Here is a 54,360-nt window from a genome sequence, read left to right as displayed (position 1 = left end):
GATCGCGCAGCGAGTAGTTCTCCTCGCGCGCCTTCTGCATCAGCATCTTCACCCGGCTTTGGCCATGCACGACCGCCGACGGCTCCGGCACCGGGCCGTCCGGGTCGTGGCCGGACAGATCGTATCCCCACCGGCCCGAAAGCTGGCGGATTCCGGCGGCGATGTCGGTATTGGCCTGCATCTGCGCGAATTTCTCGCGCGCATCACGCCCCGTCTTCGCGGTGATGACCATCACCCCCGGCATCACCAGCGGCAGGTGCCCGTCGGCACGCCCCGCCGCTGCCGCGTGCAAATCCGCCTTGTAGGCCAGCGCCTCGTCGATGGTGTCCTGCGCGGTGAAGGCGACATCCGACGCGCCCCCCGCCAGCTTGATCCCGTCGCCGGACGATCCGGCCTGAAAGATCACCGGATGCCCCTGCGGCGAACGCGACACGTTCAGCGGCCCGCGCACCGAATAGAATTCGCCCTTGTGGTCGATCGCATGGACCTTGTCGTAATCCACCATCACGCCGCGTTCGGCATCCAGCGCCAGCGCCCCCGGCTGCCAGCTGGCCCACAGCGCCTTGACCACCGACAGGTATTCCGTCGCGCGGGCATAGCGTTCGGCATGGGCGGCAAGGAAATCCTGCCCAAAATTCTGCGCCGCGACGTTGGACTGCGACGTGACCACGTTCCAGCCGACGCGCCCGCCGCTCATATGGTCGATCGAGGCCAGCATCCGCGCGACGTTGAACGGTTCGGAAAACGAGGTCGAGATGGTCGTGACCAGCCCGATCTTGCTGGTGGTCGCGGCGATGGCGGCCAGAAGGGTGATCGGCTCGAACCCGCCGGGGCGGCCCTGTTCGCCCTTCACCGGCCCGACAAGGCTGTCGGCAAGGAAGAACACGTCGAACAGCCCTTCCTCGGCCTTGCGGGCGGTGCGGACAGCCCAGGCCAGATCCTCGGGGTGGCCGGCCGCGCCGGGCATTCGCCAGCCGAAGGGATGACGGCCCAGCGGCAGGTGGAACAGCCCAAGGTGCATCTGTCTCATAATGTCTCCTCACGCCGACGAAAGCGGCTGTTGTCGGGGTCGGAATCGAGGATCGCGCCCAGCAGGCGGCGCGTGTAGTCATGCTGCGGGGCGCCGAAGACCGCATCGCGCGGGCCTTCCTCGACCACGCGGCCCTTCTGCATCACCGCCACCCGGTCGGATACGGAATAGATGCTGTCCAGCCCGTGCGCGATGAAGATCGTGGTCAGCCGGAATTCCGCCCGCAGCCGTTCCAGCAGCGCAAGGATGTCGGCCTGAACCGACACGTCCAGCGCGGAAACAGGCTCGTCGCAGATCAGAAGCCGGGGCTTCACGCTCAACGCGCGGGCGATGCCGACACGCTGGCGCTGTCCGCCCGAAAGCTCGTGCGGCAGCCGGTCGAACATCGCAGATCGCAGCCCCACCGTTTCCAGCAGGTCCGCCGCGCGGTCCCGCAGCGCCCCGCGCCGCATTCCCCTTGCGCGGAGTGGCTCCACGATGCTGTCGCCGATCCGCATACGGGGGTTGAGCGAGGAGAACGGGTCCTGAAACACCATCTGCAGATCGCTGTTGTCGGTGCTGGCGAACAGATCGCGCCCGTCGAACAGGGCCGTGCCGCTGTCCGGCCGCGCCAGCCCCGTGACGATCCGCGCCAGCGAGGATTTCCCCGACCCGGATTCGCCGACAAGGCCCAGCGTCTCGCCCTCGTTCACCATCAGCGAGACGTTGTCCAGCGCCAGCGTCCCCTGCCCCCGCCAGCCGGCGGAATAGCGTTTGGTGATGCCGCGCAATTCCAGCAGCGGCTTCGGCGCGGGCGGTGCGGGCTGGGCAAGCGACGCATCGCGCATCACCGCGGGAACCTTCGGCGCAAGGCGGATCAGGCGGCGGGTGTAATCATCCTCGGGGGCCTTGAACAAGCGGCCCACCGGCGCGGATTCCAATATCTCGCCGCCGCGCATCACGGCCACGCGGTCGGCCACCTGCGCCACGACCGACAGATCGTGGGTGATGAACAGCACCCCCACCCCGGTCTGCTCGGCTGTCTCCACGATCAGCTCCAGCACCTGCGCCTGCACGGAATTGTCCAGCGCGGTGGTCGGCTCGTCGGCCACCAGCAGCGACGGCTCGCCCGCCATGGCGATGGCCAGCATCACCCGCTGCCGCATCCCGCCCGAAAGCTGGTGCGGGTATTCGTCCAGCAGTTCCGCCGGGCGGGCCAGATGCATCCGCGCAAGCAGGTCCGCCGCCTCGGTCCGACGCTGGCGGCGGGGCATGCCGCGCTTGTATCGCAGCACCTCGCCGATCTGGTCGCCGATGGTCAGGACGGGGTTCAGCGACGACAGCGGTTCCTGGAACACGATGCCCACATCGGACCCGCGCAGGGCACGCCAGTCGCCCTCGGTCCGCAGGCCGCGCAGGTCGTGCCCGTTCAGCACCGCCTCATCCGCCGTGAACCGCGCCGTGGGTGGCAACAGGCCCAGCGTGGACAGCGCGGTCAGCGTCTTGCCGGACCCGGATTCGCCCACCAGCGCCACGATCTCGTTCCGGTGCACCTCCAGATCGACGCCGCGCACGAGGCTGCGGCCGCCGATCTCGATCCCGGCATTGCGATAACGAAGGACGGGACCGGTCATGGCAGCCTCGGGTCAAGATGGTCGCGCAGCCAGTCGCCCAGCAGGATGATCGAGAACACCGTCAGCGTCAGCGCGACGCCGGGGAAGGTGGACACCCACCAGCTTGTCGCCAGCACCTCGCGCCCCTCGGACAGCATCTGCCCCCAGGAAATCGCGGGCGGCTGGATGCCGAAGCCAAGGAAGGACAGCGAGCTTTCGGTCAGGATCACCGAGCCGACGTTCAACGTCGCGACCACCACGAAGGCGGGCAGGATGTTCGGCACGATATGGCGCAGCATCAGCGGAATCGTCCCGACCCGGCTGATGCGGGCGGCGGCGACGAAATCCATGTCCTTGACCCGCAGAACCTCGGCCCGGACGATGCGGGTATAGTTGACCCAGTTCGTCGCAGCGATCACCAGAACCAGCGGCGCGATCCCGGTTCCCGCGACCAGCGCCACGACCAGCATGAAAAGCATCGTCGGAATGGCGAGGATGGCATCCACGATCCGCATCAGCACGATGTCCACGATCCCGCCGCGCATCCCCGCGATCAGCCCCAGCACCATGCCGATCAGCCCCGACAGCGCCACCGCCGCCATCCCCACGATCAGCGAACTGCGCGCGCCATGGACGATACGGGCAAGGATGTCGCGCCCTTGGGCATCGGTGCCAAGCAGATGCGCCGGCACCCCGCCTTCGGCCCAGATCGGCGGCAGCAGGCGGATCGCAAGGCTGCGCCGGGTCGGGTTCGCGATGGGCAGCCAGTCGGCCAGCAGCGCCGCCAGCACGATCAGCGCCAGCAGCCCCGCCCCAAGCATCCCCGCCCGGCTGGACAGCAGCGCGCGAAAGAAGCCGGCACGCCGGGTTTCGGTCATATCGGTCACAGGCGGATCCTCGGGTCGATCAGCCGATACAGAAGATCGGTGATGAAATTGATCAGCAGCGTCATCACCGTGATCACGAGGATCGCGATCTGGATGACGGCCATGTCCTTGGTATAGATCGCCTGCACCACAAGCTGCCCCAGCCCCGGCCATGCGAACACGGTTTCGGTGATCAGCGCGCCGCCCAGAAGCGCGATCACGTTCAACGAGGTCATCGTGACCGCCGGGATCGCCGCGTTGCGCAGCGCGTGTTTCAGGACGATGACGGAAGACGGGATGCCCTTGGCGCGGGCGGTGCGGATGTAATCCTGCCCCAACGCCTCCAGCAGGCTGGCGCGGACCAGTTTCGCCAGATCGCCCGCAAATGCGGTGCCCAGCGTCACGGCTGGCAGGATCAGATGCGCGAAACTGCCGGCGCCCGATACCGGCAGCAGACGAAGCTGCACGCCGAAGATCAGGATCAGCATGATCCCGACCCAGAAGTTCGGCATCGCCTTGCTCAGCACCGCCATGCCGGACACGGCGAAATCGACCGGCGTGTTGCGGCGCAGGGCGGCGAAGATCCCCGCCGGAACCGCGATGACGATGGCGACCACCATCGCCCCCGCCGTCAGCAGCAGCGTTGCGGGCAGGCGTTCCAGCACCACGGGCAGGGCCGAAGTGCCATAGTAATAGGACTGCCCGAAATCGCCGCGCAGCAGGTTGCCCATGTATCGCAGGTATTGAACATGCGCAGGCTGGTCGAGCCCCCAAGCCGCCACAAGCCGCAGCCGGTCCGCTTCGGTCGCATCCTCGGGGATGAGCATGACCGTCGGATCGCCCGTCAGATAGACGAGGACGAAGACGATCAGCGACACGATATAGAGGACGGGCACGGCCTGAAGCACGAACCGCCCGAGGGCCCGTAGGATCATGCGAGGCGGACCTGCTCTGCCGGGATCATCTCGTCGAAGCGTCCGGGGAAGACGACCCGGTCGCTGACGCCATAGATGCCCTTGGGATAGAGGATACCGATCCGCACCCGCGCGTCGGTGATGATCTGCTGCGCCCGGCGCAGGATCGCGACGCGGTCCTCCTCGGTGGCGGCATCGCCCACCTCGCCGGACAGCTTTTCGAACTCGGCATCCGTCCAGTGCGGGTTGAAGCGTTCAAGCAGCCCAAGGTTCAGCAGGTGCGAGGCGTCGATATAGGACCCCATCCCCCACAGATAGATTTCCGCCAGCGAATCCGATTGCAGCCGGTCGTTCAGCACCGACCAGTCCAGAACCTCGATCCGGGCGTTCAGGCCGATGTCCTGAAGATAGCCCACGACGGCCTCGGCCACCTCGCGGTCCTTGACCCAGCGGCCCGACGGCGTGTTGACGACGATCTCGGCCCCCTCTGCGCCCGCTTCTTCGATCAGTTCGATGGCACGGTCGGGATCATAGGCGCCATCCGCCGACAGGTCGGGGTTGTAGCCCGGAATCTCCGGCGGATAGAGGCCGCGGGTCGGCGTGCCATAGCCTGCAAGGATGTATTGCGTGATTTCCTCGCGGTTGATGGCAAGGTCGATCGCCTCGCGCACGCGCGGATCATGGGTGACGAAGCCTTCCTCGTTGCGGACATGCAGCGCGAAGTTCCGCGCGATGTTGAACGAGGCGATGTCGGTCGCGCCGTTGCCGGTCACGCGCTCGATATCCTCGGGCGGGATGTTGGTCGCGATGTCCGCGCCGCCGGTCAGCAGTTCCGCCACGCGGGTCGAGGTTTCGGGAATCCCGCGGATCACGACCTGATTCCAATGCGGCGCGCCGCCCCACCAGTCGTCGTTCCGCTCCAGGATCAGCCGGTCGCCGCGCTGCCACCGCCCGAAACGATAAGCCCCGGTGCCGATGGGGCTTGCGAAGAACGCCTCGGCATCCGCAGCCGCCTCGAACGCATGTTTGGGGATGATGAGCGAGCCGTTCCCGACGAAAGCATGCAGCAGCAGCGGGTCGCGCCCGTCCGTCACCACTTCAAGCCGGTGCGGGCCAAGCACGTTCACTTCGGCGATGGTGTGGAATTTCGACGTGTTGCGCAGGCTGCTGTCGCCTTGGGTCCGCTCCACCGTGAACTTCACATCCTCGGCGGTGAAGGGCGTGCCGTCATGCCATTTCACGTCGTCGCGCAGATCGAAGGTCCAGCGGATCTGATCCTCCGTCTCCCATGACAGGGCGAGGTTCGGCTCGAAATGCATCTGGCCGTCGGTGAATTCCTTGCGCACCAGATAGTCGTAGATGTTGATCAGCGCGGATTCGGTCGAATTGTTGCCGTGGTTGGCGGGGTCCAGCGACAGGATGTCGTTGCTTTGCGCGATGGTCAGGACCTGCTGCGCCTGTGCCAGCGCAGCGCCGGCGAAGGGCACCGACAGCACGACCGGCGCAAGCGCCGAACTGCCCAGAAGGCGGAGAACGTTACGGCGTGTGGTCGTCATCTTCATCTCCCGATGTGCAGCGGATTCGGCGGGGCGGGGAACGGCGTTCCAGCGGGACGTCAGGCGGTAGACCATTTTTTCCCTTTCCAAGCCGAAGAAAGAACTTTATTTCACTGAGTGATCCTTGTATCATTGGATAAAACGCAACGCCGCATCTTGTCAACGAAGGTCGCCGAAATGGACGATATCGGAACGCCGCCCGCAGGGGTGCTGGATCGCGGGCTTTTGCTGCTGCACCTGTTCACGATGGACCGGAACCGGCTGCACCTGCGCGAATTGGCGGACCTTTCCAGACTGGACAAGGCGACCACGCTGCGTGCGCTCAAATCACTGGTGCAATGGGGGTTTCTGGAAAAGCACGCCGATGGCAGCTATTCTCCGGGACCGATGAACCTGCGGCTGGCGGCGATCTTCAAGGCGACGTCCTCGCTCGTGGCGCGGATCGAGCGCCCCTTGGACGCGATCGCCGAACGCACGGGACATTCGACGTCCTTCTTCATCCGGTCGGACGGCAACCGCGTCTGCCTTGCGCGAAGCCGCAGGCGGGCCGATTACGGTTATTTCGTGGATGTCGGCACCTCGGTCCCGCTGGATCACGGCGGATCGGCGGCGCGTGTGCTGTTGGCCCATACCAGCCCGCCGGACGATGCGACGCGCGCGATCCTGTCGGACGGCCATTCGATCACGCGCGGCGAACGGCTGCGGCATTTCGCGTCCATTTCCCTGCCGGTGCGTGAACTGGACGGAGCATTCCTTGGCGTTCTGACCATCGCCGGGGCCAACGATGCGCTGTCCGACGACGATCTGCTGGCCTGCAAGACGCTCGCGCGCGAGGAACTGTCGCGCGCGAGCTTCGGGGCTTAGGCGACCAGCGCCCCGGTCAGCAGCGCCCCCGCCATCAAGACAAGGCACAGAAGCGACGCCCATTTCAGCGTGAATCGCTGATGCGCGCCGAATTCGACCTTGGCCAGCCCGGTCAGAACATAGGCCGCAGCGACCAGCGGGCTGAGCATGTGGACCGGCTGCCCGATCAGCGACGCGCGGGCGATGACCTCGGGCGGGATGCCATAGGCGGATGCCGCCTGCGCCAGCACCGGAACCACCCCGAAATAGAATGCGTCGTTCGACAGAAAGAACGTGAACGGCGCGCTGATGACGGCGGTGATCAGGGCCAGATACGGCCCTGCCGCGTCCGGGATCATATACACCACGCTTTGCGCCAGCGCATCGGTCATGCCCGTGCCCGACAGGATGCCGGTAAAGACCCCCGCGCCGAACACGACCGCCACCACGGCCAGAACGCTGCCTGCATGGGATTCGATCCGCTCGCGCTGGGCGATCACGTCGGGGAAGTTCACGGTCATCGCGATGACGAAACCCAGCATGAAGATCAGCGACAGCGGCATCACGTGCAGGATCAGCCCGATCATCACGGCAATGGTCAGCGCCGCGTTGAACGCCTGAAGCGCCGGGCCGCGGGTGACGACGGCGCGGGTGGCGGCGTTGGTCACGGCCTCCACCTCGGCTTCGGCCTCGGCACCGTCGAAGGTGATGCGGCCAAGGCGCTTGCGCTCGCGCAGGCCGAAGAACATGGCGATCGCGATCGCCCCCGCGCAGGCCATCAGCATCGCCGGGATCAGCGGCACGAACACCTGTGAGGCGTCCAGATCCAGCGCCGCCATCACCCGCGCGGTCGGCCCGCCCCATGGCGCGATGTTGATGATGCTGTTGGGCATGACCGTCACCGCCGGCAGGATCAACGGGTTGATGCCCAGCCGCCGGTGCAGCGGCAACATCGCGGTGACGCACAGAAGATACGTCGTGCTGCCATCCCCATCCAGAGAGATGATCATCGACAGGATGGTCGATCCCACGATCACCCGCAGCGGATCGCCATGGCATACCCGCACCACGAACCGCACCAGCGGATCGAACAGCCCCACGTCGATCATCAGCCCGAAATACAGGATCGCGAACAACAGCAGAACCGCCGTGGGCGCGATCTTGGTCACGCCCTCGATCACCATGTCGGGGACCTGCGGGCCGAAGCCGCCGATCACCGCGAACAGGATCGGCACGGAAATCAGCGCGATCAACGCCGACATGCGGTTGGTCATGATGGCGGCCATGAAGACCGTGATCATGGAATAGGCTAGAACGGTAAGCAAACGACCTCCTCGGCGCCGCCCGCATCGGGGCGCCCTCGTCTTTGTCTGGCTGTGGAAATGGCTAGAAGCCGCGGCTTCTGATCGTCTCGGCGCGGGCGGCGACGTGGTCGGTCAGCGCGGCGCCGGTCAATGGCAAGGGGATCATGTGCCGCGCGCGCAGGGCGGCGGCATATCCGGGCGATGCAAGGGCGCGGTCGAAGGTATCGACCCACCAGCGGTAATCGGCATCGCTGACGTCGGGGCCGACATACAGGCCACGCATCACGGGCCAGACGATGTCGTATCCCTGCTCTCGGGCCGTGGGCACCTGCGCCAGCGCGCCGGGCAGGCGATCCTCGGCATAGACGGCCAGCATCCGCAGATCCGCGCCCGCATCCATGCGCGCCTGCGTCTGGCTCACATCGCTCATGCAGACCTGCACATGGCCGCCCAGAAGCGCGGCGACGCAATCGCCCCCGCCCTCGAACGAGACGAAGCGGACGAGGCGGACATCGACCCCGGCATGTTCGGCGGTCTGACGCGCGCGCACCCAGTCGCGCCCTTCGATCGTGCCGCTGCCGCCGAAGGCGATCGCGCGCGGTGCCTCGCGCAGCGCCGCCATCAGCTGGCCCAGATCCTGCCACGGCGCATCGCCGCGCACCACGACGGCGCCGTGATCCTGCCCCAGGGACGCGACCCAGCGGACATCCTGCCAGCCGTGATCGCCGTATTTGCCGATGGCCAGATTGTGAAGCGAGCCTTCGGAGAAGGCGACGAGGGTGTTCCCCTCGGCCCGCCGACTGCCGGTGAACGTGTTGAAGGCGACCGCCCCCACCCCGCCCGGCATCCGTTCGATCCGCATTCCGTCGGGCGCCGCGCCAATCTCGGCCAGCGCCTGAAGCGCCAGTTCGCAGGTGATCTGAAAGCCGCCATTGGGTTCGGACGGCACGATGCAGGCCGGGTCCGACGGCTGCGCACGCACCGCGCCGGCCAGCATCAGGCCAAGAAGAAAGATGATGATACGCAAATCCACCCCTCCCCCAAGGCGCCCGCTATCCTGACCGCGACAGATATACGAACGGACCTGTCAGCAGGCTTTCAAAACCGCCGCGCGGCGAAATTACATCGGCAGCACGATTTCCGCCACCAGCCCGCCGCCGTCCAGATTGCGGACGGCAAAGCTGCCCCCATGCCCTTCGGCAATCGCCGAGACGACCGCAAGGCCAAGGCCCGATCCCGTGCCCTCGTTGCCGAAGAACCGATCGCCCACCCGCCCCATCTGCGCGGCATTCATCCCCGGCCCCTGATCGGCCACCGCGATACGCAGCGGACCCGTCTGCACCGAAACCGTCACCGTGCCGCCCTTGGGCGAGACGCGAATGGCATTGTCCAGAAGGTTGCTGACCGCCTCGAACAACAGCGCCTCGGATGCGCGCACGGTCGCGCCGCCGTCCGGCAGGTCCAGCGCCAGGTCGATCCGCTTGCGCCGCGCGGCGGGCAGGTGCATCCGCGCCAATTCAGTGATCATCGGGCCAAGGGCGACAGGCACCCGCGCGCCGCCTTCCTGGGCAAAGTTGCGGGCGCGGGCAAGGCTCAGGAACAGATCGGTCGTCCGCCCCGCTCGGTCGGCAATGCCGCGCATCGCCTCCAGCGTCCGTCGCGGGTCTTCGGCACGCAGGGCGTGGTCGATCTGGGTCCGCAGCACCGCGATGGGCGTCTTCAACTGGTGCGAGGCGTCGTCAAGGAACTGCCGCTGCACCGCCGCCTGCCGCGAATGGCGGTCCAGCAGACGGTTGAACGCGTCTATCAGCGGGCGCGTCTCTCGTGGCAGGCCCGCCGTGGCGACGGGGGACAGATCGTCGGGCGCGCGGCGGTCGAACCCCGCCCGCAGCGCCACGAGCGGGCGCAGCGCGAACCGCAGCCCCGCGATCAGCAGCACGATCACCGCGCCGACGAAGGCGACGTTCAGGATCGCGGCGTCGCGCAGGATGCCCTGCCGGAACGCAGCGCGCGAGGCGGTGCTTTCGGCCACCTCCACCAGCACGCTTTCCGGCCCCGCCCCGCCATAAAGCGGCGAAGGCAGGCGGCTGCGATAGGCGCCGACCCGCACCGGCAGGCCCAGATATTCCTCGTTGTAGAACCTGAACGCCCCTTCGGCCACCGGGGGCGGATCGGGCAGGAACGTATCCCCGATCATCACCAGCCCATCCTCGGTGGACACGCGGAAATAGACCTCTCCCGCCGCCGTCAGCTCGAAACTTTCGAACAGGGGATAGGGGAGCTCCACGCTCAGCCCTCCGCCTTCGGTGGAAATGTTCATCTCGATCGCGCGGATCGCCCCGGCAAGCGAGCGGTCATAGGCGCGGTCGGCCAGACGGCTGGCGGTGGACACGGCCAGAAACATCGCGCCGCCCACCAGCACCGCCAGCGCGGGCGCGATCCACCACAAAAGCGCGCGCGTCAGCGACCGTTCACTCATCCACGCGATCTTCGAGGAAATAGCCAAGCCCGCGCAGGGTCACGATGCCCACGCTCGACCCTTCCAGCCGTTTGCGCAGGCGATAGATCATCACCTCCACCGCCTCCAGCTGCATGTCGTCCTCGGCCCCCACCAGACGGTCGAGGATGTCCTGCTTCGACATCGGCTCGCCCACGCGCTGGATCAGGATGCGCAGAACGGCATGTTCGCGCGGGGTCAGCAGCAGCGGCTGGCCATCCAGCGTGAACCGCTGCGCCGGATGGTTGAACACCAGCGGCCCGCAGTCATAGACGCCATGCCCATGCCCCCGGCTGCGGCGGACCAGCGCGACCAGACGCGCCTCCAGCTCCTCGACCGCGAAGGGCTTGGGCAGGAAATCATCCGCCCCCGCATGCAGCAATGCCACCCGTTCGGGCAGTTCGTGCCGCGCGGTCGCGACGATCACCGGCGTCGTGTCGCCCTGCTCGCGCAGACGGGCCAGAAGCGCCGCGCCGCCCAGCCCGGGCAGGCCCAGATCAAGGATGATCGCATCGAACCCCCCGCCCGCGGCGCGGGTCAGGGCGCGCGCGCCGTCTTCCTCCCATTCGGCCATGAGCCCGCGCTGTTCCAGCGAGCGGACTAGCCATTCCGCCAGATCCTGGTCGTCCTCGATCAGCAAAAGCCGCATCGCAATCCTCCGCCGCCTTGTCTTCATGGCAGACGCGCGTCCCGTCAACCCTTCCGCCCGCCGCGCACGGCTTCTATCATGGGGGCGGCATCAAGGGGGCGGGCGATGGAACTCAAATGGCTGGAGGATTTCCTGTCGCTGGCCGAAACGCGCAGCTTCTCCCGCTCGGCCGAGGCGCGGAACGTCACGCAATCGGCCTTCAGCCGCCGCATCCGGTCGCTGGAGGTGTGGCTGGGCGCGGACCTGTTCGACCGCGGCACCTATCCCGTCACGCTGACCGCCGATGGCCGCGCCTTCCGCGAGGCGGCGGAGGAGATCGTGCGCCTGACCTATCAGACCCGTGCCAGCCTTGGCGGGCGCAAGGACGGGGGCCGCCCCGCAACCGTCGCGATCACCGCGCTGCACACGCTGACGGTCACGTTCCTGCCGCGCTGGCTGAACCAGATCCGCGCGCTGATGGGCGACATTCCCAGCCGGGTGCTGCCCGAAAATTACACCATCTGCATTCAGGCGCTGGTCGAGGGCGGGTATGACCTGATGCTGACCTTCCACCATCCCAGCGTGCCGGTGCCGCTGAACCCGTCGCGCTTTCCCTTTCTGACGGTGGGCGAGGATCGTCTGGTCGCCGTGGCCGACCCCGCGCGCATCCCGTATTGGCGCGCCGGCGGTGCGCGCCTGCCGATGCTGCAATATTCCAAGGGATCTTTCCTTGGGCTGCTGTCGTCGCTGGCGCAGGGGCAACCGGGCGCGCCTGAAACCTATATCGCGCATATCAACGAAAACTCGATGGCCGAGGCGCTTAAGTTCATGGCGTTGGAGGGGCACGGCATCGCATGGCTGCCCAAATCGCTGGTCGAAGCGGACATCGCGGCAGGACGGCTGGAGGTGGTCGCCCCCGAGCTGCCGATGGAGATACGCCTTTACCGCGACGCCGAACGCGGGCGCGGGCTGCTGGAAAAGGTCTGGGCGGCGGCGGCCCGGAACTATGCGCAAACGGAATAACCCAGAACGCAACAGCATTGGCGGTCCGGCGGCACTGGACCTATGTCTTCCTTCGTGACCATTTCGAAGGAAATCACGATGTCATCCCCCGACGCCGCCATCGAACCTCTCCGCACCCGGATCGAGCATGATTTGATCGGCGACCGCGACGTTCCCCAGGCCGTCTATTACGGCGTCCACACCCTGCGGGCCGTAGAGAACTTCCCGATCTCGGGCCAGCGCCTGCTGGACACGCCGGACCTGATCGTCGCCCTTGCCGCGATCAAGGAAGCCGCAGCCGAGGCGAACATGGAGCTTGGGCTTCTGGACGAGCCGCGCGGCAACGCCATCGTCGCCGCCTGCCGCGAAATCCGCGCTGGCGCGCTGCGCGATCAGTTCGTCGTGGACCTGATCCAGGGCGGCGCGGGCACCTCCACCAACATGAACGCCAACGAAGTCATCGCCAACCGCGCGCTGGAACTCATGGGCCATCAGCGGGGCGACTATCGCCACCTGCACCCGAACGAACATGTGAACCTTGGCCAATCGACCAACGACGTCTATCCCACCGCGCTGAAACTGGCGGCATGGGTCGGCATCGCGCGGCTGGTTTCCGCGATGGGCAGCCTGCGCGACGCCTTCGCCGGCAAATCCGCCGAATTCGCCGACGTTCTGAAGATGGGCCGCACGCAGCTTCAGGACGCCGTTCCGATGACGCTGGGACAGGAATTCGGCACCTATGCGCTGATGCTGTCCGAGGATGAATCCCGCCTGACCGAAGCCGTCCAGCTGATCCGCGAGATCAACCTTGGCGCCACCGCCATCGGCACCGGCATCACCGCCCACCCCGATTACGCCGCGACCGTGCGCGCGAAACTGTCGGCCATCGTGGGGGTGGAGCTTGTAACCTCGCCCGATCTGATCGAAGCGACGCAGGATTGCGGCGCCTTCGTGCAGCTTTCGGGCGTGCTGAAACGCGTTGCGGTCAAGCTGTCCAAGACCTGCAATGACCTGCGCCTTCTGTCCTCCGGCCCCCGCGCCGGGTTCAACGAGATAAACCTGCCCGCGCGTCAGGCGGGATCGTCGATCATGCCCGGCAAGGTGAACCCGGTGATCCCCGAGGTGGTGAACCAGGTCGCGTTCGAAGTGATCGGCAACGACGTCACCATCACCATGGCCGCCGAGGCGGGCCAGCTTCAGCTGAATGCGTTCGAGCCGATCATCTTCTACTCTCTCGCACGGTCCATCGCCCACCTGACCGCCGCCTGCCGGACGCTGGAGGTGCATTGCGTGCGCGGCATCACCGCCAACCGCGAACGCCTGCGCGAGATGGTCGAGCAGTCCATCGGCATCGTCACCGCGCTGAACCCCTATATCGGCTATCGTCACGCGACCGACATCGCGCTGGAGGCCCACCAGACCGGGCGCGGCGTGTATGAGCTGGTGCTGGAAAAGGGTCTGATGCCGAAAGAGCAGCTGGACGCCGTGCTGCGCCCGGAAATGCTGACCCGGCCGCAGCCGATCATCCCCAAGATCTGACGAAAGCGCCGCCCCCACCGGGGCGGCACATCTTCAATACGCGGCGGTGAAGCGCGCGCGGGGGTGGCGGTGCTGCTCCAGCTCGTCCACCATCGCGATGGCGAAGTCGGCAAAGCTGATGCTGCTGTCGCCCTTGTCATTCACGACCAGCCTGTCGGTGCCCAGCCGGAACACCCCCGTGCGCGGCCCTTCGAAGATCAGGGCGGCGGGGGAAAAGAAGGTCCAGTCGATCTGCGTCTCGGCCCGCAGGTCTTGCAGAAACGCGACGCCCTTCTGCGCAAAGGCACGCCATTCCTCGGGGAAGTCCGGCGTATCGATCAGCCGCGTGCCATCCGCGACCTGAAGACTGCCTGCGCCGCCCGTCACCAGAAGCCGTGGCACGCCCGCCTCGCGCAGCGCAGCAAGGATCGTGCTGGCCGGGATGTCGTGATGCAGCGCGCTGATCACCGCATCCGATCCCGCGATCAGCCCGGCCAGCGCCCCGGCATCCGACGCATCCCCCGCCACCGCCGTGACCCCTGCCGGAACGCTTCCGGGGTGGCGGGCGATGGCCCGCACCTCATGCCCCCGGCGGGCCAGTTCCTGCACGATCTCCGACCCGGCGCGACCGCTTGCACCCAATACTGCGACTTTCATATCCCGGCTCCTTGTGGTAACTGATGGTTACTTGGATCACATCGGATACCGGCCATGCAAGACGGCACCTGCACCCTACAAGGTCACCCCGAGGTGACCGCCCGCCATGGCGATGTCTTTGCCGCCGATTGCCCGACGCGGCAGCTTCTGGACCGCATCGGCGACAAATGGAGCGTCCTGATCCTGACCCTTCTGGGCGGGCAGGATCTGCGCCACAACGCCCTGAAGCGCCGCATCCAAGGCATATCGCAAAAGATGCTGAGCCAGACGCTGCGGTCGCTGGAACGCGACGGGCTGGTCACGCGCCACGTCCGCCCCACCGTCCCGGTCGAGGTCGAATACCGCATTACCCCGCTGGGTCGCGGCCTTCTGGATGCGCTGCGCCTGATGATCGACTGGGCCGAGGCGAAGATGCCCGAGGTCGCCGCCGCGCAGGCGGCCTATGACCGGCGTTAGTCGAAGGCGGCAAGGATCGGGCACGGTCCCGACGCCTGCCGCGCACAGCAATCGGCCAGCCGGTGCAGCGCAGCCCGCGCCTGCGTCAGTTCCGCGATCTGCCGGTCCAGCGCGCCCAGCCGTGCCGCCGCCAATTCGCGCGCCCGCGCATGGTCATGGCCCGAATCCAGCGCCAGCAACTCGCGGATCTCCTCCAGCGTGAAGCCCGCGCCTTGGGCCTTGCGGATGAACAGCAGGCGGCGCAGGTCGGCGGCGGAATACCGGCGCACCCCTTCCGCATCCGGCACCGCCAGCAGCCCCCTGCGTTGATAGAAACGGACGGTTTCCACCCCGACGCCGCCCGCTTGCGCGAAAGCACCGATTTTCATGCTTGACTCCGTACCATGGTCCGGAAGTTATACCCGTGCCGAGGCAACATCGGCAATCCCATGACAGACAGAACCGCCACCATCTTTCGCACGCTTTCCTGCCCGCACGGGATGAAGGCGAAACACCTGCTGCGCCGCAAAGGCTACCGGGTGGAGGATCGGCACCTGACCACCCGCCCGCAGGTGGATGCGTTCAAGGCCGAACACGGCGTCGCGACGGTGCCGCAGGTCTTCATCGGCGGCACGCGGATCGGCGGCATTGACGATCTGCGTCGTCATTTCGGCCTGCGCCCGGCCAACCGCTATCGCCCGGTGATCGCGCTGTTCGCGATGACGGCGCTGATGGCGCTTGCCGCCAGCCATGCCGCGTTCGGCAGCGCCCTGACCCTGCGCGCCGCCGAATGGTTCGTCGCCTTCAGCATGGTGGCGCTGGCGCTGATCAAGCTTCAGAACCTCGACGGGTTCGCGACGATGTTCCTGAACTACGACCTGCTGGCGCGGCGGTGGGTGCCTTACGCCTATGCCTATCCCTTTGCCGAAGGGCTGGCCGGGGTGCTGATGATCGCGGGGGTGCTGACATGGCTGTCGGCGCCATTGGCACTGGTCATCGGCACGATCGGGGCGGTGTCGGTGCTGAAGGCGGTCTATATCGACCGGCGCGACCTGAAATGCGCCTGCGTCGGCGGGTCCAGCACGGTCCCGCTCGGGTTCCTGTCGCTGACCGAAAACGTGATGATGGTGGCGATGGCCGGCTGGATGCTGGCCACCGCGCATTGATCATTGCGGCAGCGCGCCGCAGAAGCCCCCAACCGCCGCCGTGCCGGAGCCGAGCGCCAGCATCGGCGGCGCGCGATAGGGGTTCAGATCGGACGTCGCGTGGTCGAACAGGATCAGCAGCCCAAGCAGCGCGAGGGCCAAGGGGGCGGTGGTGCGGCGCGTCATGCCCGACCCTCCAACCCAAGGGCGGGGCGCAAACGCACGCCCACGAACGATCCCGCGAACCCGGCGGCGAACCAGACCCAGCCATGCAGGCTCCCGGTCGAGATGCCGGAGAAGAACGCCCCCACATTGCAGCCGAAGGCAAGGCGCGAGGAATAGCCCAGCACCAGCCCCGCCACCGCCGTCGCGATCCATGCCCGCAGCGGCAGCTTCGGCAGCGCCTGCCCCAGCCCCCGCCAGCTTGCGATCAGGAACGCGCCGCCGATCAGGCCAAGGTTGGTCAGCGTGGTCACGTCGGTCAGGATGCTTGCCTGCAACCGCGCGGCATTGCCCGGCGCAGCCCAGAAGGGCGACCCCGACAGGTCCGCCCCAAGCGCAACCGCCCCCTTCGCCGCCCACAGCCCAAGGCCATAGACGACGCCCCAAGGCTGCCCCGACACGACCAGATTGCCCACCGCCAGTGCCGCGACCAAGGCTGCCGCCAGCACCAGCCGCCCCGGCACCCGCCGCGTGCCCGGCGCGGCCAGGGCCAGCACGACCACCGCCACCGCCGCCAGAAGGCCCAGCGTCAGCATCAGCCCGCCCGTCCCCTCCAGCACCAGAACGGGCAGCGCGCCCAGCCCCGTCCACCACATCAGATGATAGGCCCCCGCGAAGCTGCCGATGGCAAAGAAGGGCAGTGCCAGCAGCCCGACCGGATTGCCGCTTCCGGCATTGACCAGCGTGCCCGACCCGCAGCCCAGCACAACCTGCATCGCCGCGCCGAAGACGAAGGCGCCCCCCGCCATCGCCCAGCCGATGGGAGCCGCCGCGCCGCCGATCTCGCCCGGATGGGCGGCGATCAGCGGGAACGCCGCCACCGCCACCAGCCCGATCGCCAGAAGCTGCGCCAGTATGCCCCCCGGTTCGCGCCGCAGGATCATCGCCCGCCACGGCCCAGCAAAGCCGAAGCGCAGCCCCTCCAGCACCATGCCGAAGCCGAGGCCGATGGCCAGCAGCAGCCCGAACCGCGCCCCCGCGAACAGCGCGACGGCCAGCACCGCCGCCAGCGCCCCCGCGATCAAAGCCGGACGCGCCAGCGCCGGACTTGCCACCACTGCCGTCATCAATTCCCCCGGATCTGGTTCACGAGGTTCTGCAGCAGCCCCGGCGTGTTCGCCATCTCGTTCCCCTGCTGCGACCAGCCTACGACGGAATCGGGATAGAGTTTCACGTTCGGCACCCCGGCCAGTTCCGACAGCGCGAACCATTCGGTCGCAGCCCAATGGCCGGTGTTGCAGAAGGCCACGACCTCCTCGCCGTCCTTCAGGCCCAGACCGTTCGCGACGCGGGCGGCACCGGCGGCGTCCAGCACCTCGGTCGGGCCGCTGAACCAGACGGAGTGTTCGACGCTTTCCGCCCCCGGCAGCGTGCCGGGCTTGGTGGCGGCGGGGTGCGACTGCTGCCCCTGATAGAATGCGACGGGCCGCGCATCCAGCAGCCGCGCCGGACGCTGGCCGCCGACGATCTGCGCCACCTCGTCACCCTTGGCCAGCCAGCGGTCGGAAAACTCGATGTTGATGTCGGATGGCACCGGCTCGACCGCCCGCGTCTCCAGCGGCAGGCCGGCATCGGCCCAGGCCGCCATCCCGCCATTCAGGATCGACAGATGCTCCAGCCCCGAGGATTTCAGCGTCCAATAGACCCGCGCCGCCGATCCGAAATCGGAATCGTCCTTGCCCTGATGCACGATCACGATGGGGCGGTCGGTGGTGACGCCCAAGGACCGCAGCGTCGCCTCCAGCTGATCCTCGGGCACCAGCGCGCCGGGGTTTTCGGCCGGGCCGCGGAACAGCGCATAGGGGGCGGCGACCGCCCCTGCGATATGGCCCTGCCCGTAAGCTTCGCCGCGGATGTCCAGCACCAGCGGCTGGTCTGCGCTTTGCACCTCCGCCGGGGTCACCAGCGGGCCAAGATCGGCGGCAAATGCCGCGCCGGACGAAAGAAGCATCGCCCCAAGGGTGAGGATCTTCATGTCATCTCTCCTTCATGTCTGCGCCCGGCATCGCACCGGGGACCGCGCTTGGCAAGGGAACCTTGCGCCGCCCTTCCGGTTGCACCCCAAAGCAAGGAAAGGAAAACAGATGCGACTTCAGCTTGCCGCGACGGCGATCCTTCTGGCTTTGGGCGGTGCGGCCCATGCGCAGGAACAGCCCGCGCCCCCTCCCCCGCCGCCGCCCGAAACCCAGCCGGAGCCGGAGGTGGAACAGCCTCCCGCCCCGAACGAGGAAGGCGCCGGACGCGGCAGTTCCGGCCAGCCCGAGGCCGCGCCGATGTCGCCGCCGGACGAGGATTCAGACGGCTGACACCCGCAGATACATGGCCCCCGAAAGCATCTCGCCGGGGGCCAGCACATCCATCTGCGGCAGGGTCGGCCGGTTGACCGCATCGGGCAGATGGCTCACCGGCTCGACGCAGATCGCGTCGCGATGGGCGGGGTTGAACACATGCAGATACCGCAACGCCCCGTCCGCCTGCATGTCCAGCACCGCACCCGGCCAGAGAATGCGCGCTTGGCCATCCCATCCGGTGAAACAACCATCCAGATACGGGGGCGTATCGCCCGCGGTAAATTCCGGATAATCCCGGCGTTCCGGCAGCGGCAGTCCCCTTTCGTCGCGCAAATGCGCCCCGCCCGACGCGAAGACCAGCCGCGTTCCCTTGGGCCGGAAGAACCATGGATGCAGACCGATGCCGAACGGCATTTCCGCATCTCCGGTGTTGTGCAACGAAAGGCTTATTGCGATCCCGCCGGGCGTGACCTCGATGCGTTGTTCGATCCGAAACGGCCAGTTGCCGCCCCAGTCCAGCACGAACACCCCTTCGCCCGCCACCCGCCACGGACGGTCGCGCACGAAGCCATGCACGGCCATCCCTTCGTCCGGGCTGTTCAACGGCAGTTGCCGGTCCCGCCCCCGCCAGCTGAACCACCCATCCGCAATCCGGTTCGCAAAGGGCGCCATCACGAAACACCCCGACTTCATCGCCGGCCACCCTTCGGGCGGCACGAGGATCGGCCGGCCCCTCCATTCGGCGCGCAGGATGCTCGCGCCCCGTTCCGGCGCAACCTCCAGCCGATAATCGCCCGCCTCAAGCCACATCAGACGGCCAGCGTCACTTCGCCGATCCGTTCGATCGCCGCGACAAGCCGCTGGCCCGGCGCGACCGGCATCGGCCCGATACGCGATCCGGTGATGACGAACTGCCCCGCCCGCAGCCCGATCCCCCGGCGCGAGGCGTGGTTCGCCAGCCAGACCAGCGCCTGCACCGTCTGCTGCACCGTCGCATTCCCCGAGGCGGTCGCAATCGGCCCATCGCCCACCAGCGAGACGTTCAGCGCGGTGAAATCCAGATCCAGCCAATCCGACACGCCCGACCCGATGACGACGCCGCCGCTGCTGGCGCGGTCGGCCAGAACGGAAACCTTCTCGGCCTCCTTCCGGCTGACGAAGCGCGACTCGATCACCTCGATCGCGGCATAGGCGGGGCCAAGCGCGGCCAGAACCTCGGCCTCGTCATAATCGCCCTCGCGCGGGGGAAGGTCGGTGTCGATGCGGATGGCGATTTCCACCTCGATCTCGGGCGCGCGCAGATGGGGCGGCAGGCTGCCCTCGATCACCATGTCGTCCGAAAGCGGCGAGGTTTGCAGCGGCCCCGGCGCGCGGATCGCGGCGACCTTCCACGCGGCGACGGGCAGATCGCCCAGAACCGCATCCTGAATGGCATAGGCCTGCGCCTCGTCCGTCGGCACCAACCCGTCGGGCAGGCGGTCAAGCTTGTCGCCGGTTTCGGCACGGCGCAGCAGTTCGGCGGCTTGGATCGCGATGTCTGACATGTTTCCCCCCTCTTGTCAGACGCGAGAAAACAGCGCCAGCCGCGCCCATGCAAGATCAAAAGCCGGTGACGAGCCGGATCGGGCTGCCGTCGGAAAAGCGCGACAAGCGGAAATCATGCGGATCGACCAGCGGCGCGGCACCAGTGACCAGATCGGCCATCAGCCGCCCCGCCGCGGGGCCGATCCCGAATCCATGGCCCGACAACCCGGTCGCGATGAAGAATCCCGGCACCGCATCCACGCCCGAGATCACCGGGACCGCATCCGGCGTCGCGTCGATATATCCCGCCCAACGCTGCGCCACCTGCGCCTGCCCGAAGACCGGAAAGGCGGTGCGCAGGTTTTTCAGCACGCGGTCCAGAATCGCGCGGTTCGGTTCGGGGTCCAGCACGCGGCACGCCTCGAACGGGGTCGCGCCGTCCAGCGTCCAGCGCGTCGCCATCCGCGCCTCGTCCAGAAACTCCCGCCCGATGCGCAGTTTGAGCGACCGCCATTCATGCCGCAGCGCGGGCAGGAAAGGCAGCGCGTAACGGAACGTCTTCGGCACGATGTTCACCACGTTCTCGTGCCCGGAGGCGATGGTGTATCCGCCGTCCTGCCGCTTGCGGATGGCGAACCCCATCGCCCAGATCGTGTGCTCCGGCCCGTCCAGCGGCGCAGTCCGCATGACCGAATTCAGCACCTTGAGCTGTGGCAGATCCACCCCGAGGTTCCCCGCGAACAGGTTCGACCATGCCCCGCCCGCCAGCACCACCGCGCCGCAGCGGATCGCCCCGCGTTCCGTCACGACGCCGCTGACCTTGCCGCCAGCGGTCTCGATCCCCCGCACAGCGCAGCCGGTCAGCAGATGCGCGCCGCGCGCCCGCGCCGCTTCGGCAATCGCGGGCGCCGCCTTCTGCGGCTCGGCCCGCCCATCCTCGGGGGTATAGAGCGCGCCCTTCGGCACCATCGTCCCGCCCGGATTCATGGCCGCGAACTCCGCCCCCGAGATCATGCGCGTCCCAAGACCCCGGCCCGCGACATTGCCGACCCAGCCTTCGTGATCCGCGAAATCCCGATCCGTCATGCAGGTGAACATGATCCCCGCGCGGGTATATCCGACGTCGCGCCCCACCCGTTCGGCCATGCCGGACCACATCCGCAACGCCTCGGCCATCAGCGGCACCTCGCGCGGGTCGCGGCGGGTGATGCGCACCCAGCCCCAGTTGCGGCTGGACTGCTCGCCCGCGATCACGCCCTTTTCGCACAGCGCGACGCGCAGCCCGCTTTCGGCCAGTTCCAGCGCCGTGGACGTGCCGATGATCCCACCGCCGATGACCACCACATCGACCTCGGGCGGCAGCGCCGCGTCGCCGTGAACGGGAACGACCTCGGGTCCGGGCATGGCAAGGCTCCTTCATGCGGGGGATCATTCCTGCTATCGCGACCATCAGCCAAAGACAACGGGAAGCCCGTGGTGAGCCAGACACCGTTCGACGACGACGATCCGCGCATCGCGCATAACCGCGTGTGGTTCAACCTTGCCCGCATCCAGCGCAGCATCGCCCCCCGCATCGCCCGCGCGCTGGAGGCCATCGGGATCGAAGATCCGATCTGGTACGAGATCCTGCTGGAGGTCGAACGCGCCGGTCCGGGCGGATTGCGGATGGCCGAACTGGAGGGGCGCCTGTTCTTGCCGCAATACGCCCTGTCGCGCCACGTCTCGCGCCTGTCTGCCGCCGGGTTCCTGCGCAGCGATCCGCGCCCCGGATCGGGCCGTGCCCGACAGCTTTATCTGACGCCCGAAGCCATGGGGCTGCACGACCGCATCTGGCCCGCCTATATGGAGGCGATCCAGACCGAATTCGCCCACCGCCTGACGGTGGACGAGGCCTATGATCTGTCGCGGTTGCTGATCCGCCTCTACCCCTAGGGGTTACTCTGCCGGAACGCCCACCGGCCCCTTGGCATCGCGCTTCGGCGCGGTCCGGTGATGCGTTGCGTAAAGCGTCAGCCCGACGAAGGCGAGCCCGCCCACGAGGTTCCCGGCCACGGTCGGGATCTCGTTCCAGATCAGGTAATCCATCACCGAAAAATCGCCGCCCAGCAGGATGCCCGAGGGGAACAGGAACATGTTCACCACCGAATGTTCGAAGGCCATGGCAAAGAACAGCATGATCGGCATCCACATCCCGATGACCTTGCCCGACACGCTGGTGGACATCATCGCCGCCACGACCCCCGTGGACACCATCCAGTTGCAAAGCACGCCGCGGATGAACAGCGTCAGCATCCCCGCCGCGCCGTGATCGGCATAGCCGACGGTGCGCGAATGGCCGATTTCGCCGATCTTCTGGCCGACGGCATCGGGCGCCTGCGAGAAGCCATAGGTGAAGACGATGGCCATCATCACCGCCACCGTGAACGCCCCGGCGAAATTGCCGACGAACACAAGGCTCCAGTTCCGCAGCATCCCCCGCATCGTCACGCCGGGCCGCTTGTCGATCAGCGCCAGCGGAACCAGCGTGAATACCCCGGTCAAAAGATCGAAGCCCATCAGGTAAAGCATGCAGAACCCGACCGGGAACAGGATCGCGCCGATGATCGGCACGCCCGTCTGCACCGTGACTGTGACGGCGAACACCGCCGCCAGCGCAAGGATCGCCCCGGCCATATAGGCGCGGATCACCGTATCGCGGGTGGACATGAAGACTTTCGCCTCGCCGGCGTCGATCATCCGGGTCACGAAATCCGAGGGTGGGACATAGGCCATTGGCATTCCTCCTGCCGTGATGGCTGCAAGGAGGGGGTCCACATGGCGCAGCGGTGGGAAAACCCTCCTTGCAGCGCCATTGCCGTGATGGCCGCGCCGTTGCGGCCCATAGGCAATCCGTGGAATCGCGAGCCCGCCCGTGGCAAGCCGCACCGCGCAGTCCCCGGCAAGGGAACGCCCCGCCGCCGCAAAATTGGGCAGAACCGCCCGCAATCTGCACGGCAACGGGCAGAGGGCGGAAAATCCCGGCGCAAGCCCCGCCCGCGATTGCCCCCGCCCGCCCGGCATGGCCACCAGAGGTCAGCCCCTTTTGCGGAACCCCGGATGAAACGTCTTTCCATCGTGCTTGTCGAAAAGCTTCCCGAACGCGCCGCCCTGATCGCCGAGGCGCTGGGCCGCGACCACGACCTGACCGTCATCGACACTGACAAGGGCCTTGCCCGCCGGATCGCCGACCTTGCGCCGGATCTGGTGCTGATCGACCTTGCCAACCCGTCGCGCGACGTGCTGGAGGAGTTGAGCCTCGCGTCATCGCCGATGGAGCGGCCCGTTGCGATGTTCGTGGACCGGTCTGACCAGGGCCTGACCCGCGCCGCGATCGAGGCGGGGGTGTCCGCCTATGTCGTGGACGGGCTGCGGGCGGAACGGATCACCCCGATCCTCGACGCCGCCATCGCGCGGTTCCACATGTTCCAGCGCATCCGGGCCGAACTTGCCGCCACCCGCGCCGCGCTGGAGGAACGCAAGATCATCGACCGCGCCAAGGGCATCCTGATGAAAGCCAAGGGGATCGGCGAGGACGAGGCCTATGCACTGATGCGGCGCGGCGCGATGGACCAGAAACGCAAGATCATCGACATGGCCCAAGCCATCATCACCGCGGCGGAGCTGCTGAAATGAGCCTGACGCCCGTTTCCGCCGGGTTCCTGCCCTTGGTCGATGCCGCCCCCTTCATCATCGCGCGCGAGCTGGGCTTCGCGGCCGAAGAAGGGTTGGACCTGTCCCTGACCCGCGCCCCGTCATGGTCCGCGCTGCGCGATCTGCTGGCCTTCGGGTCGGTGGATGCCGCCCATATGCTGTCCGCCGTGCCGGTCGCGGCCAGCCTTGGCATCGGCGGCATCCGCATGCCCATCGACGCGCTGATGATGACCTCGCAAGGGGGCGAGATGCTGGCCGTGTCGCGCCCCGTCGCGCGCCGGATGCGCGATGCGGGATATGGGTTCGATTTCGCCGACGTGCCCGCCGCCCGCGCGGCGCTGGGCGCGGAACGCCTGCGCATCGGCATCCCCTTCGCGCTGTCGCTGCATGTGGAACTGTTGCGCCGCGCCTTCGGCGATGCGCTGGACCTGCGCACCGTTCCCCCGCCGCAAATGGCCGAGGCGCTGGACGCGGGCGAGATCGACGCCTTCATCGTGGGCGAGCCGTGGGCGTCGATGGCGGTGGAACGCGGCAAGGCGGAACTGCTGCTGCCCGGCACCGCCATCTGGCGCGGCGCGCCGGAAAAGGTGCTGGCCATGCGCCGCGACCGGGCCGAGGGCGCCCCCGATCTGACCGCGCGGCTGATGCGTGCGGTCTGGCGGTCCTGCCGCTGGCTGGAACACCCCGCCAACCGTCTGCCCGCTTCCGAAATCCTCGCCCGGCATATCGACGTCCCGCCCGAGGTGATCGAGCGCATCATGGCCCACCGCCTCGTCATCTCGCCCGAGGGGGAAGAACGCCGCGCGCCGCAGTTCCTGCAATTCTTCGACGGCTGCGCGACATTCCCCTGGCGCAGTCAGGCGACTTGGATCGGCACGCGCCTGGCCGCGCGGCACGGGCTGGACATCGCCGCCGCCCGAGACACCGCCATGTCGGTGTTTCGCACCGACCTGTATCGCCGGAACCTCGGCCCTGCGGGCGCGGACCTGCCCGCCGCATCCTCGCGGCTGGAGGGCGCGGTGACGGAACCCAGCCTACATCCCGCCGCCGCCGGGCGCGTGATGCTGCTGCCCGATCCATTCTTCGACGGCGCAGTTTTCGACCCCGACGAGTTGCCTGCCCCGCTTTCCCCCCCATGGGCCGGATCGAGACCGCTGACGTGATCCTTGTCCGCTGGGCTGCGCCTGCTATGGTGGGGGAATGGAAGATGCAACGCTCCTCGATCACCTGCTGACCGCGCTGGAACGGGATGTCCTGCCGCTGACGGAAAAAGGCGTCGCGGCAGGCAACAAGATCTTCGGCGCCGCGCTGCTGGACAAGCGCACGGGCGCCACGATCCTTGCCGGGACCAATAACGAGACGGAGAACCCGCTTTGGCATGGCGAGGTTCATACGATCAAGCTGTTCCACGAGATGCCCAGCCATCCCGATCCCAGGGACCTGATCTTCCTGTCCACGCACGAGCCGTGTTCGATGTGCCTGTCCGCGATCACATGGGCGGGGTTCGACAACTTCTTCTATTTCTTCAGCCACGAGGATTCGCGCGACGCCTTCGCGATCCCGCATGACCTGAAGATATTGCAGGAGGTCTTCACCCTTCCCCCCGGCGGATATCGCAAGCAGAACGCCTTCTGGACCGCGCGGTCCATCCCCGAGATGATCCGCACGCCCGACGACGCCGCCCGCGCGACCCGTATCCGCGCCGAATACGACCGCCTGTCGGATCTTTACCAACAGGGCAAATCGGCGAACGACATCCCGCTGAATTAATCGGGCGCGTTCAGTTCCAGACTGCCGCCACGCAGGTTGAACGCCTCCAGCCGCGCCCCGCCCGAGGGATAGGCCAGCACCGTCATGCTGCCCGGCCCAACCGGAATGATGCGCGAGGGTGCCAGCTCCAGCGCCGCATCCAGCGCGGCGCGGATCACGCCGCCGTGGCAGATCAGAACCGCCGTCCGCTCTGCCGCCGCCAGCGCATCGCGCATCGCCAGCGCGACGCGGGCGCGGAACACGGCCCAGGTCTCGGCGCCTTCGGGAACGAACTGCCCCGCGCGCCACGCCTGATATTCGCCCGCATCCAGCGCCGCGATTTCGCGCCCCGACCAGTCGCCCAGATCCTGTTCGCGCAGCCGAGGCTCGGGCCGCGCATCCACGCCCAACAGCAGGGCCGTTTCTGCCGCGCGCTTCAGGTCCGACGAAACCGCCAGATCGGGGGCGAGCCCGCCCACCATCGGCGCCAGCGCCCGCGCCTGCCCCCGCCCCCGGTCGTTCAGGGCGATGTCCGTCTGCCCCTGCAACCGGCGCAGCGCGTTCCATTCGGTTTCCCCATGACGGACAAGAACAAGACGTTTCAAACGGGTCTTCCTTCGATATCGAAAATCGCCGCAGGTGCGGCAGGCAGCATCAGATGCACGGTCGGGGGCAAGGCCCCGAAGGCGGGGGCCACGACCGACAGGCGCATCCCCTCGGCCCGGACGGTCACCAGCCGCCGCCCGACCATCGGGATCGCCTCGACCAGTTCGGCCTGAACGGTGCGCGGTCCGGGTTCGGCCAGCGACATATCCTCGGCCCGGACCATGGCATGACCCGTCGCGCCGCGCAGGGCGGCATCCGGCATCCGCGCGAACCACGACCCATCCCGCACCGGGATCAGGTTGGCGGGCGGCGTGCCGACAAACCCTGCGACAAAGGCCGATGCAGGCCGCGCCAACAGATCCTCGGGCGTGCCGAACTGTTCGACGCGGCCCGCCCGCATCACGGCGACATGGCTGGCCAGCGTCATCGCCTCGGTCTGGTCATGCGTGACATAGACGGCGGTCGCGCCGGTCATGCGGTGGATGCGCGCGATCTCGTGCCGCATCTCCACCCGCAGCGTGGCGTCGAGGTTCGACAAAGGCTCGTCGAACAGCATGTATTTCGGCCGCGCGGCGATCATCCGCGCCAAGGCCACGCGCTGCTGCTGCCCGCCCGAAATCTCGGACGGATAGCGGGCCGCGAGCGCGCCCAGCCCCATCATCTCCAACGCCTCGGCCACCAGGGCTGCGCGGCCATGCACCCGGCCCACCTTCAGCGGCCACTCCACATTCCCCGCCACCGTCATATGCGGCCAAAGGGCATAGGATTGGAACACCAGCCCCGCCCCGCGTTTCTCTGGCGGCATCGACATGCGCCCATCGGCCACCAAGCGCCCGCCGAACCGGATCGCGCCGCTGCTTGGTGCCTCCAGCCCCGCAAGCATCCGCAGCATCGTGCTTTTGCCGCAGCCCGAAGGGCCAAGCAGCACCAGAAAGCCGCCCTCGGGCACCTGAAGCGACACATCCTCGACGGCAAAGGCGGTATCGAACCGCTTGGTCAGGTTTTCAATCGAAATCATTTCCCGCGCCCCTTCAGCGCATTCGCCAGCACCGTCGCCAGCACCGAAATCAGCAGGATCAGCAGCGTCACCGCATTGGCGAACTGATGAAACCCGTCCGAGGCATAGCGGTAGGACAGCACCGAAAGCACCGGCACCTGCGGCGTATAAAGCAGCACGACGATAGCCAGATCGCCGATCACGTTGACGAAGGCCAGAAGCGCCCCCGCGATCATCCCCTTGGACGCCAGCGGCAGGGTGATCGCGAACAGCCGCCGAACGAACCCCGCGCCGGTCATCCGCGCCGCCTCGTCCACATCGCCGGAAATCTGCGCGACCGTCGCCCGACCCGTCTGCACCGCAAAGGGCAGCGTCGCCGCCACCAGCGCCAGCGCCAGCAGCCACGGCGTGCCATACAGCGCCGGGAACGGGCCGATCGGCGCGCCATACAGCGCGATATAGGCCGCGCCGAACGCGATTCCCGGCAGCAGCATCGGCAGGAACGCCAGTTGCGACACCGCCTCGGTCAGCACCGGAATGCGCTTGCCGTTCAGCACCACCGCCGCCAGCAGCCCGATCAGAACCGACACGACTGCCACCCCCACGCCCAGCGCCAGCGTCATCCACAGCGCGGTCATCAGCTGCGGGTTGCGGAAGATGCCCGCCTGCCCGCGCGCAAACCCCGGATCGGATGCGCCGATCCAGAAATGCAGCGTCCAGTTCGAAAACAGCGCCGAGCCCTGCGGAGCCAGAGACGCCGCCACCAGCAGGATGATCGGCAGCACGGTCGTCACGAAACACAGGCCAAGCGCCAGCGCACAGAGCGGACCGCGCGCGCCGCCCAAAGCCATCCGCTTCGCCCGCGCGCCCTTGCCGCCGATGGTCGCGAAACTGCGCCGCCCCGCCAGCAGCCGGTTGCCCGCGCCCAGAAACACCGCCGACACGACGATCAGCAGCATCGCAAGGATATACCCCCGCTCGGTCTGCCCGATCTCGACCATGCCGAACAGGCGGGTGGACAGCGTCTGCATCCGCACCGGCAGACCCAGCAAGGCCGGCGCGGCAAAGTTCGACACCCCCGCCGCAAAGGCCAGCGATCCGCCCGCCAGAAGCGCCGGCGTCACCATCGGCAACACGATCCCGAACACGATCCGCCTGCGGGACGCACCCGCCATCTGCCCCGCCTCCACCACATCGCCGTTCAGCGAGGCCAGCGAGGCGGCCACCACCGTGAAAGCCAGCGCGAAATATTGCGAGATCAGCACGAATGCCGTCGGCACCATGCCCCATGCCAGCCAGTCGGGCACGGACATCCCCCACCCTTCCAGCATCCCGACGCTGCCGCCCGCGCGGCTGTTTCGGAACAGGCTGCCCCAGGCCAGCGCGGTGGCAAAGCTGGGGATCATGAACGGCAAGGTCGCCAGCACCCCAAGCGTGCGGCGGAACGGAACATCCGTCATCACCACCAGCCAGGCAAGGAACCCCCCGATCAGAACCGAACCCACCGCCGTCGCCAGCCCAAGGATCATCGTGTTCTTCAAGGGCAGCCACGTCAGGTTGCGCGACAGGTTCGAGGCCAGAACCTCCCGCCATGCCGCGCTGCCCAACGTGTCGATGACGATGGTCGTCAGCGGTGCCGCAACCAGCACCGCCAGGATGGCCAAGACCCCGAAAGTCAGCCCAAAGCCACGAGGAAGCGCGAACATTTACTGCAGCGTCAGGATCAGGTCGGCCACTTCGGCGCGGATCTTCGCGGTTTCCGCCGCGTCGATGGTCCAGCCGTTGAAATCGTCCAGCGGGATCGCATCGGGGTGCGGCGCGATGTCGGTGCGCGTGGCCCAGTCACCCGCGACATAGAAGGGTTTGAACCCGTCTCCGCCCGTCTCGGTATCGTCGCCCATCATGAAGTCGATGGCCAGACGCGCCGCCGCCGGGTTTGCCGCCTTGGGGTTCACGGCCAGCAGCGCCGGGAACACGATCCCGTTCGCCGGGGCCACCTCGTTCGCGACTTGCAGCGCCCAGCCCTCGTCCTCGTTGTCGCGGCGGTCGGAATAGGAGGTGAAGCCGATCGGCGCCGCCTCCTGTCCCTTGGCGCCGATCGCGGCGTTCACGTCGTCGGTCGATCCGACCAGCACCAGATCGTTGGCGAACAGATCGGCGATGAAGCGTTTACCCGCATCTTCGCCCTCGGGCAGCGCCTCGCCGAACTCGGTCTGGTATGCCGCCGCCATTTCGTCCTTGCGCAGCACGATTTCCGTCATCAGGTCCAGATAGTCGCCCCGTTGAAGCGGATCGACCATGATCACCTTGCCTGCCCATTCGGGCTTCGTCAGGTCCCACAGGTTGTCCACCGGCGCGCCGTCGGGATAGGTTTCCTCGTTGTACATCAGAACCTTGGTGGACAGGCGCTGCGCCAGAAGCGGCGATTGCAGCGCCTCGGGCACCAGTTCGGCCACGCGCGGCGGCACATATTGCGCGACCAGCCCTTCGGCGAACAGCTCCGTCAGCACCACCGGCGCGTCGGAAATGTAGACGACATCGGCCCCGGCGATCCCCGCACCCGCCTCGGACTTGATCCGCGCGATCTGCTCGGTCGAGGACATGTCGAAGCTGACCATGTCGATGCCGGGATAGGCGGCTTCGAACGCCGCTTCGACCCGGCCGATCCGGCTGGTGAAGGCATAGACGGTCACCGTGCCCTCGGCCTGCGCCAGCGGAAGAAGGTCTGCGGCGGGCATGGTGTCCAGATCCTGCGCCCAGGCGGGCACGGTCATGGCAAGCGTGGCAAGAAGCGGCAGAAAACGCATGTGATTCCCCAAGGGCTGCTGTGTTCGTGCCAGCAGTAGCCTCGACTTGCAACATTTACATGACATGCAAGCTATCTTGCAAAACTGTTTTCGAAGTTTTCGATCAGGCTGCCCAAGCGGTCCAGCGGCTCCATCGCTGCCCCCTGCCCCGCCGCGCCAAGCGCAAGGATCAGCGCGTTCGTCACCACCATCGGCACCGTCAACGTCTGGAAACCGCCCGCCACCCCCGATCGCGGCGCGGCCAGCAAAAGCTGTGGCGCGGGCCGAAGCTGCGCGCCGACCGTGTCGGAAATCGTCAGCGTCGCCGCCCCCACCTCATCCGCCAGCCGCAAAAGCGGCGCATATCCCTGCGGCTGTCGCCGGAACGCAAAGGCCAGCAGCGCATCCCCCGCCCGCATCGGCAGCGCCTGTTCGGCCAGATCGCGCGCATTGCCGCGCAGGCTGCGCGTGTCGATCCCCATGCGCCGCATCCGCCGTTCCGCCATGTCGGCCAGCGAGGTTGCATGTCCATGCGCGAACACGAACACCCGCCGCCCGTGCAGCAGTGCCGCCGCCTCGGCGATCGCGTGGTCGGTCACATGATCCGATACCGAGGCAAGGGCCGCCATCTCGCTTGCCACCAGATGCGCCAGATGATCGCCCTCTGCCGCCTCCAGCGTCAGCGACAGCCGATCCGCCGGTTCGCTCCGCTGGACATATTCCTGCCGCAGCGCGTCGCGAAAGGCGGCATAGCCCGAAAATCCAAGCTTGCGGGCAAGGCGCGAAGTCGTCGCCTCGTGCACCCCGACCCGGCCCGCGAATTCGGCGGATGTGACCAGCGCGATCTCTCGTGGCACGCGCATCAGCTCGCTGACCAGCCGCGTCTCGCTGGGGGTCAGCGCATCCGACTGCGCCTGTATCCGCGCGACCATGCGCCCCGACATGCCGTCCATCATCCAGCCCTTTCCGGAACCTGTGCGGGCGCAGCTAGGGCAATCGCGCAGCCATTGGCAAGCGCCCGCGTCGCACCCGGCGATTGCACGCCGACCGAACTTATCGCCGCCCGACCCGTTTCCCCATGCCAACCACAAAGGAGCCGCCGATGACCGCCCCGGATTACACCCTTTATTACTGGCCCGTCCCGTTCCGGGGCGAATTCATCCGCGCCATCCTTGCCCATCAGGGCGCGACCGTGACCGAACCCGACAGCGATGCCATCGGCGCGATGATGGCCGCAGCCCCGCAGGATCAGCCGACGCCGCACATGGCCCCGCCGATGCTGGTCCACAATCCGACGGGCAAGGCGATGGCGCAGATGCCGGCCATCTGCCTCTGGCTGGGCCAGACCTTCGATCTGCTGCCCAAGGACGCCGCCCCCGCGCTCCGGATCGTCTGCAATGCCAACGACGTGCTGGACGAGATGACGCTGGATGGCGGCAAGCAGATGTGGACGCGGCAAAGCTGGACGGACTACCTGCCCCGGCTCCGGCGCTGGATGCAGATATGGGAACACGGCCCGATGCCCGATCCGCTGTCGCAGATCGTCACCGCCACGCTGTGGGGCACGATGACCGACCGGCTGCCCGACCTGCGACCGCTGCTGGAGGCCGAGGCCCCCGCCACCACCGATCTGACAGACCGCCTGCGCGCCCAGCCCAACCTTGCCGCGCAGGCAGCGGACAGCCGCAAAAGGTTCGGCGCCGCATGGTGCGACGGCAAGATCGAGGAGTCGTTGCGGAATGTGGTGAGCACAACCTGAGCTTGAATTTCGCCGCGCCAATTACATCCTATTCGCGAGCGCCGAAACTCTCGCGGGGGCAGGGATTGGACGTCATCGACGCAAACGAACAGGATGCAAGCAGCGTCACCGATCGGGTTAGGATCTGGGAGGTCAGCCAGGAAATGCTGATGGTCGCGGATCTGAACGGCGTCTGGACGAATGTGAACCCCGCATGGGAACGCGTCACCGGCTGGACCCGCGAGGAACTGATCGGCCGCACGTCCGAATGGATCGAACATCCGGACGATGTCGCCGCCACCCGGAAACAGATCGAGGACCTTGCCGCCGGGGAGAAGACGCTGGCATTCGAAAACCGGATGCGGGCCAAGGACGGCAGCTACCGCCACCTTGCATGGCACGCGGTCCCGTCGGGCGATCACCTCTATTGATCTGCCCGGGACGTGACCGAGGAACGCTGCCGCGCAAGCGCCCTGCGGGATGCGCAGGCCAGTCTGCGCCAAGCCCAGAAGATGGAAGCCGTCGGCCAGTTGACCGGCGGCATCGCGCATGACTTCAACAACCTGATCGGCGGCATCTCGGGGCTGGTGGATCTGGCCCGCACCCGCATCGTGCAGCAGAAACCGCAGGATGCCACATCGCTTCTGGACGCGGCAGAGGCCGCCATCGACAAAGCCGCCGCACTGACGCACCGGCTTCTGGCATTCTCGCGCAAGCAGACGCTGCAACCCAAGCAGATGAATGTCGCGCGGCAGATCGAAGGCTTCCTCGACCTGATCCGCCGCTCCATCGGGCCGACGATGAATGTCGAGTTCACCTGCGAATGCCCGGCGCTCACCATCTTCGCCGATGACAACCAGTTCGAGAATGCGTTGCTGAACCTGTGCCTGAACGCGCGCGATGCCATGCCGCGCGGTGGGACGATCACCATCACCTCGCATCGCGAAACCTCGGCCCAGGCGTCGGATGACGAACAATACGTCGCCATCTCGGTCGCCGATACCGGCATCGGGATGACCGCCGACGTCGCCGAACGCGCGATCGAGCCGTTCTTCACCACCAAGCCGGTCGGGGCCGGAACGGGGCTTGGCCTGTCGATGGCCTATGGCTTCGTCGAACAATCGGGCGGCACGCTGTCCATCACCTCGCAGCCCGGCAGCGGCACCTGCGTGCAGATGCTGTTCCCCGCCGGACCGCTGCCCGCCCAAAGCGAGGCGAGCCCTGCGAAGCCGGGCTTGCCGCACCGTGCGAGCGTCTGGTGCTGATCATCGACGACGAGCCGGTGATGCGCATGATCCTGACCACCGTCCTGCGCGATGCCGGATACCGCACGATCGAGGCGGGCGACGGTCCCGCGGGCCTTGCCCTCCTCGCCTCTCACCCGCAGATCATGATGCTGGTTTCCGATATCGGGCTCCCCAATGGCATGTCGGGGCTGGACGTCGCGCTGGCGGCAAGGGCGCTGCGGCCCGGCCTGCCGATCTTGCACGTCACCGGATACGCACCCGACGATGTGGCGCAGCGCGGAACGTTGGTCGAAGGCGCGGCGATCCTGTCCAAACCGTTCAGGAATGCAGCCCTCGTCGCCGCGGTGGAATCGGTGCTGGAGGCCAAGTCATAGCGGCAGCGGCGGATAGGCGATCCCCCGGAACGGCGGAAAATCGGCGTAACGCCCCGCGCGATCGGCGGGCGGCACATCGCCGGGCCGGTGGATGCGCCGCCGCGGCCCGATCCACGACGATATCCGCTTCTCGGGCTGCTCTCGCCAGCCAAGGTTGAACGCGGCGCGTTTGGGAAAGAACGTGATGGCGTGAAACTCAAGATGGTCGAACATCCACCACGCAAGGTCCAGCCAGTCCCGACCCCGCTCATACTGGTCCGCGAACCACGGGATCACGACGCTGGCGCAGGCCCCGCAGCGCCCCGCCGCATCGCGCTGGTCCCAGATGTGATCCGCCCGGCTGGCCGCATTCGACGCACAGCCCAACCCGTGTTCCGAGCCATGGGCGTTCACCGCAGGCGCGCGATAGGCCGACCGGATGGCAATCGGCCCGAAGGTTTCGACCAGCGGGTCCAGAAGCTCGCCCGCCAGCATCCGTTCGGTATGAAGCGCAAGGTCCGGATCGTCCGGGATATTGGGGATGCCGTGGAAATTGCCGATCTCGGAGCACAGGAAATCGCGCATGAAGAAATGGCGCGAAAGCCGCTCGCGACCCAAAGCCTCCAGACCGCGAACGCTGCCGGGTTTTCGCATCCTTCCTCCTTTTGGACGAAGCTTACCTCTCCCCTGCCACTTGGGGCAATGAAGCGGGCCGTGCGCAACGGAAATGCACTGGTGATGAAATAACTTCCACGGCCCGCCTGTCTGCCTTTCGGTGACGATTCGAGTTATGCCGCCCCGGTGCGACAAAAACGGTCATCCCCCTGCCATTGCGTCAAAATCACCACTTTTGACATCCGTCCCGCCGTGTTTAGGTATTCGTGTAGTGTCCTTTTCGTAACGAGTGCCATGAACGTCTCCTCCTCCCACGGGCGCGCCTCGGCGTTTCCCGCCCCGACCCTTCATTTCGCGAACGGCTCCACCCCGTTCGACGTGGTCATCGCCACCCGCAACCGCCCCGAGGCGCTGCACCTGTCGCTGCCCCTGCTGATCGCGCAATCCGAACGGGCGCAGCGGATCGTGGTGATCGACAGCTCGGACAATCCGGACCCGGTGCAGCAGGTCATCGCGCAACAGGGCGTGCCGATCGCCTATGAACACAGCGCGCGCGGGCTGACGCATCAGCGCAACCTTGGCCTGCGCCACGTCACCGCCCCCGTCGTATTCTTTCCCGACGACGATTCGCTCTGCCATCCCGGCACGACCGAAGCGATGATGCGCGTCTACAGCCGCGATCCCGACCATCGCATCGCCGGGGTCTGCGCGGCCAATGCACCCGAATCGCCGATCCGCACCGAAGGTTACGACATGCAGCGCGACCACCGGCGCGCAGCGCGGCACATGTCGCTGCGCAACCGCGTGGAAAAGCGCGTGACCGACCTGAACCCGTTCCTTGCGCTGGCCCGGGTCTTGCAGCGCCCCCATCCCGTGCCCGACTGGCTGGCGCAGGAAGATGCGGTTCCGGTCGAATGGATGACCGGGTTCCGCATGTCCTTCCGCACCGATGCCATCATAGATGACGGGTTCGAGGAGACGTTTCGCGGCTACGGCCTTTACGAAGACATCGACGCCAGCTTCAAGGCGATGCGCCACGGCCTGCTGGTCGGTGCGAACAGGGCGCGCATCCATCATCACCGCTTTCCCGGCGGGCGGCCCGATCCGTTCAACTTCGCGCTGATGACGGTGTTGAACCGCGCATTCGTCATGGCCCGCCATTCACATGGCCACCCCGAGGCGCGGATGCTTCGGCGCAAGACGCGGAACTATGCCCTTGCCCGAATGGGGATGCTGGTGCCCAAGCTGTCCTCGCGCAGCGCCCGCGCGGGGTTCCGCGGAACCCGCACCGCACTGGGCGCCATCGACGCCCTGTTCGACGCGCCGCCCGCAGATCTGACCCGCACCTATGCCGCGCTGCACGACCGGCTGTTGACATGAAATGGGCGCTTGCGCTTCTGGCGGTGCTGGCGCTGTGGCAGCTGGCCCGCTACGGCGCGTTTGCCCCCACGGCGGCGCAGACCCGGCCCGTGTCACCCGCGCCGATCATCACCCTGTTCGGTGCCAGCAATTTCAGCCGCCCGCCGCTGGCGGACGAAATTCGCGCCCTGACAGGATGCGAAGTGCGGGTGATCGCAAAGGCGGGAGCGAACAGCGATTGGGCGCTGACCCGCCCCGATGCGTTTGATGCGGGCGGCCTTGTCATCATCGCCTTCACCGGCAACGACGCGGCGCTGCACCGGGGCGTTCCGCTGTCCCGCAGCGTGGCGAACCACCGCGAGCTGCTGGCCCGCGCGCAGCGGGGCGGTGCATCGGTGGCGCATGTGATCGGCGGGCCGCGATTTCACGGCCCGCGCGGATGGGTGCGACCCGGCGCGCGGGCCTATGCGGCGGCGGTCGCGGCGCTGCCGGGCGGCGTGATCGACGAAGGCCGCCACCTGCCCGAAGGGAACGCGATGCCGGACGGGCTGCACACCTCGCCCGAGGCCGCCCGCCACATCGCCCGCGCCTATGCCGAGGCGATCAGGCCGTGCTGCCCCCATCCACGGTCAGGATTGTGCCCGTGACGCGTTCGGCCTCGTCGCCCAGCAAATAGACGACGGCGGCGGCGGCATCCTCGGGTCGGGCAAGACCCAAGGGCGCGCGGCGGCGGATCGAGGTCATCTGCGCCTCGCCCAGACCCTCGGTCATCTCGGTTTCCATATATCCCGGCGCGACGCAGTTCACGGTGATGCCGCGCTTGCCCAGCTCGCGCGACAGCGACCGGGTCATCCCCTCCAGCCCGGCCTTCGACGCGGCATAGGCCGCCAGCCCGTTGAACCCGGTCGATGCAATGATCGACGAGATGTTGACGATCCGCCCCGCCCGCGCCGTCAGCATCCCGCGCGAGGCGTATTTCGCCAGGATCAGCGGCGCTGTCAGGTTAACGGCCAGAACCTTTTCGATGTCGGTGCGGTGCATGGTCGCCAGAACGCCGTCCATCCCCATCCCGGCATTGTTGACCAGCCCCCAAAGCGGCCCGTGCCGATCCGTCACGCCCCGGACCATATCGGGGATCGCGTCCAGATCGCCCACGTCGAAGGCGATGAATTCGGCGGCATTCGGATAGGCCTCGCACAGCGCGGCAAAGCCCCCTGCCCCTCGGCTCAGGCCGATGACCCGATACCCCCGGCGCAGCAGCAGATCGGCGGTCGCAAGGCCAAGCCCACGCGACACGCCGGTGATCATAACGGTTTTCATGTCAGCTCCTGACGATCTTGCCGGCGGCGTTCACATGGAACTCCTCGACGAAACGGATGATGGCGGGGACCGCCTCGCGCACCAGCGCGGCGCGGCTGGCGGTCTGGATGCGCGCGCGGGCGGCGTCGGGATCGGCCCCCTCGGCCAGTTTGACCTCGGCCATGACCAGCGCCCCGGTCACAGGGCTGCGCTTGGCCGAAACCTTGGCCATGACGACATCCGGAACGGACAGCAGTACGCTTTCCACCGCCTCGGGATAGACCTTGACGCCGCCGATGTTCATCATGCCGTTCTCGCGGCCCAGAAAGCGCACGCGGTCGCCGTCCCGTTCCACCCGGTCGCCGGAATCGATGCCGTGCAGCCACAGCACACCGCCTTCGATCCGGATGTCGCCCGTCAGGTAATCCGCCGGAAACCCCTCGCGCCCATCCTTGACGGAAAAGCCCACCCCCGCCTCGGTCGAGGCATAGATATGCGTCAGCCGCGCGTCTGGAAACGCCGCTGCCAGCGCGCTCAGCGTGGGCTGGTCGGCGATCTCGCCCCCCAGCGTGATCTGGCGCAGGCCCTGGGGCCGTTCGGGCAACATCAGCACCCGCCGCCACCATGTCGGCGTTGCCGAAAGATGGGTGCATCCCGCCAGCGCCGCGACCTGCTGCGCCGGACTGCCCTGCGCGACCACCAGCCGTCCGCCCCCGATCAGCGCCTGAAGAACCACCTGCAACCCGGCGAACCGCGTCGGGTCATAGATCAGTCCCCAAACCGCATCCGGGTGCGGACGCACGCTGCGCGCAAGCGAGGCAAGCGTATGCGGCACGATCTTGGGCATCCCGGTGGTGCCCGAGGTGGTCATCAGCCACTCCGTCTCGACCTCCGGCGCCGAGGCCGGGCCGGAGGGAAGCCGCGCGATATCCGCATCGGTCAGGATGCGCGAACACCCCGCCTGCTCGGCCAGCGCCACCGCGGTTTCAGCCGGCAGCGCGTGCGACAGCAGCAGGATCGCGCCCACCCGCCCGTCCAGCGCGCAAAGCCCCCGGATCAGGATCAGCGGATCGCGCACCATCAGCGCCACCCGTGCCGCTGGAACCGACCCTGCCACGGCGCGCAAGTCTTCGGGCGCCAACCCCTCGACGGTGGCGCCTGGTGCAATCGACTGCGAAAGGATCATGCCGCCGGCCGGAACTTTTCGTAGAAGGCGACGAATTCGGCAAAGGTCTGCGGATAATAGGCGTCCTGCGAAATCGTGAAAGGATCGTATCCCAGCTCATCCTCCAGCGAGGAGACGAAGATCGCAAAGCCAAGGCTGTCCAGCCCGGTATTCAGCAGCACGGTATCTGCCGAAAGCTCCGGCGGGGGCGAGGTCTTTTCGCTGGCCCAGACCGAGTTGAAAACGGATTTGATGGAATTTTCGAGCATGATGATACCTTTTACTTGACCGGCGCCGCGTTGCCCTTGTCCAGGCGAATGCCCCACGGGCCGGTGACGATATTGCTTTCGACGATCTTGGCGGGATTGCCCATCACGACGCAGTTCGACGGAATGTCGCGCCCCACCACCGAATTGGCCGTGATGATGACGGAATCGCCGATGGTGACACCCGGCAGAACGACCGCCCCGAACCCGAGGAAGCAATTCTTGCCGATGTGAACATTCACATGGCGGCGGTTGATGAAGTCATGCGTCAGCACGGACGCATTGGAAGTGATCGCGGTGTAATCGCCGATATTGACGCCGGCCGGGAAAGTGCGATCCAGCTTGGCCCCGCGCGAAATGCGGACCCCTTCGCCGATGTTCATGCCATAGATACGGCGGTACTTGAACGCCGAACCCGGCAGGATGACATTGCGGAACAGAAAGGTTCGCACCTTCGCAACGATCGACATAAGAAACTCCTGAAACTGGCTACGTATTGCAATGCACTGAAGCTGGATATTCGGCAGCTTTCTGCTTGAAAAGATTTAATTTCTCCGCTGCGCGATCTTCACATTCTGGGAAAGCGGTCTGGCCCTTTTGCGAATGCTGCGTTGCAGAACGCGAATGTCCTTTCCTTGGTGCACTCACGGGAGACTATCCCCCTTGCGGTGACAAAAACGGTCACCCGCGGGATAAAATCGTCAAGTCATTGATAATGATGCACTTTTGTTGGAAATTGCCAATTGGCAACTATCCGCGGCGGCTTTCCAGAAACTGATCGAACGCGACCCGCAGCGCATCTTCCGAAAGCGTCTCCGCAAATTCCAGCGTGACCTTGCCGCCCTTGCGCGTCATCCGCACGCCGCTTTCGTGGATGTTGCGGCGAAAGACCTGTGCCGGCTTGGCGCGTTTCGGCGTCGCCGCGGCGGCCTTCAGTCGCGCCAGGACCTGCGCCGCCGGGATCGGAGCGCCCTCCCCTGCCCGCGCCGCGCCCTGCTCTTTCGCCAGATTCGCGGCGACATCCATGACCGCGCCTTGCGTCTTCGGATCGGCCAGCAGCGGTTTCAGCACCCGCGCATGAAGCTCCCTGATCTCGCGCAACGAAGCATAGGCCTGGATGATCTCCTCGGGCAGCCGCGCCAGTTGCAGATAGCGCGAGAGCCAACCTTCGGACACTTCCAGCCGCTCGGCCATAGCCTTCTGGCGGCCACCGTAATAGGCCTCCAGCGCCTGCGCATAGTCGCGAGCGCGTTCGTAATCCGAGATGTCCTCGCGGTCCCGGTTTTCGATATCGGCCAGACGGAAGGCTTCTTCGTCGGTCAGGTTGCGAACGTCGATCAGGTAACGAAATTGCGGGTAATTGTTCGCGCGCAGCCAGGACACCGCAAAGTGCCGCCGCGCGCCGCAGATGACCTCATACCCCTCGCCCTTGCGGCGGACGATGGCGGGAAATTCCTGCCGCCCCTGCGCCTTCATCGAGCTGATCAGGTCGGCGCAGTTCTGTTCCGTCAGCAGCGCATATTCGCGGTTGTGCCGTTCCCACATGACGCATTGCGCCGGGTCCACCCAACGCAGCACCTTCTCCTCGCGCTCGCCCGTCTCGGCCAATGCGTTCGACCGTTTCAGGAAACGCGCCCCCGCCTTTTCTTCTGGCGCGGCGGCAGGCTCGAAACCCTTGAGGATGTCGTCGATGGCGTCGTGACGTTTGCTCACAGCAGTCCCTCCTTGCGAAGCGCCTTGTGATGGCTGGGCCAGGTCTTGCGCGCCAGAAGCTCCACCTCGCGCCCCACCGCGTCCAGATAGGCGCGGCAGCGTTTGTGCGTTTCGGTTCTGGTCGCCGGCCCGGTCAGCTCATACACCGTGGACAGGTTCGCGGTTGCGTTGTCGATCTCGGCACTGTCTTTCAACGTGGCTTGCAGCATGTCCTGCGGAAAGACCGCGTCCATCATCCGCTTGATCGCCAAGTGCGCCGATTTCTGGTCGTTCATCTTTGACGCAAGAATTTTAACAAAACTATACTCGCGCGCACCCCCGTGCTGCGCCAGCTCCGACAACGTCGCCTCCATCATCTTCAGGAAATGCGCGGTGGAGGCGAAATCGATGTTGTTCGGCGGCGCCGGGATCAGCAGCGCATTGGCCGCCCGCAGCACCGAAAGCGAAAGCATCCCGAGCGCCGGCGGCGGGTCCAGCAGGATCACGTCGAACTGGTCCGCGATGCTTTCGACCCCGTCGCGCAGACGGTCCAGTATGAAGGTCGGCTCGCGCGCCATCCGCGCCGCGAACTCGTATTCCGCGTCATAGAGCCCCAGATTCGCCGGGATCAGCGCAATTCCGGGCCAATACGTCGCCCGCAGCGCATAGTGGAGCGTCTTCGGCCCGCCATGGCGCAGGAAGGGATAGAGCGTGTCCTCCTCCTCGTCGACATCCACATCCGGGTTCATCCCGAACATCGCCGTGGTCGAGGCCTGGCTATCGCAATCGATTACGCAAACCCGGTATCCGCGCAGCGCGAAATACTGCGCCAGATGGCACACGACGGTCGACTTCCCGACACCGCCCTTGAAGTTCTGCACCGCCATGACCAGCGCGGGATCATCCGCCGCCCGATGCGGAAGCGTGCCGAAAACCTCGCGCATCCGGTTTACTTGCGACAGGGTATATCCCGTTCTGCGCTGCGTTTCGCTGTCCTTGTCCGGCTCCGGCAGCCGTCCATCGCCTTCGGCGTCGCGAATGGCTTTCTCGGTCCGTCCAACCATCTCGGCCGCTGTCCGGACGTTGAAGCGCAGATCCAGCCGCTTTTCGTGACCCGGGGAGAAGACCCGCTCGCGCAGACGTTCGATCACTGTGCTGGCGCGCCGGGTCAGTTGCGTCAATTCGCCAAGGGTGACGGGGGGAAGGACAGGGGTCATGATGCCTCGAAGACTTGCGCTTGCTATCATGCGACATGCGACGCTCGGCGTAAAGTTCGGAAAAAACGCGGTGATGCTGAAAAAGCCGGAAGTTGCGAATCTGGGTCGTCAGGTGCGTATCTGTGAAGCCGAATCGCAGGTCGGGGCATCCAATTTGTAAGGCTAGAGGGTCCGTTTCTGCCTTCCAGTGGAAAACAATGAAAAACCCTTGTTCTGGATTCTAGAAGATTCTTTGTTCGCCAAAGGTAAGTATTCGAGATCATGAGACAATAATCCGCATTTCTTACAAGTCGGGTGCCAATCCTTACGGTTCGGGCGGGTTCGCCTTACGAATCGGGGCGATTCTCCTTACGCTTCGGGATGCCTCGAAAGCTTACGTATCGGGCGTGGTCGAACCTGAAAGGAGCGCGGCAAGAAAAGCCATTTGAAACCAGCATGTTGCCAAGTGGTGCCGCGCGGTTCGATAACTTATCCCTTACCTTTTGGGTGCTGACATCGCGACGCTACCCGAATCCCTTGAAAACTTACCCCCGTCGGCCTACAAAAGTAAGAGTTTTGAGGTAAGGACATGGCCGAGAAATCCTATCGAACGATCGAAGCCCGGCCCAATGCCGAAAGTCTCATCAAACCCGGCGAGCTGGTCGACCTGATCGAGGTGACGCCACTGACGCTGAACGACCGCCGAATCTACAACCAGCTTCTGGAGAATGCGTGGGAGGCGATCGACAAACCCGTCAGCCATGTCATCGCGAAATCGGCGCTGCGCGGATCGCACAACTCCAACGACCGGATTGGCGAGAGTATCGAACGCTTGATGTCCGCCATCGTCAAGGTCGCCGTGACATGGGACGGTGAATCCGCAATCGAACGCGTTCAGCTTCTGGGCGGCAACGTCGAGGCGAACCGCGCCGATGGGCTGTTCGAATACGAAATCCCCGCACGACTTCGCCGTATCATCGGCAACTCCACCGTCTTCGCGCGCCTTCAGCGCGAGGTGATGTTCGCGCTTTCCTCGAAATACGCATTGACACTTTACGAGATGGTTCAGAAACGCGGCAACCTTCGTTGGCGCAGTTCCGAGAAGTTCGCGCTTGAGGCACTTCGCGGCGTTCTGGGCGTGCCGAAGGGCAAGCTGACCTCATGGTCCAACCTGAAGCTTCGCGCCATCGATCCGGCGGTTGCCGAGGTTAATGCATTGTCCGATTTCATGGTCGCCATTGATCCGATCAAGACGGGGCGCAGCGTGACCCATGTCGAACTGCGCTGGTGGCGCAAGGATGACGAAGCAGCAGGTGCCGCCGACCGGGCGCTGCAATATTCCAAGGTCGGCCGCAAAGTCCGCGCCGAGGAACGCGCCGCGCCGCAGGGCAGGGCGCGGCCCTCCTGGCTCGACGCGCGCGGGCAGGCCCTTCGCACCGAAACCTACGAGACTGCCCGGATGCGCCATTCCGGCTATGACATCTATTTCGTCGAAGGCGAATGGCGCGCATGGGCCGCCGGAAAGCCCGAGGCTGCCGACCCCGACAAGGCCTATCTCGCGTTCTTCCGCAAATATGCCGAGGCCAATCCCCTATAATTGCCAATTGGCAATTTTGCAAAAAAACCTTTTAATACAGATGGATATGCAGATATCCGCGCTGCGGGAAATCGAACCTGTCCTGCCGAAAACCCACGCTGGCGCAGGGCGGCAAGCGCGACAGCGATTGCGCGCGGATCGATGGCTCCCCCCTTCACGGGGGGAGGTTGAGGGCCGCGCCCCCCCCTATCCAAGCCGGGTGACCAGCTTCGTCTCCAGATAGGCGTCGACAGCTTCCGAGCCGCCCTCGGTGCCGTAACCGGAATCGCGGATGCCGCCAAAGGGCAGTTCCGGCAGCGCGAGGCCAAGATGGTTGATCGACAGCATCCCCGCCTCGACCTCGTTGCCAAGCCGCGTCGCCGTCGCGCCCGATCCGGTGAAGGCATAGGCGGCAAGGCCGAAGGGCAGGCGGTTCGCCTCCACGATGGCGTCATCCAGATGCGAGAAGCGGTTGATGACCGCGACCGGGCCAAAGGGTTCCTCGTTCATGATCCGCGCTTCGGTCGGCACGTCCGCAAGGACGGTCGGCTCGAAGAACCAGCCCGTATTGCCGATGCGCCGCCCGCCGGTCAGCAGCTTGCCGCCGTGATCCACCGCGTCGTTCACCAATGCTTCCAGCGCCGGGATGCGGCGGTCATTGGCAAGCGGGCCCATCTCCGTATCGGCATCCATGCCCGCGCCGACCTTCAACGCCTTGGCGGCGGCGGTGAAGCCCTCGGTAAAATGCTCGAACGCGGCATCTTCGATCAGGAAACGGGTGGGCGAGACGCAGACCTGCCCGGCGTTCCGGAACTTGTGCGTCGCCATCAACTCGACCGCCTTGGCGATGTCGGCATCCGCGGTGACGATGACCGGGGCGTGTCCGCCCAACTCCATCGTGGCGCGCTTCATGTGCTGTCCGGCAAGGCCCGCCAGCATCTTGCCGATGGGGGTCGATCCGGTGAACGAGATCTTGCGGATCGTCGGATGCGGAATCAGATATTCCGAAACCTCGGCCGGAATGCCATAGACGAGGTTCACGACCCCGGCGGGGACACCTGCATCGACGAAACAGCGGATCAGCGCGGCGGGCGATGCCGGGGTCTCCTCGGGCGCCTTGACGATGATCGAGCAGCCCGTCGCCAGCGCCGCCGACAGCTTTCGCACCACCTGGTTGATCGGGAAGTTCCACGGCGTGAACGCGGCGACCGGCCCGACCGGCAGCTTCAGCGTCATCTGGATGACGCCGGGGGCGCGGGCGGGGATGATCTGGCCATAGGTGCGGCGCGCTTCCTCGGCGAACCAGTCGATCGTGTCGGCGGCGCCAAGGGTTTCCATCTTGGCTTGCGCCAGCGGCTTGCCCTGTTCCAGCGTCATGATCGGCGCGATGGCATCGGCCCGCTCGCGCAGCAGTTCGGCGGCCTTGCGCATGATCTTGGCCCGCTCGAAAGCGGACGTGTCCTTCCAGACCGCAAAGCCTTTTTCGACGGCGGCGAGGGCTGCGTCCAGATCCACCGTCGAGGCATGTGCCACCGTGCCGATCTCTGCGCCCGTCGCAGGGTTCAGGACGGGGATCGTCTTGCCCGAACGGGCGGCGCGCCATTCGCCGTCGATCAAGAGCTGGGTGTTGGGATAATCGGTCATGGCTGCCTCCGGGATGCCGTTATGCGGGTCTGATCTATGGGCCGGGCCGCACGGGTTCCAGAGGGCGGCCCGGAACTTCCGCCGCCGGGCGCTGTTTTCCAGACATCACGATCACAAGGAGGAAACCCATGGACCATTCGAAACATATTCGTCTGAATGCGGCAGAGTTGACCGAAGACAAGCTGATGGGCGCGACCGTCTATGGCGCCGAGAACGAGAAGGTCGGCACCGTCTCGCACATGCACGGCATGGGGACCGGGGCCGAGGTCATCATCGACGTCGGCGGCTTTCTGGGCATTGGCGCGAAGCCGGTCGCGGTTCCGGTCAGCCAACTGGACTTCATGTATGACGAAGGCGGCGAGGTTCACGCCGTCACATCATGGACGAAGGACGACCTGAAACATCTGCCGGAACATCATCACTGATGCGCGGGGATCGCGGCCAGCCTCGCCGCCTGTTCGCGGATGTCGGGGATGGCCGTGATCTCCCAGAACGCCGCGCGTGAGACGGGGCCAAGCGCGAGGATGCGGTCCACCGGATTGCCGTTCGCATCGATTAGGCGGCAATCGAGACCGACATCCAGCCCGATCCGCAACGGGTCCATCCGTGCGACCCCTTGCGCCAGCAGCCCGCGGATCAGCGGGCTGCCATGCGATTCCAGATCGCGCAGGATGCCCCGGCAATCGATGATCCGCGCAGCGGGCAGCGTTTCCTGCGTTCCATCGGCAAGGCGCATATGTGCGATGCGGGTGCCGTTTTCCCGCGTGACATGGCTGAACGTTCCGCGCCGGATGACTAATTGGCGGCGCGTCAGCGCATCCAGCACGGTCTCCCACGAGGCTGGCGGAATGCGGTGGCGATGGACGCCCCACCACGAGGCGGCGTGGCGCATGAAGCGGCGGCGATGATCGGTGGACATCGCGCGCCACAGGCTGTGGGCATGGGGGCGGATGCTGTCGATGGCGTCGCGCCACGATCCGCCGTTCGCCTCGGCCTCGCGGGCAAGGCCGCGGGCCCAATGCAGAAGCGCGCTCACCTCGGCCCCAAGCGGTGGATCGACCGGGCGGGGGCGGGGCAGGGCGTGACCGTGGGCCAGTGGCAAGAGGCCGTGGCGCGACAGCGAAACGATTTCCCCCCGGTGCCCGGCCTTCAGCAATGACAGCGTCTGGTCGATCATGCTGAGCCCGGAGCCGACGATCAGCACCCGCCCGTCGCGGTCCACGTCGCCATCGAAGCTCCATGCGCTGTCGAGGTCGGGCTGCGGATCGGGAACGGCATGGCCGGTGGCAAGGATCGCGCGGTCGGCACGAATGGCTTCGCCCGAGGCGAGCGTGGCACTGACGCCCGCGCCTTCTAGGTCGAGCGAGGTGATTTCCCCCCGGCGGATCACGAGGCGGTCGTCATCCTGCCACGGGGCAAGAAGATCACTCATGTAATCGCCATAGGTGGAGCGGCTGACGAAGCCGTTGGGGCCGGGATCGGTGCCGCGCGCGATCAGCCAGTCGTGGAAATGGTGAGGGCGGTCGGGAAACGCGCTCATGTTATGGACGCGGGTGTTCAGGATGTGATCGGGATCGGTGGTGGAATAGGCGATGCCGCAGCCCAGCAGATCGCCCTTTTCCACCAGCGTGACGCGCGTTCCGCCTTGCAACAGCAGATGGGCCGCCATCAGCACGCCGCTGGCGCCGCCGCCGATGACGAGGATATGGGATGCGGGGGAGGGCAGGTCCTTCATGCGTTCATCCTCGGTTCTTCGGCATCAACGATTGGCAATGGAAAATGATCCGGAAAGAATATCGATCAAGTTGGTCGTGATAAGTAAAGGATGGGCCGGGGCTGGGCGCATTTCAAGGGAATTTCATTCCGCATGGGGCGATGCGCGTGGAAACATCTTCTGCGAATGCGGCGCTGGCCGGAATGGCGGCCCTGTCGGAAGCCTGTATGATGGCTTTCTTGATCTTGCCAGACCTTTGCCGCATGACTTTGGCGCGATAGTCGGGAATCGGAGGGAATCATGCAAATCGTGGATGAACGGGATGTGCGGCGTGAGGAACCTGTGCCGCATGGACGCATCGGGATGTCGACCGCCTGGCGGCTGACGGCGGATGTGCCGCGGCGGACGATGGAATTTCGTCGCCGCGCGCTGCACAAAGGCGCGGCGATCGGTCTGCATTTGATCGACCATGACGAAGTTTACTATGTGATTTCAGGGCGTGGCGAAGTGGTGGCCGATGGCGTGCGCCACGTGCTGGAGCCGGGGATGATGGCCTATCTTTATACCGGCGAGGAGGTCGGGATATGGCAGATGGGGGAGGAGGAGCTGAACATGATCGTTTCCTATCCACTGGCCGGGAATTGACAGACGCATCTTCGTATGACAAGCATTGAATACATGTATGACAGGACTGCGCGGCAGGCTTGCGTGCCGGGGAGGTAAATTTGCGAAGATCGAAAATCGCCCGCTGGGGTCTGTTCCCGGCTGCGGGAGAGGCGCCGGCCCCGAGGCGCAAGCTGAATCTGCGGCCCATCGGCGCGCAGCTTTTCACCGTTGGCGTGACGTTGTTCGGGCTGCTCGTCCTGACCTTCGTGATCGGGCGCATGATGCCCGCCGATCCGGTCCGCGCCATCGTGGGCGAGGATGCGACGCGCGAGACATACGAGATGGTGTTCCGCCAGCTTGGCCTCGACCGGCCGATCTGGGAGCAGTTCTTCATCTATCTGCGCGATGTGCTGACGGGGAACTTCGGCTTGTCCATCCGCACCGGCCAGCCGGTGATCCAGGACATCCTGCACGTTCTGCCCGCCACCATCGAGCTTGCGACCTTCGCCATCATCATCGGCGCGACCCTGGGCGTCACGCTGGGTGTGATCGCCGCCGTGAACAAGGACCGCTGGCCGGATCATCTGGTGCGCGTGTTCAGCCTGATGGGCCATTCGATGCCCATCTTCTGGACCGGGATGATCGGTCTTTTGCTGTTCTATGCCTATTTCGGCTGGGTCGGCGGGTCGGGCCGGATGGAGTCCTTCTATATCGGCCTCGTCGATGACGTGACCGGGTTCCTGCTGATCGATTCGATCATTGCGGGCGATTGGGAAGTGTTCTGGTCGGCGGTGAACCACCTGATCCTGCCGGCGTCGATCCTCGGCTATTCGTCTTCGGCCTATATCACGCGGATGACGCGCAGCTTCATGCTGGATCAGATCAATCAGGAATACATCACCACCGCCCGCGTGAAGGGGCTGTCGTCCCGCCAGACCATCTGGCGCCACGCCTTCCTGAACATCCGCGTGCAGCTGGTGACGATCGTGGCGCTGGCCTATGGGTCCTTGCTGGAAGGCGCGGTGCTGATCGAGACGGTCTTTGCGTGGCCGGGCTTCGGGCAATACCTGACGTCGAACCTGCTGATCGGGGACATGAACGCGGTGATGACCTGCGTTCTGATCGTGGGCGTGATCTTCATCGCGCTGAACCTGATCTCCGACATGCTCTACCGCATTTTCGATCCGAGGACGCGATGACCGCACAGATTGCAAAATCCTCCATTCCCGGCCCCATGCAGGCGCTCTGGAACATCGTCCGCTTCCTGCTGAAAAGCCCGACCTCGGCTTTCGGTCTGATCGTGATCGCGGTTCTGGTGATCGTGGCATTGCTGGCGCCGTGGATCGCGACGCATGACCCTTACGCGCAGGATCTGCAGAACGTGTTGCAGGCCCCCGGCGGGGCGCATCTGTTCGGCACGGACGAGCTTGGCCGCGACATCTTCAGCCGCATCGTCTGGGGCACGCGGATCACGCTGACGATCATCTTCCTCGTCTCCATCGTGGTGGGGCCGATCGGTTTGGCGGTGGGGACGACCTCCGGCTATATCGGCGGCAAGTTCGACACGGTGATGATGCGGATCACGGACATCTTCCTGTCCTTCCCGTCGCTGATCCTTTCGCTGGCCTTCGTGGCCGCACTTGGGCCAAGCCTGAACAACGCCATCATCGCGATCGCGCTGACCTCGTGGCCGCCGATCGCACGCTTGGCTCGGGCCGAAACGCTGACCTTCCGCAGTGCCGATTACGTCGCGGCGGCGCGGCTGCAAGGCGCATCGACCGGGCGGATCATCTTCAAATCCATCGTGCCGATGTGCTTGCCGTCGGTGCTGATCCGCATCACGCTGAACATGGCGACGGTGATCCTGACCGCAGCCGGGCTTGGCTTCCTTGGCCTTGGCGCGCAGCCGCCGATGCCGGAATGGGGCGCGATGATCGCGATGGGCCGCCGTTACATGATCGACAGCTGGTGGCTGGTGACCTTCCCCGGCATCGCGATCCTGTGCGTCAGCCTTGCCTTCAACCTTTTGGGCGACGGTCTGCGCGACGCGCTGGACCCCAAGCAGATGAACCGGAAGTAAGGGCCATGAGCGATACCATTCTGGATGTGAAGAAGCTGTGCGTCAGCTATCGCGGCGAGGGCGGTTACAACCACGCGGTCCGCAATGTCAGCTTCACGCTGGGACGCGAAAAGCTGGGCATCGTGGGCGAATCCGGTTCCGGCAAATCCACCGTCGGCCGGGCGCTGCTGCGCCTGCTGCCCACGGCCGAGATCACCGCCGACACGCTGCGGTTCGAGGAACTGGACGTTCTGAAGCTGCGCGAGAAGGAGATGCTGAAGGTGCGCGGGCGTCGGATGTCGATGATCCTGCAGGACCCGAAGTTTTCGCTGAACCCGATCCGCCGCGTGGGCGAACAGGTGTCCGAGGCGTATCTGACGCATTTCAAATGCACCAAGGCCGAGGCACGGGCCAAGGCGATTTCGATGCTGGAAGCCGTGCAGATCCGCGACTGCGAACGGGTCTATGACCTTTACCCGCACGAGGTGTCGGGCGGGATGGGCCAGCGCATCATGATCGCGATGATGCTGCTGACCGACCCCGATCTGGTGATCGCGGACGAGCCGACCAGCGCGTTGGACGTGACGGTGCGGCTGCAGGTGCTGAACATCCTCGACAAGCTGGTCAGCGATCGGGGGATCGGGCTGATCATGATCTCGCACGACCTCAATCTGGTGCGGAACTTCTGCGACCGGGTGCTGATCATGTATGCCGGGCAGGTGGTCGAAAGCCTGAAAGCGTCGGAGCTGCATCTGGCGCAGCACCCCTATACCCAGGGCCTGCTGGCCGCGCAGCCGCGCATCGGCGGCGGACGCGGGCGGCTTTCGGTGCTGAACCGCCGGCCCGAATGGAAAGAACCGATCGAGGTGCAGGCATGAAGTCGGTCGATATCAGGAACCTGTCGATCACGCTGGGTCATGGCGCCAAGGCGGTGAAGATCCTGCCCGACGTGTCCTTCAGCGTGGCGAAAGGCGAATGCTTCGGGCTGGTCGGCGAATCCGGTTCGGGCAAGTCCACCATCCTGCGCTGCATGTCGCTGCTGCTGACCCAGTGGGACGGCAAGATCACCATCGGCGGCAAGGATGTGCGCCAGATGCCGCTGATCGAACGCTGCCGGACGCTCCAGATGGTGTTTCAGGACCCCTATGGCTCGCTTCACCCGCGCCAGTCGGTGCGCACGGTGCTGCACGAGCCGCTGCGGATCCACGGCATGGACAACCGGCAAGAACGGATGGAACGCGCGATCACCGAGGTCGGCCTGCCGGTCGATTTCCTTGACCGCTATCCGCACCAGCTTTCGGGCGGGCAGCGCCAGCGCGTCGCCATCGCCCGCGCGCTGATCCTGGAGCCGTCGGTCCTGCTGCTGGACGAGCCGACAAGCGCGCTGGACGTGTCGGTCCAGGCCGAGATCCTGAACCTGCTGTCCGATCTGCGGGCCAAACGCGGCTTCACCTATATCATGGTCAGCCATGATCTGGCCGTCGTTGATTACATGTGCGACCGTTTCGCCGTGATGCAGGCGGGCGAGATCGTGGAGATCCTCGACCGCGAGGCGCTGGACGGGAACAAGGCGACGAAGCCCTATGCCCGGCAGCTGATCGAAGCGTCGCTGGAATATGACAGCGCCGTCTGAGGCGATGCTGCCCTTTCTGGCTGCAAGGCTGGAAAGGGCGCAGTCATTGGCGTTCCAGCCGCCCTTTACCCAATGGCAGACGCGGGTGCGCCAAGTGTGGCAGGCGTCTTTGCCGCAGGGCGAGACCGTTCTGCAGGGTGACAGGCTCCGGCACGTCACGGGCGATGTGGGCGAATTCATCCTGATGCGCCCCGAGGGCGAAGGCCCCCATCCCGCAATCATGTTGCTGCACGATCATGGCGGGCGCTTCGATATCGGTTGGCGCAAGATGGTGTCGGGGCAAGGCAGCGACGCCGCGCTTTACGAAGGCCGGCATCTGGCGGATTGGCTGGTCGCGCGCGGCTATGCCGTGCTGTGCCATGACGCGCTTGGCTGGGGGTCGCGTTTTGCGGGCGGCTATGACGAACAGCAGGCATTGGCGGCGCAGGCGATGCAGGCCGGCTGGTCGCTGGCCGGGATCACCGCTGCCGAGGATCTGGGCTGTGCCGAATGGCTGGCGCGGCAGCCGGGGATCGACCCGGCCCGGATCGGCGCAATGGGATTCTCCTTCGGCGGCTTTCGCGCATGGCAGCTTGCGGCGCTTTGCCCGCGTGTTCGCGCGACCGTCAGCATTGGCTGGATGGGATTTCGTGCCGATCTGCTGCGCGATGGCACGCTGGTAAAGGGTCAGTCAGCCTTCCATACGCTGCATCCGTTTCTGGATGCCGAGTACCCGGACCTCGCGGCTTTGGCTTGCGACCGTCCGCTCTACCTGCGCGTCGGCGACGCGGATCGCCACTTCCCGCACCCCGAGGCTGCTTTCGACCGCATCCGCCAGATCGCTTCGGTCGATGCGGCCACATTCGCGGGCGCGCATGTCTTTCCATTGGTGCAACAGGAAATGGCGGTCGATTTTCTCGACCGCCACCTGCGCTGAGGCCGCCACTGCGGCCCGGCCCGAGCGGGGGCTCGACGCCCCCCCGAGGGCCGTTTACGCCGTCGTCAGGTTGTTTTCGATGAACTCGAAGTTGATATCCTCGCCGATGCCCGGACGGTCGGACACGTGGACATAGCCATCCGCATCCATCGGGTCCGACAGCTGGTTCAGGTAATCATGCCCGTCGTCATATTCGAGGAAGGGGTGCAGCAGACCGCGCTCATACCAGCGGCAGTTCTTCGACGCGGCCACGACCATCAGGTTCATCGCCGTGTTGCCGTGGACTTCGCAATCCATGCCGAAGGCTTCGGCCAGACGCATCGTCTTCAGCGCCGGGGTGATGCCGCCCACGTCGTTCACGCCGGTGCGCAGGATGTCCACGGCGCCCGAGGTGATCCATTCCGCCCGGTGCCAGTGCTTGCCGCCCATGCTTTCCGGGCCAAGCACCGGAATGTCCAGATTGTCCGCCAGCCATTTGTAGGAGGACATGGACTGCTCGTCCATCGACTCCTCGATCCAGTCGAAGCCCAGCTTTTCAAGCCCGCGGCCCAGCTCCAGCGAATCGACGCGGCTATACCAGTGGAAGGCGTCGATCATCAGGTGGATGTCCGGCCCGACCGCCTCGCGCACGGCGGCGCAGGCTTTCAGGTCCATCTTCACGTTCGGCGCCCACGACACCGGCGGCATCCAGGTGTGCAGCTTGATGCCCTTGTAGCCGCGTTTCACCAGCGTTTCGGCGAAACGGCCGTAATCTTCCGGCGTCGCCAGACCGCCCTCAAGCTCGTCGCCGCACATGATCGAACCATAGGCGCGGACCTTGTCGCGATACGCGCCGATCAGCTTGTGCACCGGCTGGTTCAGCGTGCGGCCCGCAAGGTCCCACAGCGCCACGTCCACGGCGGCCAGCGTGCGGTCGGTCAGCTGCGCCGCCGATCCGCGCTGCCAATGCGCCAGATCCTGCCACAGCCGTTCGCGGTCGCGGTGGTCCTGCCCGATCAGCACCTTTTTGACGAATTTCTCGATCAGGTGGGGGCGGACGATTTCCGGCGCGGTGAAGGAATGGCCCTCGTGCCCATCCTCGGTGCGGATGGTCAGGATCGCCTGCTTGACCTTGTGCGCCGGGCCGGGATGGGCGTGGCCCGCGCTGTCGGAATGGCGGCGGGTCGTGGTGTTGAAGATGCGGACCGAAACGTCGGTGATAATCATGGTCGGGTCTTTCTTACAGCTTCGGGAGGCCGAACAGGTCTTCGGGGTTTTCGACAAGCGCCTTGTGCATCGCGGATTCGGACGGGAACCACGACAGCACGGTATCGGTCAGCGCCGCGTCGTCGGGATATTCCTCGGTCGTCTTGGCAAGGTTGTGCGGCCAGTTGGTGCCCCATACGATGCGTTCCGGCGCGTGGGCGGCAATGGCGCGGGCGGTTTCGGCAATGTCCTCATAGGGCGCGCCGGTCTTGGACGATTCATAGCAGCCCGCGAATTTGAACCATGCGTTGCCTTGATCGATCAGCCCTTTCAGCGCGTCCACATGTGCGGGCGTGATGCCGTCGAAGAACTTGCCGTGATGGTCCAGCATCCAGCGCGATTTCAGCTTTTGCAGCCGGGGCAGGTGGGTCAGCAGGTCGGACCCGTGGAACTGCACCGCCAGCGCCCAGCCCATGTCGGCGGCCAGCGCATCGACGCCTTCCAGCGCGTCAAGTCCGATGCCGCCGCCCGGCAGGTCCATGATCCGCGCGCCCACGATCCCGGCATCGGCCAACGATGTCAGCTCGGCCTTCGGCGTGTCGGGCGTGATGACGCAGACGCCGCGCGCCACGTCCCCCATTTCGCGCACACAGGCGACGAGGTTGGCGTTGTCGCGCTGATGCGCATTGCCTTGGGTGATGATGACGCGGTCGATCCCCAGCCATGCCATCAACTGGCGATATTCGGCGGGGCCGGGCAGGGTGCCACCGGGCAGCGGCGGGCCGCCATCCTGCGCGGGGTATCCGGGCAGATACATATGCATCTGCGCATCGACGGTGCCTTTGGGCAGACGGGTTTTCGGAGGCTCTCCGGTCAGCTTGCGGGTGATCGTCATGCGTCCTTCATCCTGTATTCCTTCAGTGCGTCGCGGTCGATCTCGATCCCCAGTCCCGGCGCGTCGGGAATGTGGACGATGCCGTTCTGATGTTCCAGCGGCGTCGTCGTCACGGCCTGCCGGAAGGGATTGTGCGTGCGGTCGAATTCAAGGATGGGGTCCAGCGGCCTGCCGCGCATCGGGTCGGGGGGCAGGGCGGCCATGAATTGCAGCGCGGCGGCGATCTGCACTGCCGTTCCCCAGACATGGGGGACGGTGCGGATGCCGTGCAGGCTGGCAAGATCCGCGATGCGTTTCGCTTCCGAGATGCCGCCGCAGCCGCACAGGTCGGGCTGGATGATATCGACCGCGCGGGTCTCGATCGGCTCTCGCATGCCCCAGCGGGTGTGCCACGTCTCGCCCCCGGCGACCGGGATGGGCTGGCGGGCGCGAACCTCGCGATAGGCGACAAGTTGTTCGGGGACGACGGGTTCCTCGAACCAGTCGATCTCGTATTCGGCAGCGGCTTGCCCGACGCGGATCGCCTCGGTCGCGGTATAGCCGTGGTTGGCGTCGATCATCAGGCGCATGTCCGGGCCGATGGCCTCGCGCACGGCGCGGATCACGCGCAGGTCTTCGGCAGGATCGAAGCCGATCTTGATCTTGCAGGCGTGGAACCCGGCGTCGCGGTGGCCTGCCATCTCGGCGGCGTTGTCCTCGATGCGGTCCACCCCGTCGCGCTTGAAGCTGCCCGTGGCATAGGCGCGGACCGACTCGCGGAAACGCCCGCCCAGGAGGGTGGAGATCGAAGCACCGAAATGCTTGCCCTTGATGTCCCACAGCGCGATGTCGATGCCGGACAGCGCGGTGATCGTCAGCCCGCGCTGGCCCTGATCGCGCAGCGCGTTATAGAGCGTGGCCCAGATCTTCTCGTGTTCCAGCGGGTTCTGGCCGATCAGCCAGTTCGCATATGTCGCCACGACGGCGGCATTGGCGCGGGCGGGGCCGAGGCATTCGCCCNGCCGTCTCAAGCCGGTGTTCCAGCAGGTGCGTGCGGACCGAGGCGATCTTCATCAGGCCGCCAGTTTGCGGCGGTAGGGGGCGATCAGCTTGTCCATCATCTCTTCTTCCTCGCGGGTCAGATCCGACAGCGGGCTGCGGACGGGGCCGGCGTTGAAGCCTTGCAGACGAACGCCGGCCTTGACGGCGGACACGGCATAGCCCTTGCGGCGGTTGCGGATCGCCATGAACGGATAGAAGAATTCGTTCAGGATACGCTCGCAATTCGCGCGGTCGTTTGCGCGCAGCGAGTTGTAGAATTCGATCGCCAGACCCGGCACGAAGTTGAACACCGCCGAGGAATAGGTGGTG

60 protein-coding genes (1 of these 60 only partly in view) are annotated in these 54,360 nt (G+C 66.1%); 24 read left to right on the top strand and 36 right to left on the bottom strand.

Annotated elements, in window-relative coordinates:
* The 5 genes in view from E2K76_RS11375 to E2K76_RS11355 are tightly spaced (at most 5 nt apart) and all read right to left on the bottom strand, a layout consistent with a single transcriptional unit that may run on beyond the window.
* Positions 1-1,030, bottom strand: the 5' portion of a protein-coding gene (locus tag E2K76_RS11375) for an LLM class flavin-dependent oxidoreductase (RefSeq protein ID WP_136684431.1). Its footprint begins 251 nt before the window's first position; the window shows 1,030 of its 1,281 coding nt (coding positions 1-1,030); its start codon is at positions 1,028-1,030; the stop codon falls past the left edge of the window.
* The gene (locus tag E2K76_RS11370; RefSeq protein ID WP_136684430.1) at positions 1,027-2,643 is read right to left on the bottom strand and encodes a dipeptide ABC transporter ATP-binding protein; all 1,617 of its coding nucleotides are present in this window, start codon (positions 2,641-2,643) and stop codon (positions 1,027-1,029) included. The genes E2K76_RS11375 and E2K76_RS11370 overlap by 4 nt, the downstream gene beginning before the upstream one ends.
* Positions 2,640-3,500, bottom strand: a complete 861-nt coding sequence (locus tag E2K76_RS11365; RefSeq protein WP_246032951.1) for an ABC transporter permease — start codon at positions 3,498-3,500, stop codon at positions 2,640-2,642. Before E2K76_RS11365 ends, E2K76_RS11370 begins: the two co-directional genes overlap by 4 nt.
* Before the next feature lie 5 nt (positions 3,501-3,505).
* A complete protein-coding gene (locus tag E2K76_RS11360; RefSeq protein WP_136684429.1) occupies positions 3,506-4,423 on the bottom strand; it encodes an ABC transporter permease in 918 nt (305 codons plus the stop codon).
* Entirely contained in the window at positions 4,420-5,958 is a 1,539-nt protein-coding gene (locus E2K76_RS11355) for an ABC transporter substrate-binding protein (RefSeq protein WP_136684428.1), read from the bottom strand. Before E2K76_RS11355 ends, E2K76_RS11360 begins: the two co-directional genes overlap by 4 nt.
* A 177-nt stretch (positions 5,959-6,135) precedes the next feature.
* Between E2K76_RS11355 and E2K76_RS11350 the strand changes: the two genes are divergently transcribed.
* A complete protein-coding gene (locus E2K76_RS11350) occupies positions 6,136-6,822 on the top strand; it encodes an IclR family transcriptional regulator (protein ID WP_136684427.1) in 687 nt (228 codons plus the stop codon).
* On the opposite strand, the gene E2K76_RS11345 is transcribed toward E2K76_RS11350, so the two are convergent.
* The 4 genes from E2K76_RS11345 to E2K76_RS11330 all read right to left on the bottom strand — a co-directional run bounded on the left by E2K76_RS11345 (position 6,819) and on the right by E2K76_RS11330 (position 11,251).
* On the bottom strand, positions 6,819-8,126 hold the full coding sequence (locus E2K76_RS11345) for a CitMHS family transporter (RefSeq protein WP_136684426.1): 1,308 nt from the start codon (positions 8,124-8,126) through the stop codon (positions 6,819-6,821). The genes E2K76_RS11350 and E2K76_RS11345 overlap by 4 nt on opposite strands.
* 61 nt (positions 8,127-8,187) lie before the next feature.
* On the bottom strand, positions 8,188-9,132 hold the full coding sequence (locus E2K76_RS11340; RefSeq protein WP_136684425.1) for a Bug family tripartite tricarboxylate transporter substrate binding protein: 945 nt from the start codon (positions 9,130-9,132) through the stop codon (positions 8,188-8,190).
* Positions 9,133-9,225: 93 nt separating this feature from the next.
* On the bottom strand, positions 9,226-10,584 hold the full coding sequence (locus E2K76_RS11335) for a sensor histidine kinase (protein ID WP_136684424.1): 1,359 nt from the start codon (positions 10,582-10,584) through the stop codon (positions 9,226-9,228).
* Entirely contained in the window at positions 10,577-11,251 is a 675-nt protein-coding gene (locus tag E2K76_RS11330; RefSeq protein WP_136684423.1) for a response regulator, read from the bottom strand. The genes E2K76_RS11335 and E2K76_RS11330 overlap by 8 nt, the downstream gene beginning before the upstream one ends.
* Positions 11,252-11,356: 105 nt before the next feature.
* Between E2K76_RS11330 and E2K76_RS11325 the strand changes: the two genes are divergently transcribed.
* Entirely contained in the window at positions 11,357-12,253 is an 897-nt protein-coding gene (locus E2K76_RS11325; RefSeq protein WP_136684422.1) for a LysR family transcriptional regulator, read from the top strand.
* Between the two features lie 78 nt (positions 12,254-12,331).
* The gene (aspA, locus tag E2K76_RS11320) at positions 12,332-13,771 is read left to right on the top strand and encodes an aspartate ammonia-lyase (protein ID WP_136684421.1); all 1,440 of its coding nucleotides are present in this window, start codon (positions 12,332-12,334) and stop codon (positions 13,769-13,771) included.
* Between the two features lie 33 nt (positions 13,772-13,804).
* On the opposite strand, the gene E2K76_RS11315 is transcribed toward aspA, so the two are convergent.
* Positions 13,805-14,407, bottom strand: a complete 603-nt coding sequence (locus E2K76_RS11315) for an NAD(P)-dependent oxidoreductase (protein ID WP_136684420.1) — start codon at positions 14,405-14,407, stop codon at positions 13,805-13,807.
* Positions 14,408-14,461: 54 nt separating this feature from the next.
* Between E2K76_RS11315 and E2K76_RS11310 the strand changes: the two genes are divergently transcribed.
* Entirely contained in the window at positions 14,462-14,863 is a 402-nt protein-coding gene (locus E2K76_RS11310) for a winged helix-turn-helix transcriptional regulator (protein ID WP_136684419.1), read from the top strand.
* On the opposite strand, the gene E2K76_RS11305 is transcribed toward E2K76_RS11310, so the two are convergent.
* A complete protein-coding gene (locus E2K76_RS11305; protein WP_136684418.1) occupies positions 14,860-15,231 on the bottom strand; it encodes a MerR family transcriptional regulator in 372 nt (123 codons plus the stop codon). The genes E2K76_RS11310 and E2K76_RS11305 overlap by 4 nt on opposite strands.
* Positions 15,232-15,291: 60 nt before the next feature.
* Here E2K76_RS11305 and E2K76_RS11300 point away from each other — a divergent pair, with 60 nt between their 5' ends.
* Positions 15,292-16,008, top strand: coding sequence for a MauE/DoxX family redox-associated membrane protein (locus tag E2K76_RS11300; RefSeq protein WP_136684417.1), 717 nt, complete (start codon positions 15,292-15,294; stop codon positions 16,006-16,008).
* Here E2K76_RS11300 and E2K76_RS20335 read toward each other — a convergent pair whose 3' ends face one another.
* The 3 genes from E2K76_RS20335 to E2K76_RS11290 are packed head-to-tail and all read right to left on the bottom strand — an operon-like array spanning position 16,009 to position 18,184.
* Positions 16,009-16,173, bottom strand: coding sequence for a hypothetical protein (locus tag E2K76_RS20335; protein ID WP_169053279.1), 165 nt, complete (start codon positions 16,171-16,173; stop codon positions 16,009-16,011).
* A complete protein-coding gene (locus tag E2K76_RS11295; RefSeq protein ID WP_136684416.1) occupies positions 16,170-17,276 on the bottom strand; it encodes a YeeE/YedE thiosulfate transporter family protein in 1,107 nt (368 codons plus the stop codon). The genes E2K76_RS20335 and E2K76_RS11295 overlap by 4 nt, the downstream gene beginning before the upstream one ends.
* Positions 17,276-18,184 carry a sulfurtransferase gene (locus tag E2K76_RS11290; protein ID WP_136684415.1) on the bottom strand — a complete coding sequence of 303 codons (909 nt, stop codon included), beginning with the start codon at positions 18,182-18,184 and terminating at the stop codon, positions 17,276-17,278. The genes E2K76_RS11295 and E2K76_RS11290 overlap by 1 nt, the downstream gene beginning before the upstream one ends.
* A gap of 109 nt (positions 18,185-18,293) precedes the next feature.
* Here E2K76_RS11290 and E2K76_RS11285 point away from each other — a divergent pair, with 109 nt between their 5' ends.
* On the top strand, positions 18,294-18,515 hold the full coding sequence (locus tag E2K76_RS11285) for a hypothetical protein (RefSeq protein ID WP_136684414.1): 222 nt from the start codon (positions 18,294-18,296) through the stop codon (positions 18,513-18,515).
* Here the strand turns inward: E2K76_RS11285 and E2K76_RS11280 are convergent.
* The 3 genes from E2K76_RS11280 to E2K76_RS11270 are packed head-to-tail and all read right to left on the bottom strand — an operon-like array spanning position 18,504 to position 21,428.
* Complete coding sequence (locus tag E2K76_RS11280; protein WP_136684413.1) at positions 18,504-19,310, bottom strand: aldose 1-epimerase; 807 nt, start codon at positions 19,308-19,310, stop codon at positions 18,504-18,506. The two genes, E2K76_RS11285 and E2K76_RS11280, sit on opposite strands and share 12 nt — an antisense overlap.
* Positions 19,310-20,044 carry a 2-keto-4-pentenoate hydratase gene (locus E2K76_RS11275; RefSeq protein ID WP_136684412.1) on the bottom strand — a complete coding sequence of 245 codons (735 nt, stop codon included), beginning with the start codon at positions 20,042-20,044 and terminating at the stop codon, positions 19,310-19,312. The genes E2K76_RS11280 and E2K76_RS11275 overlap by 1 nt, the downstream gene beginning before the upstream one ends.
* 55 nt (positions 20,045-20,099) lie before the next feature.
* The gene (locus tag E2K76_RS11270) at positions 20,100-21,428 is read right to left on the bottom strand and encodes an NAD(P)/FAD-dependent oxidoreductase (protein WP_136684411.1); all 1,329 of its coding nucleotides are present in this window, start codon (positions 21,426-21,428) and stop codon (positions 20,100-20,102) included.
* 72 nt (positions 21,429-21,500) lie between these two features.
* On the opposite strand from E2K76_RS11270, the gene E2K76_RS11265 reads away from it, so the two are divergent.
* Positions 21,501-21,956, top strand: a complete 456-nt coding sequence (locus tag E2K76_RS11265; RefSeq protein ID WP_246032946.1) for a MarR family winged helix-turn-helix transcriptional regulator — start codon at positions 21,501-21,503, stop codon at positions 21,954-21,956.
* A 3-nt stretch (positions 21,957-21,959) separates the two neighbouring features.
* On the opposite strand, the gene E2K76_RS11260 is transcribed toward E2K76_RS11265, so the two are convergent.
* Complete coding sequence (locus E2K76_RS11260) at positions 21,960-22,796, bottom strand: formate/nitrite transporter family protein (protein ID WP_136684410.1); 837 nt, start codon at positions 22,794-22,796, stop codon at positions 21,960-21,962.
* Positions 22,797-23,120: 324 nt separating this feature from the next.
* Between E2K76_RS11260 and E2K76_RS11255 the strand changes: the two genes are divergently transcribed.
* The 3 genes from E2K76_RS11255 to E2K76_RS11245 are packed head-to-tail and all read left to right on the top strand — an operon-like array spanning position 23,121 to position 25,484.
* A complete protein-coding gene (locus E2K76_RS11255) occupies positions 23,121-23,696 on the top strand; it encodes an ANTAR domain-containing response regulator (protein WP_136684409.1) in 576 nt (191 codons plus the stop codon).
* Positions 23,693-24,877: an ABC transporter substrate-binding protein gene (locus E2K76_RS11250; protein WP_136684408.1), complete on the top strand. Its 1,185-nt coding sequence runs from the start codon at positions 23,693-23,695 to the stop codon at positions 24,875-24,877. Before E2K76_RS11255 ends, E2K76_RS11250 begins: the two co-directional genes overlap by 4 nt.
* Positions 24,878-24,914: 37 nt before the next feature.
* Positions 24,915-25,484 carry a nucleoside deaminase gene (locus tag E2K76_RS11245; protein WP_136684407.1) on the top strand — a complete coding sequence of 190 codons (570 nt, stop codon included), beginning with the start codon at positions 24,915-24,917 and terminating at the stop codon, positions 25,482-25,484.
* Here the strand turns inward: E2K76_RS11245 and E2K76_RS11240 are convergent.
* From E2K76_RS11240 to E2K76_RS11220, 5 genes are all read right to left on the bottom strand, one after another.
* On the bottom strand, positions 25,481-26,068 hold the full coding sequence (locus E2K76_RS11240) for a histidine phosphatase family protein (RefSeq protein WP_136684406.1): 588 nt from the start codon (positions 26,066-26,068) through the stop codon (positions 25,481-25,483). The two genes, E2K76_RS11245 and E2K76_RS11240, sit on opposite strands and share 4 nt — an antisense overlap.
* Positions 26,065-27,087, bottom strand: a complete 1,023-nt coding sequence (locus tag E2K76_RS11235; RefSeq protein ID WP_136684405.1) for an ABC transporter ATP-binding protein — start codon at positions 27,085-27,087, stop codon at positions 26,065-26,067. The genes E2K76_RS11240 and E2K76_RS11235 overlap by 4 nt, the downstream gene beginning before the upstream one ends.
* Positions 27,084-28,772: an ABC transporter permease gene (locus E2K76_RS11230; RefSeq protein WP_136684404.1), complete on the bottom strand. Its 1,689-nt coding sequence runs from the start codon at positions 28,770-28,772 to the stop codon at positions 27,084-27,086. Before E2K76_RS11230 ends, E2K76_RS11235 begins: the two co-directional genes overlap by 4 nt.
* The gene (locus E2K76_RS11225; RefSeq protein WP_136684403.1) at positions 28,773-29,873 is read right to left on the bottom strand and encodes an ABC transporter substrate-binding protein; all 1,101 of its coding nucleotides are present in this window, start codon (positions 29,871-29,873) and stop codon (positions 28,773-28,775) included.
* 71 nt (positions 29,874-29,944) lie between these two features.
* Positions 29,945-30,808, bottom strand: a complete 864-nt coding sequence (locus tag E2K76_RS11220) for a MurR/RpiR family transcriptional regulator (protein ID WP_220432216.1) — start codon at positions 30,806-30,808, stop codon at positions 29,945-29,947.
* Between the two features lie 146 nt (positions 30,809-30,954).
* Between E2K76_RS11220 and E2K76_RS11215 the strand changes: the two genes are divergently transcribed.
* The 4 genes from E2K76_RS11215 (at position 30,955) to E2K76_RS11200 (ending at position 33,211) form a co-directional block, all read left to right on the top strand.
* The gene (locus E2K76_RS11215; RefSeq protein WP_136684402.1) at positions 30,955-31,611 is read left to right on the top strand and encodes a glutathione S-transferase; all 657 of its coding nucleotides are present in this window, start codon (positions 30,955-30,957) and stop codon (positions 31,609-31,611) included.
* A 65-nt stretch (positions 31,612-31,676) separates the two neighbouring features.
* The gene (locus E2K76_RS11210) at positions 31,677-32,021 is read left to right on the top strand and encodes a PAS domain S-box protein (protein ID WP_169053278.1); all 345 of its coding nucleotides are present in this window, start codon (positions 31,677-31,679) and stop codon (positions 32,019-32,021) included.
* Positions 32,022-32,033: 12 nt separating this feature from the next.
* Positions 32,034-32,855, top strand: coding sequence for a sensor histidine kinase (locus E2K76_RS11205; RefSeq protein ID WP_136684400.1), 822 nt, complete (start codon positions 32,034-32,036; stop codon positions 32,853-32,855).
* Entirely contained in the window at positions 32,849-33,211 is a 363-nt protein-coding gene (locus tag E2K76_RS11200; RefSeq protein ID WP_136684399.1) for a response regulator, read from the top strand. Before E2K76_RS11205 ends, E2K76_RS11200 begins: the two co-directional genes overlap by 7 nt.
* Here E2K76_RS11200 and E2K76_RS11195 read toward each other — a convergent pair.
* Positions 33,206-33,844, bottom strand: a complete 639-nt coding sequence (locus E2K76_RS11195) for a hypothetical protein (protein ID WP_136684398.1) — start codon at positions 33,842-33,844, stop codon at positions 33,206-33,208. The genes E2K76_RS11200 and E2K76_RS11195 overlap by 6 nt on opposite strands.
* A gap of 255 nt (positions 33,845-34,099) precedes the next feature.
* Between E2K76_RS11195 and E2K76_RS11190 the strand changes: the two genes are divergently transcribed.
* Both E2K76_RS11190 and E2K76_RS11185 read left to right on the top strand, forming a co-directional pair.
* On the top strand, positions 34,100-35,185 hold the full coding sequence (locus E2K76_RS11190) for a glycosyltransferase family 2 protein (protein ID WP_136684397.1): 1,086 nt from the start codon (positions 34,100-34,102) through the stop codon (positions 35,183-35,185).
* Entirely contained in the window at positions 35,182-35,811 is a 630-nt protein-coding gene (locus E2K76_RS11185) for an SGNH/GDSL hydrolase family protein (protein ID WP_136684396.1), read from the top strand. Before E2K76_RS11190 ends, E2K76_RS11185 begins: the two co-directional genes overlap by 4 nt.
* Here the strand turns inward: E2K76_RS11185 and E2K76_RS11180 are convergent.
* The 6 genes from E2K76_RS11180 to E2K76_RS11155 all read right to left on the bottom strand — a co-directional run bounded on the left by E2K76_RS11180 (position 35,768) and on the right by E2K76_RS11155 (position 40,803).
* Complete coding sequence (locus tag E2K76_RS11180; RefSeq protein WP_136684395.1) at positions 35,768-36,484, bottom strand: SDR family NAD(P)-dependent oxidoreductase; 717 nt, start codon at positions 36,482-36,484, stop codon at positions 35,768-35,770. The genes E2K76_RS11185 and E2K76_RS11180 overlap by 44 nt on opposite strands.
* 1 nt (position 36,485) lies before the next feature.
* A complete protein-coding gene (locus E2K76_RS11175) occupies positions 36,486-37,649 on the bottom strand; it encodes an AMP-binding protein (protein ID WP_136684394.1) in 1,164 nt (387 codons plus the stop codon).
* Positions 37,646-37,897, bottom strand: coding sequence for an acyl carrier protein (locus E2K76_RS11170; protein ID WP_136684393.1), 252 nt, complete (start codon positions 37,895-37,897; stop codon positions 37,646-37,648). Before E2K76_RS11170 ends, E2K76_RS11175 begins: the two co-directional genes overlap by 4 nt.
* Before the next feature lie 11 nt (positions 37,898-37,908).
* Positions 37,909-38,364 carry an acyltransferase gene (locus E2K76_RS11165; protein WP_136684392.1) on the bottom strand — a complete coding sequence of 152 codons (456 nt, stop codon included), beginning with the start codon at positions 38,362-38,364 and terminating at the stop codon, positions 37,909-37,911.
* 280 nt (positions 38,365-38,644) lie between these two features.
* Positions 38,645-39,607: a ParB/RepB/Spo0J family partition protein gene (locus E2K76_RS11160; RefSeq protein WP_136684391.1), complete on the bottom strand. Its 963-nt coding sequence runs from the start codon at positions 39,605-39,607 to the stop codon at positions 38,645-38,647.
* A complete protein-coding gene (locus tag E2K76_RS11155; RefSeq protein WP_136684390.1) occupies positions 39,604-40,803 on the bottom strand; it encodes an AAA family ATPase in 1,200 nt (399 codons plus the stop codon). Before E2K76_RS11155 ends, E2K76_RS11160 begins: the two co-directional genes overlap by 4 nt.
* A 568-nt stretch (positions 40,804-41,371) precedes the next feature.
* On the opposite strand from E2K76_RS11155, the gene E2K76_RS11150 reads away from it, so the two are divergent.
* Positions 41,372-42,379, top strand: coding sequence for a replication initiation protein (locus tag E2K76_RS11150; RefSeq protein WP_136684389.1), 1,008 nt, complete (start codon positions 41,372-41,374; stop codon positions 42,377-42,379).
* 186 nt (positions 42,380-42,565) lie between these two features.
* On the opposite strand, the gene E2K76_RS11145 is transcribed toward E2K76_RS11150, so the two are convergent.
* Positions 42,566-44,002, bottom strand: coding sequence for an NAD-dependent succinate-semialdehyde dehydrogenase (locus E2K76_RS11145; protein ID WP_136684388.1), 1,437 nt, complete (start codon positions 44,000-44,002; stop codon positions 42,566-42,568).
* 128 nt (positions 44,003-44,130) lie between these two features.
* Here E2K76_RS11145 and E2K76_RS11140 point away from each other — a divergent pair, with 128 nt between their 5' ends.
* Complete coding sequence (locus tag E2K76_RS11140) at positions 44,131-44,427, top strand: PRC-barrel domain-containing protein (protein ID WP_136684387.1); 297 nt, start codon at positions 44,131-44,133, stop codon at positions 44,425-44,427.
* Here the strand turns inward: E2K76_RS11140 and E2K76_RS11135 are convergent.
* Positions 44,421-45,737, bottom strand: a complete 1,317-nt coding sequence (locus tag E2K76_RS11135; protein ID WP_136684386.1) for an FAD/NAD(P)-binding protein — start codon at positions 45,735-45,737, stop codon at positions 44,421-44,423. The two genes, E2K76_RS11140 and E2K76_RS11135, sit on opposite strands and share 7 nt — an antisense overlap.
* A 279-nt stretch (positions 45,738-46,016) precedes the next feature.
* Between E2K76_RS11135 and E2K76_RS11130 the strand changes: the two genes are divergently transcribed.
* The 6 genes from E2K76_RS11130 to E2K76_RS11105 all read left to right on the top strand — a co-directional run bounded on the left by E2K76_RS11130 (position 46,017) and on the right by E2K76_RS11105 (position 50,930).
* On the top strand, positions 46,017-46,361 hold the full coding sequence (locus tag E2K76_RS11130; protein ID WP_136684385.1) for a cupin domain-containing protein: 345 nt from the start codon (positions 46,017-46,019) through the stop codon (positions 46,359-46,361).
* A gap of 167 nt (positions 46,362-46,528) precedes the next feature.
* On the top strand, positions 46,529-47,521 hold the full coding sequence (locus E2K76_RS11125) for an ABC transporter permease (RefSeq protein ID WP_220432229.1): 993 nt from the start codon (positions 46,529-46,531) through the stop codon (positions 47,519-47,521).
* 35 nt (positions 47,522-47,556) lie between these two features.
* On the top strand, positions 47,557-48,402 hold the full coding sequence (locus E2K76_RS11120; protein WP_246032950.1) for an ABC transporter permease: 846 nt from the start codon (positions 47,557-47,559) through the stop codon (positions 48,400-48,402).
* A gap of 5 nt (positions 48,403-48,407) precedes the next feature.
* Positions 48,408-49,259, top strand: coding sequence for an ABC transporter ATP-binding protein (locus E2K76_RS11115; protein WP_136684383.1), 852 nt, complete (start codon positions 48,408-48,410; stop codon positions 49,257-49,259).
* Complete coding sequence (locus E2K76_RS11110; RefSeq protein WP_136684382.1) at positions 49,256-50,014, top strand: ABC transporter ATP-binding protein; 759 nt, start codon at positions 49,256-49,258, stop codon at positions 50,012-50,014. The genes E2K76_RS11115 and E2K76_RS11110 overlap by 4 nt, the downstream gene beginning before the upstream one ends.
* Positions 49,998-50,930: a dienelactone hydrolase family protein gene (locus tag E2K76_RS11105; protein ID WP_136684381.1), complete on the top strand. Its 933-nt coding sequence runs from the start codon at positions 49,998-50,000 to the stop codon at positions 50,928-50,930. The genes E2K76_RS11110 and E2K76_RS11105 overlap by 17 nt, the downstream gene beginning before the upstream one ends.
* Positions 50,931-50,984: 54 nt before the next feature.
* Here E2K76_RS11105 and E2K76_RS11100 read toward each other — a convergent pair whose 3' ends face one another.
* The 4 genes from E2K76_RS11100 to E2K76_RS11085 form a co-directional block, all read right to left on the bottom strand.
* On the bottom strand, positions 50,985-52,136 hold the full coding sequence (locus E2K76_RS11100; protein ID WP_136684380.1) for a mandelate racemase family protein: 1,152 nt from the start codon (positions 52,134-52,136) through the stop codon (positions 50,985-50,987).
* A gap of 13 nt (positions 52,137-52,149) precedes the next feature.
* A complete protein-coding gene (locus E2K76_RS11095; RefSeq protein ID WP_136684379.1) occupies positions 52,150-53,010 on the bottom strand; it encodes an amidohydrolase family protein in 861 nt (286 codons plus the stop codon).
* Positions 53,007-53,969 carry a mandelate racemase/muconate lactonizing enzyme family protein gene (locus tag E2K76_RS11090; RefSeq protein WP_449265778.1) on the bottom strand — a complete coding sequence of 321 codons (963 nt, stop codon included), beginning with the start codon at positions 53,967-53,969 and terminating at the stop codon, positions 53,007-53,009. The genes E2K76_RS11095 and E2K76_RS11090 overlap by 4 nt, the downstream gene beginning before the upstream one ends.
* A gap of 93 nt (positions 53,970-54,062) precedes the next feature.
* A partial coding sequence (locus E2K76_RS11085) for a dihydrodipicolinate synthase family protein (protein ID WP_181952899.1) occupies positions 54,063-54,360 on the bottom strand: 298 nt, incomplete at its 5' end.

The sequence above is a fragment of the Falsirhodobacter xinxiangensis genome, assembly GCF_004959935.1.
Lineage (GTDB): Bacteria > Pseudomonadota > Alphaproteobacteria > Rhodobacterales > Rhodobacteraceae > Falsirhodobacter > Falsirhodobacter xinxiangensis.
The sequence above is the reverse complement of the archived record's forward strand: the minus strand, read 5'-3'. Positions and strand labels throughout refer to the sequence as shown.

Excerpts from the sequence above, each read along its gene's own strand:
- E2K76_RS11190 (WP_136684397.1), top strand. The coding sequence starts at position 34,100 with ATGAACGTCTCCTCCTCCCACGGGCGCGCCTCGGCGTTTCCCGCCCCG.
- E2K76_RS11150 (WP_136684389.1), top strand. The coding sequence starts at position 41,372 with ATGGCCGAGAAATCCTATCGAACGATCGAAGCCCGGCCCAATGCCGAA.
- E2K76_RS11145 (WP_136684388.1), bottom strand. The coding sequence starts at position 44,002 with ATGACCGATTATCCCAACACCCAGCTCTTGATCGACGGCGAATGGCGC.
- E2K76_RS11140 (WP_136684387.1), top strand. The coding sequence starts at position 44,131 with ATGGACCATTCGAAACATATTCGTCTGAATGCGGCAGAGTTGACCGAA.
- E2K76_RS11110 (WP_136684382.1), top strand. The coding sequence starts at position 49,256 with ATGAAGTCGGTCGATATCAGGAACCTGTCGATCACGCTGGGTCATGGC.
- E2K76_RS11155 (WP_136684390.1), bottom strand. The coding sequence starts at position 40,803 with ATGACCCCTGTCCTTCCCCCCGTCACCCTTGGCGAATTGACGCAACTG.
- E2K76_RS11275 (WP_136684412.1), bottom strand. The coding sequence starts at position 20,044 with ATGTCAGACATCGCGATCCAAGCCGCCGAACTGCTGCGCCGTGCCGAA.
- aspA (WP_136684421.1), top strand. The coding sequence starts at position 12,332 with ATGTCATCCCCCGACGCCGCCATCGAACCTCTCCGCACCCGGATCGAG.
- E2K76_RS11225 (WP_136684403.1), bottom strand. The coding sequence starts at position 29,873 with ATGCGTTTTCTGCCGCTTCTTGCCACGCTTGCCATGACCGTGCCCGCC.
- E2K76_RS11180 (WP_136684395.1), bottom strand. The coding sequence starts at position 36,484 with ATGAAAACCGTTATGATCACCGGCGTGTCGCGTGGGCTTGGCCTTGCG.
- E2K76_RS11330 (WP_136684423.1), bottom strand. The coding sequence starts at position 11,251 with ATGCGGCTTTTGCTGATCGAGGACGACCAGGATCTGGCGGAATGGCTA.
- E2K76_RS11270 (WP_136684411.1), bottom strand. The coding sequence starts at position 21,428 with ATGCCCGGACCCGAGGTCGTTCCCGTTCACGGCGACGCGGCGCTGCCG.
- E2K76_RS11335 (WP_136684424.1), bottom strand. The coding sequence starts at position 10,584 with ATGAGTGAACGGTCGCTGACGCGCGCGCTTTTGTGGTGGATCGCGCCC.
- E2K76_RS11370 (WP_136684430.1), bottom strand. The coding sequence starts at position 2,643 with ATGACCGGTCCCGTCCTTCGTTATCGCAATGCCGGGATCGAGATCGGC.
- E2K76_RS11165 (WP_136684392.1), bottom strand. The coding sequence starts at position 38,364 with ATGTCGATCGTTGCGAAGGTGCGAACCTTTCTGTTCCGCAATGTCATC.
- E2K76_RS11095 (WP_136684379.1), bottom strand. The coding sequence starts at position 53,010 with ATGACGATCACCCGCAAGCTGACCGGAGAGCCTCCGAAAACCCGTCTG.
- E2K76_RS11350 (WP_136684427.1), top strand. The coding sequence starts at position 6,136 with ATGGACGATATCGGAACGCCGCCCGCAGGGGTGCTGGATCGCGGGCTT.
- E2K76_RS11300 (WP_136684417.1), top strand. The coding sequence starts at position 15,292 with ATGACAGACAGAACCGCCACCATCTTTCGCACGCTTTCCTGCCCGCAC.
- E2K76_RS11365 (WP_246032951.1), bottom strand. The coding sequence starts at position 3,500 with ATGACCGAAACCCGGCGTGCCGGCTTCTTTCGCGCGCTGCTGTCCAGC.
- E2K76_RS11185 (WP_136684396.1), top strand. The coding sequence starts at position 35,182 with ATGAAATGGGCGCTTGCGCTTCTGGCGGTGCTGGCGCTGTGGCAGCTG.
- E2K76_RS11130 (WP_136684385.1), top strand. The coding sequence starts at position 46,017 with ATGCAAATCGTGGATGAACGGGATGTGCGGCGTGAGGAACCTGTGCCG.
- E2K76_RS11250 (WP_136684408.1), top strand. The coding sequence starts at position 23,693 with ATGAGCCTGACGCCCGTTTCCGCCGGGTTCCTGCCCTTGGTCGATGCC.
- E2K76_RS11115 (WP_136684383.1), top strand. The coding sequence starts at position 48,408 with ATGAGCGATACCATTCTGGATGTGAAGAAGCTGTGCGTCAGCTATCGC.
- E2K76_RS11120 (WP_246032950.1), top strand. The coding sequence starts at position 47,557 with ATGCAGGCGCTCTGGAACATCGTCCGCTTCCTGCTGAAAAGCCCGACC.
- E2K76_RS11215 (WP_136684402.1), top strand. The coding sequence starts at position 30,955 with ATGACCGCCCCGGATTACACCCTTTATTACTGGCCCGTCCCGTTCCGG.
- E2K76_RS11285 (WP_136684414.1), top strand. The coding sequence starts at position 18,294 with ATGCGACTTCAGCTTGCCGCGACGGCGATCCTTCTGGCTTTGGGCGGT.
- E2K76_RS11310 (WP_136684419.1), top strand. The coding sequence starts at position 14,462 with ATGCAAGACGGCACCTGCACCCTACAAGGTCACCCCGAGGTGACCGCC.
- E2K76_RS11195 (WP_136684398.1), bottom strand. The coding sequence starts at position 33,844 with ATGCGAAAACCCGGCAGCGTTCGCGGTCTGGAGGCTTTGGGTCGCGAG.
- E2K76_RS11315 (WP_136684420.1), bottom strand. The coding sequence starts at position 14,407 with ATGAAAGTCGCAGTATTGGGTGCAAGCGGTCGCGCCGGGTCGGAGATC.
- E2K76_RS11235 (WP_136684405.1), bottom strand. The coding sequence starts at position 27,087 with ATGATTTCGATTGAAAACCTGACCAAGCGGTTCGATACCGCCTTTGCC.
- E2K76_RS11290 (WP_136684415.1), bottom strand. The coding sequence starts at position 18,184 with ATGAAGATCCTCACCCTTGGGGCGATGCTTCTTTCGTCCGGCGCGGCA.
- E2K76_RS11245 (WP_136684407.1), top strand. The coding sequence starts at position 24,915 with ATGGAAGATGCAACGCTCCTCGATCACCTGCTGACCGCGCTGGAACGG.
- E2K76_RS11220 (WP_220432216.1), bottom strand. The coding sequence starts at position 30,808 with ATGATGGACGGCATGTCGGGGCGCATGGTCGCGCGGATACAGGCGCAG.
- E2K76_RS11230 (WP_136684404.1), bottom strand. The coding sequence starts at position 28,772 with ATGTTCGCGCTTCCTCGTGGCTTTGGGCTGACTTTCGGGGTCTTGGCC.
- E2K76_RS11280 (WP_136684413.1), bottom strand. The coding sequence starts at position 19,310 with ATGTGGCTTGAGGCGGGCGATTATCGGCTGGAGGTTGCGCCGGAACGG.
- E2K76_RS11170 (WP_136684393.1), bottom strand. The coding sequence starts at position 37,897 with ATGCTCGAAAATTCCATCAAATCCGTTTTCAACTCGGTCTGGGCCAGC.
- E2K76_RS11355 (WP_136684428.1), bottom strand. The coding sequence starts at position 5,958 with ATGACGACCACACGCCGTAACGTTCTCCGCCTTCTGGGCAGTTCGGCG.
- E2K76_RS11100 (WP_136684380.1), bottom strand. The coding sequence starts at position 52,136 with ATGATTATCACCGACGTTTCGGTCCGCATCTTCAACACCACGACCCGC.
- E2K76_RS11260 (WP_136684410.1), bottom strand. The coding sequence starts at position 22,796 with ATGGCCTATGTCCCACCCTCGGATTTCGTGACCCGGATGATCGACGCC.
- E2K76_RS11135 (WP_136684386.1), bottom strand. The coding sequence starts at position 45,737 with ATGAAGGACCTGCCCTCCCCCGCATCCCATATCCTCGTCATCGGCGGC.
- E2K76_RS11105 (WP_136684381.1), top strand. The coding sequence starts at position 49,998 with ATGACAGCGCCGTCTGAGGCGATGCTGCCCTTTCTGGCTGCAAGGCTG.
- E2K76_RS11175 (WP_136684394.1), bottom strand. The coding sequence starts at position 37,649 with ATGATCCTTTCGCAGTCGATTGCACCAGGCGCCACCGTCGAGGGGTTG.
- E2K76_RS11255 (WP_136684409.1), top strand. The coding sequence starts at position 23,121 with ATGAAACGTCTTTCCATCGTGCTTGTCGAAAAGCTTCCCGAACGCGCC.
- E2K76_RS11325 (WP_136684422.1), top strand. The coding sequence starts at position 11,357 with ATGGAACTCAAATGGCTGGAGGATTTCCTGTCGCTGGCCGAAACGCGC.
- E2K76_RS20335 (WP_169053279.1), bottom strand. The coding sequence starts at position 16,173 with ATGACGCGCCGCACCACCGCCCCCTTGGCCCTCGCGCTGCTTGGGCTG.
- E2K76_RS11360 (WP_136684429.1), bottom strand. The coding sequence starts at position 4,423 with ATGATCCTACGGGCCCTCGGGCGGTTCGTGCTTCAGGCCGTGCCCGTC.
- E2K76_RS11295 (WP_136684416.1), bottom strand. The coding sequence starts at position 17,276 with ATGACGGCAGTGGTGGCAAGTCCGGCGCTGGCGCGTCCGGCTTTGATC.
- E2K76_RS11305 (WP_136684418.1), bottom strand. The coding sequence starts at position 15,231 with ATGAAAATCGGTGCTTTCGCGCAAGCGGGCGGCGTCGGGGTGGAAACC.